The sequence below is a fragment of the Nitrospinota bacterium genome (assembly GCA_029881495.1).
GTDB lineage: Bacteria > Nitrospinota_A > UBA7883 > JACRGQ01 > JACRGQ01 > JAOUMJ01.
In genome coordinates this window covers 1-57,671 of sequence record JAOUMJ010000015.1, presented here as the reverse complement: position 1 = coordinate 57,671, position 57,671 = coordinate 1, and the positions used below count along the sequence as shown (strand labels likewise).

The following is a 57,671-nucleotide window of genomic DNA, read 5'->3' as shown; positions in this document are numbered from 1 at the left end:
TCTGCTCCCTTTCGTCGTGTCCGCCGCCGAGACCCGCGCCTCGATGACGCCCTACTGCGTCTATCTCGTCTACGAAAATTATGCACGGAGCGTTTTTCTTCCCCTGCTCAAATAGGTCGCGCACGCGCGACGCGCCTACGCCTACGAACATCTCCACGAAATCGGAGCCTGAAATACTGAAGAACGGAACCTGCGCTTCTCCGGCGACAGCCCGCGCAAGGAGTGTCTTTCCTGTGCCGGGAGGGCCCATAAGGAGAACCCCTTTGGGGAGTTTTCCGCCGAGCTTTGTGAACTTCTGTGGATTCTTGAGGAACTCAATTATCTCCTCAAGCTCTTCCTTCGCCTCGTCAGCTCCGGCTACGTCGTTGAAAGTCACCCTGTTCTTGGATTCGTGCAGAGGTTTCGCCCTGCTCTTTCCGAAACTCATCGCCTTCGATCCGCCTGTCTGCATCTGGCGCATGAAGAATATCCATATCGCTATGAGAAGGAGCATGGGGAACCATGAAATGAATATGTTCATGAACCATGAACCCTGCTCCATAGGGCGGACGGAGATGCGCACCTTCTTTTCCCGAAGGAGCGGAAGGAGCTGAGGGTCCTCCGCGGCGAAAGTTTCGAAATATCCGCCGTCGGTGTATCTGCCGGAAATAATTTCACCCTGTATCTTCACCTCGTCAACGCGCCCGGCATCCACAGCCTCCGCGAACTCGCTATAAAGGATCTCGTTTCGGCCCTGCTCCTGCTGATTGAAAACGTTGAAAAGAGCTATCATGAAAAGGAGAACTACCAGCCAAAGCGCCAAGTTTTTCTGAAATTGCGTCACAACTACCTCATTTTTAAAGTCATACCAGGAAAAGGCCGTTGGAGCCCGCCTAGGTACCACATGGTTTAAACTGTAATTTCCACTAACGATATCACAGGTGCATACGTGGCACAAGAAACGGCAAAACCGTATTCTATTTGTTCATTATATATGGATACCGGGTGAATAACTAAAGATTCATATATACGGTAGCAGGTTTGGTAATTTGCCCGTATAATACGCAAGTCGTTTTTTTAGTGTGGCTTCGTAGCTCAGTAGGATAGAGCAACAGATTCCTAATCTGGAGGTCGCGTGTTCGAATCACGCCGAGGCCACCATTAATCGAATTATTTCAAAGCCTAAGGCGCCGTTGCATCCAAGGCAAAATAACATCTTTTTTATGATCAAGCTCTTCATACTTAAAGCCTGACGATTCAAACCGTTTTGCCGATATGACTGTAAAAAATCGCACCGGTACCCGTAATGGTAGCATAATTGAGTATTCCATTTTTCGGCTATATGGGGTAAGTTAAAAATAGTTGAGGGGCGCTCAAAATAGCTGTTCTACCTTGCCTTGCACCTTTGATCTCAGCCGGTCGCTCTTGCAAATATCCACAACATGGGGTGCGAAAAAAGATTCTATTTATTGGGGGTAAACATGACTGTCGAAAAATCTGATGCGGAACCATTCACTTCCGGTAAATCTGGAGATATCCTGAAACCAATCGGAAAACGGGTCTCACATATGGCAACGTTTTTCGCACTGCTTTTAGCATCATTAATAATTACCGGATTACCCTCCGCCTGGGCGGTCGACTATTCATCAAACAATTACCCGTCCGTCGGCTCGGTCACCATTACTGAGATAGGCCAGACCGGTACATTCGACATAGACGGTTACGGATGCGGCTGGACCGGCTCCGCGGTCGTCGCAGATTCTGGCGTGGCGACCGTCTCCCCCACGGCAATTTCCGCATCCGGAATTGAGACTTTCACTGTCACCGCCGCAGCTGGGGGTGAAACATCGATAACCATTACATGGGCGCAGGATGGAAATCCGGTTGTTAACGACTATGGAGACACCAACCTATGCAACTCATCAGGCAGTATCACCATCTTCATATATATAGACCTCCCGCTCACCCCTGTTGGCGGGAGCGGCTCCGATTTCCCCGATGCTGGAACGGACGGCGACCCGGTAAACACACATACAGGAGAGCTTTTCTTCACCGAACCGCCCGACATAAATCTTGGCGGTCCGCTACCATTAAGGTTTCAGCGCTACTACGCCTCCAGGATGAGAGTAGCGGGAATTGGCGGTTCGCTCGGCAACAACTGGAGGCACAACTTTGAGTGGAGCATCCACTGGACCGGGAACCTCCTCTCACTTGTAAACGACAAGGGGAAGATGACGAAGTTCCATTCAGACGGAGCGGGGTCATGGACACAGGATACGAACCTCGATACCCCATACGAGATTCAGCAACCCGGCTCGGAGATAATCGTCCGTGACCCCGGCACAAAACTCTTCTACACATTCTCCGTTCCGTGGTCGGCGACAGCGCACAAGCTGACGAAGATAGAAGACGGAAAGGGGAACGTCCTCTACCTGAATTACGGCACGAACGGTTTCCTTAACGAGATCACCGATAACAATATGGAAAGGAAGTTTGAACTTGCCCATGACGCGAACGGATACCTCTATATGGTCAGGGAGTGGAAAAAGACCAGCCCGACAACCAGCACTACCGACAGAACCGTCTGGTACGGCAGGGATACCAGCCGAAACCTCACGAGATTCACCGATGTATACGGTTACTTCACCGATTATGCCTACGCCGCGCCGGACGGCGCCGACAAGGGACAGCTCATCTCGAAAACTCTCCCCGAAGGGAACACCCCCTACACCCAAACCTACTACACCATTGCCGAGTCGCAGTACCACAGCGGCAAGGTGAAGACGCAGACCGACGCATACGGAAACACACAGACATTCACCTACAGCGGGAACACCACAACGATGACCGACCCGAACACCGACACCACACAGCACACGCACAGCGCGAACGGCGAACTGCAATCGGTCACCGATAAGAACGCAAAGACGCTAACTCTCGGCTCCGCCGCAAGCGGCGCGCGAAACTCGATCACCGACAGGCGGGGAAACACAACATCCATCACCATCGACCCTGCAAGCGGGAAGGCGTCGTCCATCAGCCTCCCGGACGGCAACTCGGTAAGCTACCAGTACACGCCGATAACCTTCAACGGGTTCACCTTCAAGAAGGTTTCAAGGATAGACTACCCGGACGGCACTTTTGAGACCTTCCAGTACGACGCGGCAGGAAACCTGACCACAAAGCTGGACAGGATCCTTGGCGTTACGGCATACACATACAACGCTCGCGGGCAGATGGAGACCGTCACCACCACACTCGGCGGAACAACGACATTCACATACAACACAGACGGGACCCTGAACACTATTCAGGATCACTCAGGAAACGTTACCAGTCATACCTACGATAACAACAACAGGCTGATAACAGTTACGCACGCGGATACTACTACGAAAATGATGAGCTACAACAAGGCGAACCAGGTAATGCGCATCACGGATGAAAATTGGAATTTCACAGACTACGCCTACGACATGAACGGTAATATGACCAGCATGACCGACCGCACCGGCGCCATCACCACCTTTACATACGATCTGATGGACAGGCTCCTTTCCGTCACTGACCCGGCTGGAAACACAGTCACACGGACATACGACTCGCTCGGGAGGCCATCCACATTCGCCTCGCCGTCCGGCAATACCATGACAATAAACTACGACAAGCTCGGTCGCGTGGCATCGGTAACCGACAACACCTCAGCCGAATCGATAAGCCAGGGGTACACCGCGGAGGGGACCCCCGCATCCTCGTCCGACCCGGCAAACAATACCGCCACTATCGACACCGACAGCATGGGGCGCGTTACCGGAGTTACGAGCCCGCAGGGTGATAAAACCTCCATCACGCACAACGCAATGGGGCTGGTAACAGGGGTGACAAAACCTAACGGCGATACAATCGAGAGGACATATGGCCCAGGGGGCGTTCTGACAGGGGTAACTCTTGCGAGCGCTGTCAGCGCAAGCTACACCCGAAATGCGATCGGGCAGATTACCCGCGTCACCGACCCGAACGGAAATTTCTGGGATAGCGGATACGACCTGCAAGGGAGACTCACTTCCAACACCGATCCGCTTGCGAAAGAAACAACCTACGGATACGACTCGCGCAACAGGCTATCCAACATCACCTTCCCCGATACATCTACCGTTGCCATGACATACGACGGTGTCGGCAACGTCACGCAGAGGGCGTTCTCGACAGGACTAACGCTTAACTACACATACGATGAAGTTGGGAGGCTCATCACAGGTTCTGGAATTATGATCGGGTATGACCTTCTCGGCAGGAAAACAAACAGCAACGGCATCACAGCCACATATGACCCTGACAACAACCTTGCGACCGTGACGCTTTCTACAGGCAAAATTGTCACCTACACATACGACAGCAGAAAACGTCTTACAGGCGTCAGCGACTGGGTTGGGGGAACGACCGCCTTCGCATATGATTCTGCCGGCAGGTTGTCGACAATAACAAGGCCGAATGGAGTCATCACCACCTATACATACGACAATGACAGCAATGTCACTGGGATTACCGAAGGCGCACTTTCTTCTATCACTCTGGCAAGGAACAGCGTAGGAGAGATCTCCTCCGCCGCCAGGAGTGTCCCTGTAGCACCCGCGCCCGTGACCGCTACGACAGCCCGGACTTTCGACGCCGCATCGCAGGTCAGCACTGCTGGATTTTCCTACGACTCTCTTGGCCGGACTACTGCCGATGGCACCAGGACATATACATGGGACGGCGCTTCACGCTTGACCAACTACACCGAAGGAGCAACAACCGTCGACATCACATATGACGCGCATGGGCGGATGCTCTCCCGCACAAACGATGGAGGAACAACCGTAACCAACTATGTGTGGAATAATATTCTCGGCGCACCAGCGGTATCGGTAGTGAAAGATAAGATTGGCACAGTGGTTAGGTATTATATCCATACTCCGACAGGCGGTCTCCTCCACGCGGTCGAAGCGGACAACACCACACGCTACTTCTATCACTACGACGAATCCGGCAACACTTTATTCACCTCCGATAATGCGGGAGCGGTAGTCAACTCCTACGCATACTCCCCCTACGGCGAGATAATAGGTTCGGGTGGCGCGGTCGAAAATCCCTTCACCTATCAGGGGAGAGCCGGAGTAATGCAGGAAGGTACCACGGGGCTTTATTACAACAAGGCGCGCTATTACGATGCGTCGAACGGCAGGTTCCTCTCGCGAGACTCCGTGGCTTCTATCGGGCCGAAGAGCATCAACCCTTACCAGTACGCTATGGGGAACCCGAAAAAGTACGCCGACCCGAACGGCTTCGACGCACTTGTCGTCGATTCGTTAAAACTCGGTCATATCCTCGGTGACGAGATGAGCGGCGCCTACGCCAGCTTCTTTGGATTAAATCCGAACGATCTGTTGCCGGGCCAGCTGGCACCGGATACCGAGTCGTGGCATGAAAAAGCGCCTGCCAGCGCCATACCCGAACCGCCAAGCCCGGTTCCAACTACCGCCAAATCGCCCGGTGACGGCGATCAGACCGAACGGACAGTTGAAAAGGCTGCGGCTCCCGGCGGCGGTATCAATCCCGACTGGCAGGGAGTTGCCACACAAAGCCTTTTCGAAGGTGTTGAAAAAGGGCTGGAGGCCGGAGCTAAAAACGCGGACGAAGCGGCAAAGGCGGCCAAACTGGCCAAAGGCGCAAAGGCTGTGAAGACCTTAGGGACGGCAGTTGGCGCCCTGACAGCGGCCTACGATGAAGCTACTGATGCCCTTGCTGAAGGACAGGGTACCGGAACGGTCGTGACAAGAGCCGCCGCATCTGCCGCTACCGACGTTGCCGTTGGGGTCGCGTTCGGCGCTCCGCTTGCCATCGCCGATGCCGCAACGGGAGGGAACTTCAGTCATTCTGTCAAACAGGTCGCGAGGATTGGAACCACCCTTGCCAATGGCGACGAAAAGTCGAGACGGGCCTATAACAAGGCTGTCACATCGGGGCAATACGGCGCGGTGGCGCAGGAAGTAAACCGATGCGGCGAGCAGTGGGCCGAAGAGGGTATCGGCGGCATGTTCACTAAACTCTATGGCGCGTTTGCATACTAAGGGGGGGGATGATGAAAAACATATTTGAAAACTTAAAAAAGTCTCTTCCCTCTGCCGGGTCTTTACTGAAAATGGTTAACGCCGAAAAAAAGGAGTCCGATAAAATGAGACCGATAAAGACGGGGTTATTCTTCCTGCCGATCTTCATTATCGCCATGTTTGCGTCAAGCGCTTTTGCGGCGGCAGTAAATGAATACTATACCTACGACGGTGCGGGACGGCTCACAAACGCGTTCATCGGTGGAAACCAGATAGCCTACACCTATGATGCCGCGGGGAACATCACCAATAAAGTGATCACCGCTTCTACTCCCACAATGGTATTTACAACCGCATCCCCGCACAATTTCGGAGACGTCGAAACAGGGACAACCTCTAGTACGAGCTTTACCATCTCGAATGCAGGGTCTGGCAATATGGTAAGCATCATTGCGCTTACCGGAAACAAAACCGAGTTCAGCATAACCGGCGGGACATGCGCGAGTTTATCGCCGGTAATTCCATCAGCCGGTAACTGCACGGTAACAGTTGCGTTCAGTCCTACATCTGTCGGTGCTTCAAAAACGCTTACAGTAACGATAACATCAAACGATGCCTCCAACCCTACCAGCACATTTGTGCTGATTGGAAATGGTGTAGACACAATTCCGCCGACGGTAACCGCCGTCGCTCCGGCAGATTCGGCAGTAGGGGTCGCTACGAACAGCGCGGTATCGGCTACATTCAGCGAGCCGATGGATGCCGCAACGATTACGTCGTCGACCTTCACTCTCGATAACGGCATAACCGGTACGGTCACATATACAGGCACGACAGCGACATTTACGCCGAACGCTGGTCTTGCGTATTCGACAACCTATACGGCGACTATCACTACGGGGGCAACCGACGTCGCTACTAACGCGATTGCCGCCGCATACACTTGGTCCTTCACAACAGGGGACGCGCCAGACCTTACAGCACCGACCGTTTCATCGACAACACCTGTCGATGGCGCTACTGATGTTGCAGTCAACACAACAGTCACAGCGACATTCAGCGAACCTATGTCGGCGGATACGATCATTGCGGCAAATTTCACGCTGGATAACGGAGCGACTGGAGCTGTCGCCTACGACGGAACCACCGCTACCTTTACTCCGTCGGCAGACCTCATGGCCGGGACGACATATACGGCGACCATCTCGACAGGGGCGAACGATCTCGCCGGGAACCCGCTGACAACAGCGCATTCATGGAGCTTCACCACAGCGGGGACTTCAACCGACACAACTACCGATACCGGAACAGGCACTGGTACAGGCACTGGTACAGGAACGGGAACTGGTACGGGCACAGGAACGAATACGGACACCGGAACAGGTACGGCAACCAACACTAGCACCACCGACAGCGCAGCCGGTGATAGTGCCGGCGGGGGCTGTTTCATAGCGACCGCCGCGTACGGGAGTTACATGGAACCGCATGTCGAAATACTGCGCAACTTCAGGGATAAACAGCTCCTCGTCAGCGACACCGGACGGCTTCTTGTTGACCTTTACTACACCTACTCTCCTCCGGTGGCAGATTTCATCGCCTCGCATGAGACGTTCAGGATTGTGACACGGGTTGCGCTTACACCGGTTGTATACGGGATTCAGTACCCCTTCATCGCGTTAATGATAATTGCGACTTTTGCGCTCCCTCTAGTCATGCGAAACCGAAGGGAGTTATGGTAATTTTCCAATAGCCGGGCGGCCATCCGCCCGGCTATCTGTTTTTTGTAACTTTCTTTACTAATACCACTAATAATCAAGAGGTTATATGTGATAATTAACAAAATTGTTGTAGGGGTAGCGCCTTAAAGTTCTGCTAGATGGATTAGTAACAGATTTATTGCTAAACTATAACCCAATGTATAACGGTAAATACGGTGATGCTAGGAATCTTTCCAAATGGCGTGATAGCAAAACAACTCTGCCGACTCCTTGCTCAAAGGAAACCTGCCAATTTGTAAAAGGTTATATGAATTATACATACTCTCCTGATTACGGTTTTGACCAATATAAATATTGCCTTTTCCACCTTCCATACGACCTGTACAACGAAAAATATGAAAACCAAGGGAAATATCCTTGGGTTGCAGCTTCTAACAGGAGAGATGATCTACTCAGTAGATTCAATAATGGAATCACTAATATCGCACAGAACTTCAATACTTCAAGGGAAGAATGCCTTAACCTTGAGGGAGCTGTTTTCGCACAACCATTTAGACCTCCTAATTTAGCAAATGGAAGAGCTATAAGTTTTAAAAAATGCAAATTTCATGGTTCTTTTGATATGTCTGACTATGAATTAAAGGGTGATATCTTTTTCAATCATTCAGAATTTATTAGGGAAGCAAATTTTCACAATACGCATTTTCCGGGCAAGTCCACTTTTTTAAATGCTATTTTCCATGGACCTGCAAATTTCTCGGTCTCTCATAATCATGCTCATGCACTCACTATTAATGATATTTTGTTCTCTAATGCGAAATTTTATGAACGTATCAATTTCAGGAATAGAGCATTCAAAGGTGAGGCTTCTTTTGTTGGGGCAGTTTTTAAAAAAGCACCAATTTTTTTTGAAACCAAGTTTAACGAGAGCGTTAATTTTGATGAAGCAGAATTTATCAGCACGCAATATGAAGACAATGGCAAATATCGCAATTTGGAAAAGAAAATGGATGAAGCGGGAACAATTAAATATAAAGCCAAATTCTTCGCCCTTGAACAAAAATGCTTATTAAAAGGAAAAGAAACTACTCTATCTCATAAGCTCGGAATATATGCATATTGGGGATTCTCAAATTTTGGACAAAGCTACACATATCCTTTTATATGGCTAATTATCATTCAATTTGTATTTTTCTGGATTTTTCGGTATTCGTGGTCTGACGAGGCATTGCAGATACTTTTTCTAAACGCATTTCGCCCCTTATCCTTTGTCAAGGCATGTGATATTACAAACATGAATCTACTAGAATATATTCTTGCGATTATTCACACATTACTTACATATACATCTAGTGCCCTTTTTATCCTTGCTGTTAGGCGAAAATTCAGGCTTCAATAAAAATATGCCTCGTGGTGTCCCCCACGCGACCATTTGTTATTTGTAATTCGTCTAGTAATTTGTTAGCAATATACGATTAAGTATCTACAGGTTTTTGAGATTTATTTCATCGGATCAATGGTTTTAGATTTTCCAAACTTTTTGCTACCTTATTTTTTATTAATGTAGATTTAGAATCATATGGTGAACAAGTAGATAGGAGTGTCGTAATGCAAGTTAACAACATATTTATAACATGTGACCTATCTATAGAATCTTCTTTAGCCTCCTTATATGCTTCTTCGATGCCAAGTTTGTTTTTTATAACATCGTAATACGAATCATAATCTGTCATTTTGCTATCTCCACTAAAAAGGTTAATAATTTATCTATCCATTGTTAAAATCACTCCCCCATTTATTGTTTTTTCGAAAATAATATAAATTCATAGGAGAATCAACATCAATTATGGTATTTTTTCGTGATAATGTTTTTCGACTTTATGCTCAAAATCTATTAAGAGCGCATATCAGACTACAACTAATTGTATTTGTGGTGACTAGACAAATTTGTTAGTTTTAAAGCCGGGCGGAGAACCGCCCGGCTATCTGTTTTTCGTTATTCGTCGCGCACGGGGAGAGGCTCCGGCTCTATCGTTCCGCCGTTCCTGATCGCCACTGTTGACGGCTCCTGATCGGCCCTCGCTGGCGACTTCTCGCTCCCTATCATATACACCGCGTATATAAGGAGGAACATCCCGCCGAACTGAAGCGCCACCAGCTTCTCGCCCAGCATAAGGCCGGCTATCAGAACCGTAAGACCGGGGCCTGTGCTCTGCACTATCGCCGCCTTCGATGCGCCGATCATCTTTAGCGCGTACATCGCGAGGAAGAACGGGACGTACCAGCTTACAGTGCCGAGAAGGATTACCGCCGTCCACGCCCTGGTGGTCAGACCGGTAGACGGCATTCCGTTCATGGCGAAAAAGAAAACCAGCATCGCAACAGAGGTCATCAGCGCGGTCGTTACCGGCGACCTCTTCTCCAATATCTTCTGATACGCCACCTGCGTCGACGCCCAGCAGAGGGCGCAGAGCATCGCGAAGAAAAGCCCCTTGCCGGGATCGAATCCGGCGATATTGCCAAATCCGTTGCCGTTCGACAGCGGGATAACGACAAGGATTATCCCGAGGAACGAAATGAGGAGGCTAAGCTTCTTCCTGCTCGTTACCGGTTCGCCGAAAAAGACGAACGACAGAAGGGCCGTAATCGCCGGAAAGACGAAAATCACCAGCGTCGATACCGAAGCGCCGAGGTACTTGATGGCGTAGAAGGAGAAGAGCATCGCTCCCCCCATACCGGCAACGGCGACGATTGATGAAAGAATAAACTCAACCGGCGGCATCCACATATCGCCAAGTTTTCGCATCAGCAGAACGGTCAGGAAGAAAAGCGGCACGGCTATCATCAGGCGGAGTATCAGAATATCTTCCGGCGTTACCCCTTCGTCGAGCGCCATCCTTACCAGAATCGGCTTGAAGCCGAAAAAGAAGGTCGATAGCAACATCAACGCGAGGCCCGAACTCTGTAGATCCTTTAAGCGGTTCACCTTTTTATCCTCTGCAAATTATTTTTGACCAAAAAAAAAGCCGCCGGTTCTTAAAACCGGCGGCTTGTGAAAACGAATTTTCTGTCGTCTTAAAACCGCCAGTTTCTCCTCACCCATATCATATGGGAAAAGGTTGGAAGCGTGACCAGGCCGAGACGCACCGCTAGCGTTGCCTGAATCATTGCCGAAATCAAAATAAATAGATCCATTTTTGTAATCTCTCTATTAACGCTTGGAGAACTGGTACTTCTTCCTTGCGCCCGGCTGTCCCGGTTTTTTTCTCTCTTTCATGCGGGGATCCCTTGTGAGAAGCCCCTTCTTTTTCAGCGGCAGACGGAAACCGGGGTCAAGCTTCAGAAGCGCGCGGGCGATACCGTGCCTTACTGCGCCTGCCTGCGAGTTCAGACCGCTTCCGCATACGGTGGCGGTTACGTCGTATTTTGTCAGTCCGTCAACTATCGTGAGCGGCTGTTTTACCAGCATCTCGGAGGTCGGCCTTTTGAAGTAGGCGCCAAGCTCCTGCCTGTTTACCTTGATAACGCCGGAGCCGGGCTTAACCCAGACCCTGCATGAAGCGGTCTTTCTCCGCCCAGTGGCATATGCCCTTCCGTCGACCAGCCCTTTAGCCATAGTCAGTTAATCTCCATTTTTTCAGGCTTTTGCGCCTCGTGCGTATGAGCCGCACCGCCATACACCTTCAGCTTTTTCATAAACTTCGAGCGAAGCTTGTTCTTCGGGAGCATTCCCGAAACAGCCGCCTCGATCACCCTTTCAGGGTGCTTTTCCAGCATCTCGGAAGCTGTCGCGCTCCTGAGATGACCTATAAAACCTGTGTGATGATAGTATATCTTCTTGTCCACTTTGGCCCCGGTCAGCTTAACCTTCGCTGCGTTTACGACTATTACATAGTCGCCTGTGTCCACATGGTGGGTGAATGTAGGCTTATCCTTGCCTCTCAATGCGTCCGCCACCTTTACAGCCAGCTTTCCAAGCACAATGCCGTCGGCATCGATTATCCGCCACTTTTTCCCGTTTTCCGGGAAGTCTTCTTTTCGCGCAAAATACGTTGTTTTCATTGCCTATTCCATATTCTCTAAAGTTAATTCGAAAGAGAAATTATACGCCTTGCCGGGGATTTGTCAAACGAATTTATTTGATATTTCTTAAGGGAAACTTTTTTTGCCCTTTGCTTGACCCTTCTCTATAATGGTCTTATATATTGGCATAAACAATCGAACAATTAAAGGAGTCGAACAGATGCAGGATTTTCGTGATTTGAACAGACCCAGGGCAAAAGCCGCTTACGCCCCTTCCAGCTCCATCGCGGCGGAACAGTCCAGGTTTCTCATACGCGTTTACAACTGGATGGCGGCCGGACTTGCGGTTACCGCCATTGTGGCATGGTATGTGGCGAACACGCCATCGATTTACAACGCTATTATCGGCAACCCGATCCTCTTTTTCGGCATTATCATCGGCGAGCTCGGTCTCGTTTTCTACCTCGCCTCGCGTGTTATGCAAATGAGCGCGCAGAGGGCGATGAACGTGTTCATCGGCTACGCCGCGCTAAACGGCCTCACCTTCTCGGTGATCTTCGTTGCGTACACGCAGTCGTCGATTACCACCGCGTTCCTCGTGACCGGCGGAATGTTCGCGGCGATGTCCTTCTACGGCGCGACCACTAAAAAGGATCTTACCTCGTGGGGCTCCTTCTTATTCATGGGCCTGATCGGAATAATAATAGCTTCGCTAGTGAACATGTTCCTTCAAAGCCCTGCCGTTTACTGGATAACCACATACGCGGGTGTGCTCATCTTCACCGGCCTCATCGCCTACGACACCCAGTCGATACTGAAGATGAACATAATCGGCAACGAAGGTACACAGGAAGATACCAAGGAGGCGATCTCCGGCGCGCTCAGGCTCTACCTCGACTTCATCAACCTCTTCATAATGTTGCTGAGGCTTCTTGGCGAGAGGCGATAACAAGCCGAACGATTCGCGGATTGCCGCAGGCTTTCCTTCACGGTAAGGGAGGCCTGTGGCGACCCTTCTAAAAGCCGGTATCATTTATCCGGTCACCTCACACCCTATCGAAAACGGCTACATCCTCGTCGACAAGGGGAAAGTTGCCGGTTTCGGCCCGATCAACACCGCTACGGAAAGGGTCGACAACATCATCGACCTTTCATCGCATATAGTCCTCCCCGGATTCGTCAACGCGCACTGCCACCTCCAGCTTTCCGGCATGAGAGGGAGAAAGTATCCCGGCTCGTTCTCCAAATGGATACCCGGAGTGATAAGGTACAACATGGAGACGCCGCAGGATCTCCGGGAAGCATCCATGAAAGAGGCGATAGAAGAGATGCAGGGCTCCGGGATCTCCGCAGTAGGGGACATCGCGAGTTCCGGCGATTTCGTTTCACCACTCGCCGGTTCACGCCTGAAAGGGATAACTTTCCTTGAGCCGCTCGCTCCGCACGAAAAGGACGCCGAGGAGGCTCTCCAAAAGACAAGGGCAACCGCAGAGGAGCTTGCCCGAAGAGGGATTGACGTCGGCATCGCCCCGCACTCCGCGTACAATGTTTCGCCGAAACTCCTTAAACTTCTAAAAATGCTGGCGGAGGAACTCTCCATCCCCTTCTCCATTCATCTGGCAGAGACGCTTGATGAAGATGAGTTCATCTGGCACGGTTCCGGCGAACTCGCCGGGCTCCTTGAAGAGAGAGGTTTTTTACCCGACGGATTCAGAGGGTACGGTAAATCGCCGGTTGCGCATTTGCATTCGCTTGGCATTCTGGAGAATACGCTCGCCGTTCACCTCAACGAGATAGACGAGAACGATATAAAGTTGCTCGCGTCCGCGAACGCTGTTCCCGTGTTTTGTCCCGGCTCGTCGGTTTGGTTCGGGCGAGGGAACGTCATGCCGCTTAAAAAACTGCTGGATTACGGGTTGAAGCCCGCGCTCGGCACCGATTCGCTTGCGTCAAACAGCTCGCTATCCATGCTGAATGAACTGCGGATGGGGGCGGCCTATTTTCCATCTCTCCCGCGCGAACGACTGATCGAAATGGCGACTGTCAACGGCGCGCGTGCGCTTGACCTCAATTCCGGCAGCATAGAGAAAGGGAGAGACGCCGACCTTATCGCGTTTAAAATGAAGGACGGCTTGAAAGAGCCGCTTGATGCCGTGTTCAAAGCCAAAAAGGCCGATTTCGTCATGCTTGGCGCAAAGAACTGATATAAAGAGGAAACTGACTTAGCCAAGTTGCGACGGAATCTGTTATAAAATATATCTGACATCAACATAAAGGGACGGGAAAGATATGGAAGACAGAAAGATGCGGGTACTGCGGGAAGTGGTGCTCGGGCATATAGAGAGTTCGGCGCCGATAGGCTCACGCACACTTTCTAAAAGCGCCCTCTCCGATCTCGATCTTAGCCCAGCAACGATCCGAAACGTCCTCGCCGATCTCGACGAGGAGGGATTCCTGATAAAACAGCACTCTTCATCCGGCAGGATACCTACGGAGAAGGGGTACCGTTTCTTCGTGGAAGAGCTTATGCCGGCAAAACCGCTCCCTGAAAGCCAGAAGAAACTTATCAACGATACCATTGCAAGCTCGGCTGAATCGGGCGAGAACAGTTTCGAAAAGGTGACAAAGATATTGAACACCTTTTCCCATCAGGCAAGCCTGATGCTCCTCCCCTCGGTAACCGATTCTCCCATCGAGAAATTCCATTTTCTGAAAATAAACAGGAACCTCATCCAGGCGGTGCTTGTCACTCCGCACTCAAGAACGCAGAACATCCTCTTTTCCATCGAGGAGGAGTGGAACGAAAGCGAGCTGACGGAACTTTCCAACTTCCTTAACCTCGGATACAGCGGGCTGACGCTGAGGCAGATAAGGAACAGGCTGAGGGAATCGGTGACGCACCACGAGAACAGGTACAAACGGCTCCAGGAAACCGCGCTTGCGTTCCATGAAAAGATGCTGGAACTGATCCCGGCGCCGGAAATAACGCTGGAGGGGACCGCCGACCTCCTTGATGCTCCCGAATTCGAAAAGAACAGAAAGATGCTGAAGCAGGTATTAAAGACGCTTTCGGACAGGAAAAGGCTCCTTGAGATAATCGAAAAATGCATTGAGAACAGAAAAGTACACGCAAGCCTCGGCTCGGATTTTACTTCGGACGAATTCAACGGATGCTCCCTTGTTACGTCATCCTTCGTGGACATGGACGGATTGCAGGGGACCGTAGGGGTAATGGGTCCCATCAGAATGGATTATCCGTACATTTTCGGCCTGCTTGAACATTTATCATCGGAAATAAACAGGAGGTTTTCTTCAAAGTGACGAAAAAGGGTAAAACTGCAAAGCATGAAACCGCAACTGACGAAAAGAAGCAGGGCGAAAAAACTGCAACTGCCGACAAGGAGACGGAAGAATTAATGGATGCTGGCGATAAAGCTCCCGCCCAGCCCGAACCTTCCAAAGAAGAAATACTTGAGGCCGAAGTAGCCTCTCTGAAGGATCAGCTTTTAAGAAGCATGGCCGAGATGGAGAACTCGCGCAAGAGGCTGGAGAAGCAGAAGCATGACGCGTTAAAATACGCATCTCTTCCCCTGATGAGGGATCTGCTGCTGGTAATGGACAACCTTGAGCTTGCCCTCAAATACGCCGACCAGAAGGACCCACTGCGCGACGGCGTGAATATGGCGCTTGACGGCATGAAGAAGACCCTCGAACAGCACCATCTGAAACCTATAAAAACCTCCGGGGAAAAATTTGATCCCGTATACCACGAGGCGGTCTCAATTCATCAGAATCCCGATGTGGAGGATAACGTGATAATCGAGGAACAGCGCGTAGGCTATCTCCTCCACGACAGGGTGGTCAGGCCCTCAGGCGTAGTCGTCAACCGCAAGCCGGAAAAGGCCGCCGAACCGGAACCGAAGGAAGGCCAACAGTAAAAACTGACGGCATCAAGGTCGGCGCACTTGCCCCCCATGCCCATGTTTCGCCTCCGCAGGAAAGAGGCGGCTGAATTTCGAAACCTGCGCAAGCAAATCGCATACCCTTAAATTCCGCATCTTGAGAATTCCGCGCATATTTATCGCTTATATATTGCCATATAAGGAGAATATTGTTACAATTCCCGCAGTTTGTCGGATATCGCAAATACAACATGCATCTGAACGGGAATTAACAGTAAACCGGAAAAAGAGGGTTCATTTGTCTGTATTAAGGAGGATTCTTCACATGTCGATAATCAAAAGGGTTTCACAGTTCTATAACGCGGCAAGGATCGCCGTCGCAAAAAAGGGAGGCAGAATCTCGCGGCCCGCGTTTACGCTCTGCTTGGCCCTGGCATTGACGGCACCCTCTCTCGCGTTCATGTCATGCGGTTCTCTGCTGGAGGACAACGCAAAAGAAAATTCGTCCACCCCTTCGGGAATCGAATACAAGGGGAAAACTACCAAGGTAAAACTTTCTGCTGATAACGCAGAGACCATGATATTCGCGGTCTCTGGAGGAGCGTCCATAGGCGGTGGAGCGGCGTCATCCTTTTCAAAACCGTCTCTCAAACCGTACGAACGCATATTAAATTTTTACGACTTAAGATTCCCTCTTTTTAAAACGGAGACCTCTGTGGAATCAGGATCCTGCGGTGGGAGCAATACCATCACAATGACTGTCGATGAAGAAGCAAAAACTTTGAGCGGCAAATATGTCTTTGATGATTTCTGCGACAATAACGAAACCCAAAACGGTACTTTCACCATTAGAGGCTCATACGCTACGGACAGCGCCGGCAACATGACCTCAATGACGATGACCATGTCAACAACCGGCATAACAACCGAATCCGCGGAGGAGACATACAGCTTTTCGGGCTCCTTTAGCTTTTCGAATACCGAGACCAGCATGGTACTTACCTTAAACACGGTTATAGACACTATCGACGGCATACAGGTCAAGCTGAATCAATATAAAACATCCATGACACTCGGCTCCGCTGGACAAGTAACAGAAACAAGCATATCCGGCGACGTATATCACTCCGATTACGGGTACGTCACGATAAGCACTACAACGCCGCTCAAATTTTCATGGGACGGCACACCGTCGCAGGGAGTGATAATCTATTCAGGTTCTGACAACACGTCCGTGAAACTCACCGTCCAGACCGGAGGCCAGTGCAAGATGGAAGTGGATGAGAACGGCGACGGAGACTACGCGGATGCCGGAGAAAGCTTGGGGAACTACGACTGGTACGACCTTCAAGCCGGTATTGCCCCAACTCAAACAGGCACGGGCACCTCAACTTCTACCAGCACTGCGACAGGCACGACTACAAACACAAGCACCAATACCAGTACCAGTACCGATATTACTACGCTCATAGGAAGCCCGACAGGCGGGAACAGCGTTACGGTCAACGGATACGACTATCGCAACACACTGGAGGTAGTTGCGGTAACTGTTCCGTACACCAACGGATTCAAGACAACATTCACTCCGCAAACAAGTAGTGGGGTTTTTCTATGTTACCCAGGGAGTTCCGTTACACAGGATGGCGTGGAATTGACCTTCAGCCTCGCCGACTCTCCGATGAAATACAATTATCTCTGGGATGGATACGCCGAAACAGGCGACAGCAGTTGTAATCGGTTTACAAGTACAACTGTATGGGTTGTCCTTGCAGATAAGGTCGGGTTCGACCCATCCCGTCCATATGAAGTACTGCTTGACGATGTATCTCCGGATAAGTTCATGGTTACACCATAAGGGGGCATAAAGGAAAACAGGTTGCAGATAAAAATCCGATTCGGGAAAGGGTTCGTCCGTCGAACCTTTTCCCGGCATTTTAACTGGATCCGTCGCAACTTCCACCTTTGATTTTTTTATCTTCACCTTCAATGAGGACTACGAACTCCCCTTTGGTGCGCTTGCCAGTAAGCTGAGCCTTTACTTCTGACGGGGTGCCGCGGACGAACTCCTCGAACATCTTCGTCAACTCCCTTGCCACGACGATCTTTCTTTCGGGAATGTCGCTCTCAAGCTCGTCGAGAAGTTTCAATATACGGTGTGTTGACTCATATAGAATTACCGTCCGCCCTTCGGAGTAGAGCCTTTCCAGGGTCGCCTTTCTCCTCCCGCTTTTCACAGGGAGGAATCCCTCGAAGACGAACGAAGATGTATCAAACCCGGAGACCGGCAACGCCGCGATAAGCGCGGAAGGCCCCGGAATCGGAATGATGTTTATCCCATTTTCTATCGCAAGACGCACTATCCTCCCCGCGGGGTCGGATATCCCTGGTGTCCCGGCATCGGTGATGAGGGCTACCGTTTCCCCCTGCTCCAGCAGATTTAAAAGCTCTTTCGCCTTTATCTCCTCCTTCGGGCCGAAGTAGCTGAGTAGCCTTTTCGGTTTTATCCCGTGGTGATTGAAAAGTATTCTGCTCTTCCTGGTATCCTCCGCGGCGATGTTGTCGACAGTTGAGAGTATATCCACTGCCCGGATGGTGATATCGCCGAGATTCCCTATCGGAGTTGCCACAAGATATAACGTCCCCCCCCCACTGTTGTTTGTTTGCATATATGTAATATAATTGAAAACAATCAGATAGGGGAAAGTATTAAAAGTGGCTAAAGAAAGTCCTGAAGATAAGTTGTTTGCGACGCTTGAAAAGTGCGCTTTTCTGGTAGTCGGCTTCCCGCAGAATGAGGCGAAGTTTATCAAGCAAACTCTGCGCGAGCGACGCATCCAGAAAGTGGATGAAATTACCGAATGCGTGGGGGTCTTTGAAAAACTGGAACTGGCGCAGTACCACTTCCTTATCATGAACGCCGAAGCCGCTTCATGCCCCACGCTCCTTTCCAAGCTTGTTGCATGCAGGCGATTCATGAAGACGCCTCTGATAGTTTTCTCCAAAAGCCCCAAGGCACTGCGCGGGAGCTATAAGAAGAAGCAGATGATCGGACGGTTCCTGGAAATGCCGTTCACCGCGGCGGCGCTGGAAAACGCTCTCCTCGGAATTGCCGGGCATGAAAAATACGACAAAAACCAGATAACCAATATTTCCGAGGCGCTCGAACATTACAACAAGGGGACAAAGCATTTCGAGGAAGAAGAACTCGATGAGGCGGAAAAGGAACTGATGCTATGCGTAAAGGCCGACCCCGGCTTTATCGACGGCTACACCAAGCTCGCTGAGATACTGATTGAGAAAAAGAATTTTGAACTCGCCATGAAAGTTCTGAAAAAAGCAGTTTCAGTCGACCCGGAATACGGGGAAATATTCTACTTCGTTGGGCTGATCCACTCGATAAAGGACAATAAGGATTCTGCCATTTCCGCATTCGACAAGGCCTCGGAGGTCGAGCCTGAAAACGTCCATCTCCTTATCGATCTCGGCAACGCCTGCCTCGACAAGAACTGGATAGATGACGCACTTCGGTATTTCAACCTTGCCAAAAGTAAAAATCCGGAATTTCTCCAGGTTTACAACAGGATCGGCATCGCGCTTAGCCGAGCGGGGAGGTTCGTGGAAGCCGAGGTGGAATACCAAAGGGCCATGCAGCTGGATCCGTCCGACGCAGGTGTCCGCTTCAATATGGGGATGATGTATCACAGACAGAAAGACAATAAAAAGGCGGCTGATTTTTTCAAGAAGGCGATCCAGCTCGACCCTACCCTGGAAGAGGCAAAAAACATGCTAAAGAAAGCGACCGCCTGAGACTCCCGCGTAATAGCATGCTTCACCATGCCTGTTGCTATTAAATATACTTAAAGCCCTCTCTCCTTCACCCTTCTTATCCGCTCAGCCGATTCGAATATCCGCTCCTTCTTTAAATCGCCCGACTCTGCAAGCGCGTAAAAGGTTTCGAGAAACTTTACAACACCCTCATGGCTGTCACGCAGAAGGAGAACATCGGCCCCGGCATCCACGGAGAGGAGTATCCTTTCTTCCAGCGTGTAGTTCTCCTTTACCGCCCCCATATTCAGATCGTCAGTTATTATCAATCCTTCATACCTCATTCCGTCGCGAAGGATTTCCCGCAGGAACTTGCGCGAGAATGTGACGGGGAATTTGTCGTCAACTTTTTCAAAGAGAATATGCGCTGTCATGATGAAATCTATGCCATCCTCAACCCCTCTTCTGAAAGGGGAGAGTTCGCGTTCAAGAATAGTCTCAATCAATGTATCCTGCACCGGAAGGGAGATATGCGAATCGATGAAAGTATCCCCGTGGCCCGGGAAATGTTTCGCTGTTGTGAAGAGCCTTGCGGACCTAAGCGCGCGCAGGGCGATAGAACATTTTTCCGAAACCATCTTTGCCTCCGCTCCAAACGATCTGTCGCCGATCACAGGATTTTCAGGATTCGTATTAATGTCGAATACCGGCGCCCAGGTGGTATTGAATCCAAGCTCCGCTACTTTTGAGCCAAGCGAAACATAATTTGCCGCCAACTCTTCGTGACTTTTTTTCCCCAGCTCCTCCTGTGTTGGAAAAGCCCCGATAATTTTCTTGAGGCGGGAGACGCGCCCCCCCTCCTCGTCGACCGTGATGAAAGGGATAAGGCCGGGTGGCGTGGAGAGCGCCTCATCCCTTATCCTTTTGTTCAGAACTATCAGATCGTCCCTGCTCTCGGGGATATTCTCCCTGAAATGGATGATGCCGCCGACAAGATATTTCCGCAGAAGCTCTTCGATGCCCTGGTTCCATGAATCTCCCGGAAACGATACGAGGGTCATCTGCCCTATTGCCGACCTCAGATCCATTCCGGCTCCATCATAGATGATGATCTGGCTCTGTCACTCCCCATGAATGCTAAACCGATGAACTTTCAGGTATGGAGCGAATAGATCGCGGCGACAATGGAAGGGAGGATCACCTCGATCCCCGCGCCGGGGCCGGGTTTCAGTATCACGTCGTCGATGTGGTTTTCAGGCCCCAAAAGGCTGGCGAATTTCTCGGGAGAAGAGGACCAGACTATTACCCTTGGGAGCGATTTCTTCATCAGTTTGCGAAGCTTGTCAACGAATGTGATCGCATCGCCGTCTGGGAGCATATTATCCGTGATGATGAGCTCGAACTTGCCTACCGATGCCTTCTCCAAAGCGGCCGCCATAGAATCGACCGACTCGATCTTAAGGCCGAGTTCCTTCAGGAATTTTTCCAGCCTCCCCTCCTGCGCCTTGGAAGCAGTAACTAGAAGCACTTTGACCGTACCGTCCATTAGCGGCCCCCGGTCCTTTAGAACATCGATATATGCCTTCGCCAAAAGGTGGTCCCTCTCGTGCATCTGATGGGAAAACGATCTGGGCGACAGGCCCGACTCATACTGTTTGATACGCCCGAGCACAAGATTCTCTCCCGATTTCTTTCTCAGTTTTCCGAAGACCCTTGTAAGCGTCTGCTTGAAGTTCTGCTTGTCCATCGGCGTCTCAAGGTAGGCGTAAAGCCCTTCGTTGAACGCCACCACCAGTTCCGAAGCCTTCGGGGTTTTCCCAACGATTACCGCTCCGAATACCCCTTTTAGATGTTCAACTTCGTTGATTATCTTCACGCAATAAAGGTCGGTCCATATGGCAGGGATGAATATTATTCCGTCCTCCTTGTCAGCAAAAATGGGATAAATATCCTCATGGTTCTCCGGGAGTTCCAGCTCTTCAACCTTGTGTTCCATCCCCTTTTTAAGGTTCTCCTTCACCTCGGCGTCGATCATGTTCTTTTTGTTTTCCAGAATGTAGCTTTTCATATCCCTATCCGAACCTGTTTATTTTTACAATCGTGGCCCCGTAATGCCGGGTAAGTACCGAGTAGAGAAATTTTTCGGCCTTTTCCGGCTCTCTGGAGGAAGCAAACAGCAGTTTAAACTTCCCTTCCATAATTCCATTCTCAATATCTTCAAGAGGTGGAACCGTTCCTAGCACGTCGCCCACTTCTGAAATGCGCTTATAGATAAGGCACGCGACGAGGAACGGCGGCTGTCTACCGGAATCGAATTCCACATAGCAGTTGTAAAACGGGGTCTTGAGCTTGCGGTAGTTGTTCATGCGGTAGGACGATTCGTGCGAAAGCCCTATCTCCGCCGTAACGACATCCCCGACCTCCTTCTTCTCGACCTTCTGCTCCGGCAATACCCGCGCACTCGCCTCCAAAACATGTTGCGATACTTCATCCTGCCAGGCTCCGGCCTTACCCTTCCTGACAAGATCCTCAATATATGAAACGCCGTCCATAAGGATATCCATCATCTCCGGAGAGATATCTATCTTCTTCCCCCTCGCGTAATCGAGAACCGATTCGACGGCGTGAACTGTCTGTCCGCCCTTTGAATACCCGATCATTATGAGGTTTCCCTTTATCGTATGGAACAGTCTGAAAGCAAGGTTGATGGTTTCCATATCGCCGGGGTTTTTCTCCAGAGCGAAAATGGATTCGTTCAGCTGAGGCACCAGTTTTTCTATCTCAAGAATGAATTCCGTTACGTTCTCTATCTGCGGCTCTTCCTGTATTTCGATCTCGCGTCTTGCCGCCGCTTCCGGCCTCTTGTCCGCCATAGCCGCTTCATCCGCAACCTCAGCGTGTTTTTCAACTTTTACAGCCTGGGTTTCCAGCCTCCCTTTCTTCAGCGCCTTCCCGGCGGCGGATTCCGCTTCCGCAAGGCTCAGGTGGTGACGCCTACCCTTTCCCGTAGCCCTGGCGATGAGCGAATTCACATCAACTATAAATCCGAGACTCCTCCCTCCGAGGATGGTGGTGCCGGAGATCCCTTCGACTTCCAGCGCGCCGTTGAACGGAATGATGACAAGTTTCTGCGGGGAGAGAAATTCCGAGATTGAAAGCGCTATCCACTCTTTCTTGTGCTCAAGCACAAGCACCGGGAGGTTTTCACCTTCGTGCTCGACTACCGTTCCGTCCAGCAGCTTATTTAAATTGTGCAGCGGCAGGAGCTTGTCCAGGTAATGCACCATCTCCCCCTTGCCGAGTGTCGAGTTTATCTGTTTTTTCGGCACCGACATGCTCGCGGCTACGGTCGATATGGGGAACGCAAACATATGTTTCCCGCTCCTTATCACCAGCGCATCGACAATATTGACCGCCGATACCAATGGCACCCGAAACGTGAACGTGGAGCCCTTGTCCTTTTCCGTTTTAAAGGATATGGAACCGCCAAGATTTGACAGCATGCTCCTTACCACGTCCATCCCGACCCCGCGCCCCGATACTTCCGAGACGACTTCGGCTGTAGATACCCCCGCCATGCACATAATGTCGAGCGCCATCCCCTCGGTAAAATTATCCGATTCGTTTACCCTTCCAAGTTCGATCGCTTTTTTGCGCAACCTCTCAAGATCGATACCGGCGCCGTCATCCTCTATGTCGATGATGGTCTCGTTTTCACTGTTCGACACGCGGATAACAACAAGCCCCTCTTCCGGCTTCCCTTTCTTTTTCCTCTCTTCGGAATCCTCTATCCCGTGGTCGATCGCGTTCCTCAGCTGGTGGGAGATCGGATCGTAAAGATTTTCCACTATAGTTTTGTCTACTGTGGTCTCCTCCCCTTCAAATTCGAAATTGACCCTCTTCCCCGTTTTACGGGAGATATCGCGCACCAGCCTTCTTGTGCGGAAACTGAGATCCTTGAGGCTTACCGTCCTGATAGCCTGAACCAGATGATGAAGCTCGGATGATATGTCGGCGGTTGCGGCAGAGAGATCCCCCATCACCTCCACCGTGTCCCGGTTCACAGGCTTCTTGCTGTCGTAGAGCGCCTGAAGATTTTTGTATGTGTTACCAAGGTTGCTTGAGGAGATGATGACCTCCCCCGCAAGGGTAAGAAGCTTGTCGAGATTTTCGACCTTTACCAGAAGGTTTTCGGACGACACCGATTCAGCCATTCTCTTCCTCATCCATTGAAGGGAGCATTATCCGCTGGACAACCTTTTGAAGAAGCTCCTTATCGATCGGCTTTGCCAGGTAGTCGTCCGCGCCAAGCCTCAGCGCCTTTATGATGTAGTTCGTGTCGGCATGGGTGGAGGTGACAACCACCGGCATTTTCCGAAGTTCCGGCTTGCGCCTCACCTCTTCGCAGAGCTCAAAGCCATCCATTTCCGGCATGACTATGTCGGTGAACATCATATCGAAGCTCTCCTTGGCAAGCACCTCCAGCGCGTTTACGCCGTTTACCGCCTCGGTTGTCTTTATTCCAAGCGCGTTCAGCGCTGAGGTAAGCTTGCTTCTTATAGCTTCGTAATCGTCAACTACGAGAGCCGAAAGGTTTTTAAAATCGATTTCCGCTGGCGACAAGCTATTTATTAACCTACTCTTTGCTGGTTTGTGATTAAAAGGTACTTATCGATACAATATACCATATTCCAGACGCATGGAAAGAGCGGTTATTCGGGGAGTTGTACCGGGCATTAACACCGGGAAATCAATATAATGCCCGGGCCGTGTCTATGCTGGCTGGCTATTCGATACAAGATGTGGTTTTTATATTATCTTGGAACACAATTTCTTTATTTGTCTTTGGAATTGCCACAAATGTATATGGTCGTGTAAGCGCATTCGTTACCAAACAATCTTTACCAGGAATCTCAGATTTTGTTTCGATCATTACGTAGTTCTCCATTTCGGTTACCCCGGCAACGCCAATTATGTAACCACCTGAATATTGAAGACCCATATTGATCACAATTACCATATCTTTTTCAAAATCAATGGTGGGAATCGGATTTCTCCCTTCCGGATCGTAGGCGACCCACTCTTCTTCAAAAGTGGTTTGGTCATTTATCTCCATATACACTCTGGCTGTCCTATCGCTTTGACCGAGATAGTCCGAACTTACAAGGTTCATGAATGTAACACTAGATCCTTTATCAGGATTGACACTGGTTTCACTCTTGATCGGTCCTTCAGCACATGGTGGTTTATGGATTATTGCATCCTGAACAATGATCGGATCAAAACTCTTTGGGATGGTCACAAAGCTGTACGGTCGTGTCATCGCGGCTCCTGCCCCGCAAAAATATCCTGGACGATCGGATACAACGTCAACCAGCAGATAGCTCTCCACCGCAGTTATCCCGGTAATAGTCATGCCATAGTCGGTACTCCCCTGAATGCCCATATTGATTACAATTACCGAATTTGTATTGAAATCGACTTCTGGAAGGGTATTTCTCCCTTCCGGATCATAGGCGGCCCACTCTTCTTCAAAAGTAGCCTGGTCGTTTATCAACATATGAACCCTGGCAGTTCTATCACTTGTGCTGAGGTAATCCGAGTTTACATTCGTGGTAAATGGAACGCTGGTGCCAACATCAATAACCGTCCCTGCATCCGTTGATGTACCGCTACAATCGCGGAGTGTCACCTTCTCCTGAAAATCAACGCTCTTATCGAACCTGGGCATAATCACAAAGGTAAAAGGGAGCGTAATTATCGCTGTTGTATAACAATTTCCCGGATACTCCGATTCGACATCAACCAGCACAGACTCTTTCTTGTTAGTAATTCCGGTAACAGCGATGCTGTAACCTCCCGAACCTTTAACGCCCAGGCTTGCCAGAATTACCATATCTTTTTCAAAATCGACTGCGGGTATCGGATATTTCCCTTCTGGATCATATTCAGGGTATATATAGTCAAGGGTACTCTGACTGCGTAACACATCAAATCTTTTCTCGGTTTTCTCGCTTTGACCAAGGAAATCCGAACTGATGATAGTCTTGAATTCTACGCTCGTGCCTGCATCGTTCGTGGAAGCCGTCATATCTCCACTGCAACCAAATAGCAAAACTCCGCAAATTAAAGCTAATCCAGATACCAACTTCATGAACCGGCCCTCCTGCAAAAACAGACTCCCGACAAACAAAAAAGCGCTCGACATGATGAATAAAAATACCATAACACTATTAGCATATTATTACCAGTCGATGGCAAGGATAATGCGGTGTTCAAAAGGGATCGCAATTCCGCACCTGTCCATCGAGAAACTCCTCCCTGTCCGGAAAGACAATAGCCTCTCTATTTGACTGGCACCACTCGGCATGGCAAAATCAGGAGCTTCAATGAACTTTCTTAACAAGAATCTTGAGATAATCGACAAGCGCCACAGCCGCGTTTCGGCTCCACTGCGCAACCTCCCCGCGCCTCCGAAACCTGAAAAGACAAAACATGGCGAAGTAACAGTAGCTATCAACGGCCTTCTTCTCGCCGGAAAGGTCGACCCGAAAAGAGAAGGGGATAAATTCGCAAACTCTCTCTCGCTTGACGGAAAAGATAACCTCCTCGTTTACGGCTTCGGCCTCGGGTACCATCTTGAATCGGTCGTCTCAACCCGCCCGGAACTGAAGAGGATAGTCGCAATCGAAGCGAGCAGGGATATCCTCTCCGCGGCGCTGAACCATAGAGATCTATCAACGCTCCTTTCCGACAGCCGGTTCGAACTGGTAACCGCGGAGAGCGAACAGGAACTTACGAAAAGCATCATTGAGGCGATAAAAGATGGCGGAGAGAACTGGGAGGTCGCAATCCATCTCCCCTCTTTTCGCTGCATACCGGAAGGCTTCGACAGGGTAAAAGATATATTCGATTCCCTCCTCGGCGAAAAAAGATTCAAGGCGCGCTTCTCCGGCGTGGAGAGGGAGAACATAAAGGCAAACCTCGAAGCGATAGCATCCTCCCCCGGCGCATCGTCCATCTTCGGCGCGCTAAAAGGATACCCGGCCATCCTCGTGGGGGCGGGGCCTTCTCTCGACAGGAACCTTTCGTTCCTCGACAAAGTGCAGAACAGCAGTTTCATCCTCGCCGTCGACACCGCCGCCGAAGCGCTGCGCGAAAACGGCATCGGTTACGACGCGGTCATCTCGGTCGACCCCCAGGTGATATCATTCTCCCACTTCGCCGGGGCGAGAGGGGGAGCGCCTCTCTTTTTTTCCCCGACAACGCATCCCCAGGTGGTCGAGAGATTCAAAAACTCCCGGATGCTCCTCCTGAAAAAGGGGCACACGATATTCCAGCCTGCGGAAACGCTCCTTGAAGAGAGGGGCGTTGTCGACGCGGGCGGCTCCGTCTCCTGTTTCGCCCTCGACCTTCTAGCGAAAAGCGGAGCGGATCCGATAGGTTTCGTCGGGCAGGATTTCGGGTTCCCCAAAGGCGCGCCATACAACAGGTCCACCTTCTCCGATATGGATTCAACCAACCCCGGCTCCATGATGGACGGAAGCTGTTACGACAGCATCACGCTTCAGCATGACAGGCTTGAGACCGAGTTCTACTCCGGCGAAAAGGGATTCACGCATCCGCACCTGAACGGATACAGAAAAACTTTCGAAGAGATAATCGCCCGATACCCGGAGAGGAGCTTTATAAGCATAAACTCCTCCGGTGCGGTGATAGCCGGTTGCCGTAACATCGTATCGTGGGGGGAGACGGTAAAACTTTTCAAGGGAGCTGGAAAGCCGAAACCTCCGCTCAACGTCCCGCCCGAAAAAGAGAACCGGGCACTGATGAAGAAACTGGAACAACTCCTGTTCGCTTAGGTTGCTTGCCGTATTTGTCCGGCAGTCTGTTCAGATGAAAAGCAGCGAGAGATCGGCTGACGGAGCGGAGTGCGTTATCGCGCCGACCGATATCCTATCGACCCCCGCCTTTGCGTAGCTCCTCACGTTTTTCAGATTGACGCCGCCCGATACCTCCACGAGCGCTTTCCTTCCTATTATCCTTACCATCTCCTTCACCTGCGCCGGGGTCATGTTGTCCAGAAGGAGTATCTCGGCTCCGGCCTCCATCCCCTCGATCACCTCTCTTTTATTTGTGACTTCCAGGATAACCTTCGTCCGGTTTTTCCTTTTGATACCTCTTACCGCGTTCATTATCCCGCCGGCGGCGGCGATATGGTTCTCCTTTATCAGCGGCACATCCGAAAGTGAAAAACGGTGGTTCACCCCCCCTCCGCATCGGACGGCGTACTTCTCCAGTGCGCGCATGTTCGGCGTGGTTTTTCTCGTGTCGAGGATCTTTGCTTTCGTCCCTCTTGCTTCATGGACAAACCGCGCGGTCACCGTTGCGATACCGCACATCCTCTGCATGTAGTTCAGTGCCACGCGCTCCCCCTTGAGGATGGAACGGCTCCTCCCCGAAATGGAGATTATCTTTTTCCCGGCGGAGACTTTCTGCCCGTCATTAAAATGCCGCGTTATCTCCGTTTTCCGGTCGATGATCCTCATCACCTCGCAAAAGATATCTATCCCCGCGAGCGTCATCCCCTCCTTCGCCACGACGATACCCTTCGACATGGCATCCCTCCTGACGGAACCTTCCGATGTGATATCCGCGTCCGGGCAATCCTCAATGACAGCGCTTTTGATATCTCCCCTTACCTTTGCGAGAAAAGATGGAGACATCACGGGAATATCCCTACAGCTCTATTGCCAGCGCGAACTCGTCGCAGTCGGGGAATTTGTGGCATCGTATGCAGTCGCTCCATATCTTATGCGGGAGGTCGTGCTTGTCGACATCCTTGAATCCCCGCTTCTTGAAAAATTCAGGGACGTAGGTCAGTACGAAAACCTTCTTCACCCCCAGGCTTTTTGCCGTCTCGAGGCTTTTGTTCACAAGGCTCTTGGCAACACCTTTCCCTTCAGCGTCCTTGTTCACGGCAAGGGATCGTATCTCGGCTATATCCTCCCATACGATATGGGTCGCCGCCGCGCCGATGATCTTCCCGTCTTCCTCGAATACGATGAAGTCTCTTAACTGTTCATAAATGTCGTTTATCGAACGGGGGAGCATCGCCCCTTCATCCGCCCGGACCCTGATCAACTGTTGAATCGCGTTTGCGTCTTTTATTACTGCGTCTCTAATCATCCGGCCATACTCCTGTAAAAAGATACATAAGTTTAAAACAGTTTTCCATGTATGGAAAGTTAATGTAGTATTACTCCATGAAAAGCGAAGAAATATTTGCCCTATACGACAGGTTCGTAGCCCCGAACTACGGGCGGACACGGGTCGCGCTCGTCGAAGGGAAAGGATGCAAGGTAAAGGACAGCGAGGGGAACCTCTACCTCGACCTGATAACCGGCATAGGGGTGAACATCCTCGGCCATTCCCCTTCGGTAGTGGAAAAGGCGCTGGCGAAGCAGGCTAAAAAGCTTCTCCACACTTCAAACCTCTTTTACACGATCCCCCAGGGGAAACTTGCCGAGAAGCTGAGCAAGATCGCCTTTCCGGGGCAAGCTCTATTCGTAAATTCGGGCGCGGAGGCGGTGGAGTCGGCCTTGAAACTAGCCCGGAAATACCACCACGACAAGGGAACTGGACGGCATGAGATCATCGCGATGGAGAACTCGTTCCACGGAAGGACGTACGGAGCGCTTTCGGCAACCGGCCAGAAAAAATACCACAAGGGATTCGCCCCGCTGTTGCCGGGATTCAAGCATGTCCCTTATGGGAATATCTCAGAAGTTGAGAAAGCGATCTCCCCCGAGACCGCCGCGATAATAGTGGAACCGCTACAGGGAGAGGGTGGAGTAAATATCCCGCCTGACGGATTCCTTTCGGCTTTGCGAAAGCTATGCGACGAACAGGGCCTTCTCCTTATTTTCGACGAGGTGCAGTGCGGAATGGGACGAACCGGTAAATGGTTCGCATGGCAGAATGAGGGGGCCGAGCCGGACATAATGACCCTCGCCAAAGGGCTTGCCGGAGGATTCCCCATCGGTGTGATGATGGCAAAGAAAGAGATCATGGCCACCTTCGGGCCGGGAACGCACGCTTCCACATTCGGCGGCGGTCCACTGGCATGTGTGTCCGCGCTCGCTGTGATAGAGTCCATAGAGAAAAAAGGGCTCCTTAAAAATGTTCAGAAAGTTTCGAAAGAGACCCTCAAGGAGCTTGAAAAGCTCAAAAAGGAATTCAAGGATGTAAAGGAGATCCGGATCAAAGGCTTGATGATGGGGATAGAGCTTGATATCCCCCCCGGCAAAGGGGCCGAGATCATCGCAGACTGCATGAAAGAGGGGCTGATAATAAACTGCATACAGGAAAAGGTTATCCGTTTCCTCCCCCCTCTCAATGTCACCTCCGCCGAAATGCGGAAAGGGATAGGGATACTGAGGAAAGTGCTATGCCGAAAGATTTCCTGACTATCGAAAGCTGTTCCACCGCGTCAGTTAGGAAACTGCTGGAAAATACGCTGGTAATGAAAAAAGACCGGTACGGCGACACGTCGCTGGCCGGAAAAACCATAGCGATAATATTCAGCAAGAGCTCTACCCGCACAAGGATGGGTTTCGAAATAGGGATGCAACAGCTGGGTGGATACGCCTCCTTCCTGAGCCATAGGGATATTCAGCTGGGACGAGGCGAAACCCTCGCCGATACCGCCAAGGTGATGTCGCGGTATGTCGACGGGCTGGTTGTGCGCACGTTTGCCCATTCGGAGATAGAGGAACTCGCCAGGGAAGCGACCATCCCGGTGATAAACGCCCTTACCGATGACTATCACCCCTGTCAGGCGATTGCCGATTTTACTACGATCCTTGAGAAAAAGGGAAAACTTGAAGGGATCAAGCTCGCCTACATAGGGGACAGCAACAACGTCGCGAATTCGCTGATCATCGCTGGGGCCAAACTCGGGGTCGATATTAACATCGCCTCCCCGGATGGCTATAAGCCCGATAAGAAGCTAGTGGCTAGAGCGGAAACCATAAACAAAACAAGCGGCGGTAAATTGATGATCACCTCGAGACCTGCTGAAGCGGCGGACGGCGCCGACGTCATATACACAGATGTATGGGCGAGCATGGGGCAGGAAGAGGAGTCGGAAAAGAGAAAAGCCGCGTTTAGCGGATTCACAGTGGATGACAAACTCCTTGCGAAGGGGAAACCGGACTGCATTGTCATGCACTGCCTCCCCGCTCACAGAGGAGAGGAGATATCCGCTTCCGTTATCGATGGGCCGAATTCCGTCGTCTGGGATCAGGCTGAAAACAAACTGCACGCTCAAAAAGCTGTATTAAAAATGGTTCTATTGGGAGATTTACATGGCTGAAAAAATAGTGCTCGCCTACTCCGGCGGTCTCGATACCTCCGTAATTCTGAAATGGCTCCAGGTTGAAAGGGGATACGACGTTGTGGCGTTCGCCGCGGATATCGGACAGAAAGAGGAGCTTGGCGGAATACCTGAAAAAGCGAAAAACACCGGGGCGATAAAATGCCTTATCAGCGACCTCCGGGAAGAGTTCGCCCGCGATTTCATCTTCCCGATGCTCCGCGCGGGAGCGATATACGAAGACCGATACCTCCTCGGGACATCGATAGCCCGCCCGCTGATAGCCAAGGAACAGGTGAAAATAGCAAGAGAAGAAGGGGCCGTAGCGCTCTCGCACGGCGCTACCGGCAAGGGGAACGATCAGGTACGTTTCGAGCTTACATTCGCCGCGCTTGCGCCGGAGATGAAAGTCGTCGCCCCATGGCGGGAGTGGGATCTTACATCAAGAACGGAACTTATCGCATTCGCCGAAAAGTACAACATCCCCATCCCTGTCACCGCCGCGAAACCGTATTCCAGCGACAGGAACCTCCTGCACATCTCCTTCGAAGGGGGCATACTGGAAGATCCGTGGAACGAGCCGAGCGAGGATATGTTCATCCTTTCCGTCTCGCCGGAAAAAGCTCCGGATAAACCTAAGATCATCGAGGTCGGTTATGAAAACGGAAATCCTGTAACTGTTGACGGGAAAAAACTCTCCCCATACCAGCTTATCGATACCCTTAACGCTATTGGAGGAGAGAACGGAATAGGACGCGCCGACGTGGTCGAGAACCGCTTCACAGGAATGAAGTCGCGAGGCGTATATGAGACACCTGGAGGAACCATCCTGCACGAAGCAAGAACCGCGCTTGAATCGATAACCACCGACGCGGAAGTCGCCGCCATAAGGCGGGATATAATGAACAGATACGCGAAGCTTGTTTATAACGGATTCTGGTTCGCTCCCGAAAGGGAACTCCTTCAGAAGGTAGTGGACGAGGCCGCATCCGCGATCACCGGCGTTGTCCGCCTGAAACTCTATAAAGGGAACGTGAAGGTGCTGGGACGGAAAGCGGAGAAATCGCTGTACAGCGAAAAGACTGCCACATTTGAAGCCGGCGGAGACTACGACCAGGCCGATGCTACCGGTTTTATAAAATTGAACGCTCTCCGCCTTAAGATAAGGAAACTGCTGAAATAAACCGCGTTACGAAAACATCCTTTTCAGGTCGGCGAGATAGGAGTAGGATAATTAACAAGTTCATTAACTATATTATTTGATTGGAGGACTTACTTTATGAGATATGGGATATTGGGCACAGCCTTGGGGCTGTTCATTGCGTTTTCGGGCGTCGCATCGGCTGAAGAAGGCTCCGGCCCGCTGGATGAAGCAGGTTGCGCGAAATGGCGAGGAGCAAAAACCGTCGCGATAGACGAAAAGTACGTAGCAAAGCTGGAAGCAAAGGCCGAAAAGCCGGTTGAAGGGGTTGAATACTCCTCCGACAAACTTGCATTGTTGATGTACAAGGATCCCGAGACCGCAAAATCGATCCTGGAAGGTGACAGGAACAACGTGCAAAAAACCAAGGCCGGCCTTGTAGACCTCAGCGGTTACACGTTCAATGGCGCGAATCTCTCCGGTTTCAACCTCGACCGCGTTGACCTTAACGGGGCCGAATTCGAAGGAGCGAACCTTTCAGGCGCAACTCTAAGAGGCGCGGACCTCTCCAAGGCTTCAATGGAATCGGTTAATTTGCAGGGGGCCGATCTTACGGACGCAAGCGCATACAAGGCTGAGTTGATGGGGGCCAACCTTTCATACGCCAATATGTCCTTCGCGAATCTGGAGAAAACCAACCTTGAATCCGCCGACCTCTGCATGGCCACACTTGCGTCGGCAAACCTCACCAGTGTCGAACTGAACAACGCCTACATCAAGAAAGCGAACTTCGACAAGGCGAAGGAAATACCAAAAAAGATACATACCCACGCCGACCACCTCTTTGTGTTCGGCCTCCCTGTTCCATCCTGGGACAAGTAATTCTATCCACGGCGGGGCCCTTACGGGTCCCGCTCACTTTCTTCACTTCATTTAATTTCGCTTTACAGCTTTACTCCCAACCACCCCCCTTCATGTTGTATTATCAACCGATATGAAACTTGAACTATTCATGAGCCTTCGATACCTGATGGCGAAACGGAAGCAGACCTTCATCTCGCTAATCACATGGATATCGGTAGGTGGGGTCGGGCTGGGAGTGATGGCCCTCATCGTCGTTCTATCCGTAATGACAGGAATGCAGAATGAACTGCGGGACAAGATCCTCGGCACATATTCACACATCGTCATCACGAAAATGGGGGACAAAATGGTCCACTCGGAGGAGTTCATAAATAAAATCGCCTCCCACCCCGATGTGGTCGCCGTTGCGGAATACATTTACGGCGAAGTCATGGCTTCGACTTCCACTGCTACCTCCGGGGTGATACTCAGGGGCATCGATCCCCAAAAGGAAGGGAGCGTAACGAAGATCAAGGACTACCTGATCTACGGCGAAGTGGAATCCCTTTCGGAAATAATGAAGGAGGGGGAGTTTGACAGATACGGGATAATCCTCGGCGACGAGCTAGCCGCGCGCCTGGGAGTCGTGATGGACGACACGATCGCCCTCCTCACCACAAAAGGGAAAAGAACCGCCCTCGGGATGGTTCCGAAAATGAAGCAGTTCATCGTCGTGGGGATATTCCACTCCGGGATGTACGATTACGACTCCGGCATGGCGGTGGTATCGCTTAAGGCGGCACAGGATTTCTTCGGGATGGAGAACCGCATCAGCGGAGTGGCCCTGAATGTGCGGGACATATACACCGCCGACAAGGTTGCCGCCGAACTGGAAGATTCGCTGGAATCATCGTTTCACGTCCGCGACTGGATGAAGATGAACGAGAATTTCTTTTACGCGCTTAAGCTCGAGAAGACCGCCATATTCATAATTCTCGTGCTGATAGTTTTCGTGGCGGCATTCAACATCATAAGCACCATGATGATGGTGGTGATGGAAAAAGGGCGCGACATCGCGATACTACGCGCCATGGGGGCGACGCAAAACACTGTCATGCGCATCTTCTTCCTGGAAGGTTTCATCATCGGCTTTTCTGGAACACTGCTCGGCAATATCGCCGGGTTCCTCTTCTGCATAGGCCTTAAAAAATACCAGTTCATACAGCTCCCCGCGGACGTCTATAACGTCACAACTCTTGCGGTGGAGATGAACATGACCGATTTCATCGTAGTCTCCGCATGCGCGCTCTCCATTACTCTGATATCAGCGATCTATCCCGCATGGCGCGCAAGCAGAATCGATCCCGCCGAAGCACTCCGCTACGAATAGCGGCGCATTCCTTCGCGCGTATATCGAATAAAACTGGATCAATCCCTGAGCTGGAACGGTTCCCCTCCCGCTAAAGCGCAGGTTTCTTCAGGACGAAAAGCTGGTCGCCGAGGAAGTATGATTCGTACTCCATCCTGTGGGCGATCATCGCGATCGAATCGGCGCAGAAAAAACTTACGTGGGTCTGGTCGTCCTTGTACCACCACCCCTTGAAGACCTCGACAGCCTGCGGATGCTCTATGAACTTGTCTGTCATACCGGTACTGAAGATAATAACGCCCCCCGGCTGAAGAATTTTATCAAGCTCGCCTAGCTCTTCCCAAAGATCAGGGAGGTGTTCGATAACCTCAACTCCGATAATCAGATTGAACTGGTGCGGATACTCCTGATCCTTCAGGTATCCATGCTCCATCGGTTCAAGCGGCGTGACATCGTACCCCCTGCTCCTCAGCTCCAAGGTGATCCCGCCGGAGCCGGAGCCGTAATCGAGTATCCTCTCCGGTTTCACGAACCGGTTCGCCACGTCCAGCAGTACGTCCGACTGCTGTTTGAAGAACGCGGGATCAACCTCGCGCCACTGTTTCTTGTAATGCTCCTCGCTCCCCTTTTCGTCCGCCATCTCCTCGGTGAATATAAGGAAGCAGACGGGGCATTTGTAGAATGTGCGCGTATCCTTATAGAACTCCTCGGAAGGTATTCCGCACACCCTGCACTTCACTTTGCTTTCCATATCCATCTTTATTTGTACTCCAGCGGGTCTTTCAATCCAGCGTCGGCGAAACCTTTCAGGCGAAGGCGGCAGCTATCGCACTCGCCGCAAGCCTTCGCGCCGACAGGGGAGTAACAGCTGTGCGTCTTCGAGAAATCGACGCCAAGCCCGCTCCCCAGCTTGAATATCTCACCCTTTGATAGATGTATCAGCGGAGTATGGATCTCCAGCTCCCGCTCATGCTCCACCCCCATCTTCGTTGCGAGCCGCGCCGTATTTTCAAACGACTCGATGAAATCTGGCCTGCAATCGGGGTAGCCGGAGTAATCGACGGCGTTCACGCCGATGAAGATATCCCCCGTCCCCACCGTCTCGGCCCAACCGAGGGCGAGCGAAAGGAATATCGTATTCCTCGCCGGAACGTATGTAGACGGTATCCCGCTATCGATCTCGTTATCCCCTCTCCCCTTCGGCACCTCCATGCTTCCGGTGAGGGCCGACTTCGCAAGGCGCCGCAGGTCGATATCAAGCACGAGGTGCTCCTTTACCCTGAAATGTTCCGCCTGCTTCTTCGCCATCTCAATTTCAATTTTGTGGCTCTGGCCGTAATCGATAGTCAGCGCGTATATCTCGTATCCGTCGCGGACCGCCGCGCCGAGGCATGTCGCCGAATCGGCACCTCCGGATAGGAGAACAACCGCTCTACCCATTTTTAACCACCATCTTCTCCCTCGTCCCCGCGCTCCGCTCCACCTTTAAACCGAGGCGGGAGAGCTCCTGCGCCGTGTGAAATGGAAAATCAAAATTCTCCTCCCCTGCCGCCTTCATCGACTCGACAATCGAAAGGAGAGTGACTAGATCGGAGGCGACATCGATATCAGAAACTTCTCCGAGGAGGGCAAGGTTCCCCCCCGCCCGTTGCGCCTCAAGGGAGAAGTTCACAAGTTCGCTTCCATCTGAAAATATCCTTTCGTAATCAAACGACATCCCGCTTTTCATCCCTATCAGGTATATGCCCCCCTCGCCGGACGGGCCGAGAACGCATCCCCACCTCTCCTCAAGGAGATCAAACGCTTTGTTTATTGCCGTGGAGTGAAGGGTGGGCGAATCACTCCCTATCATTATTGAAAAATCCGACCCCGCTTTATGCGAATGGTCGAACGAGTGGCCGATACGATCGCTGAAGCTCTCCCCCTCCTGCGGAAGGTAGTCGATATCCTTGCCGCCAATAAACTCTTCCGCCAGGTTTCGCATGACATCCTCCGATTCTGCCGGAGTGTAGGCGACTATCACCCTGTCCGCGGAAGATTTTCCCGCTGTGACAAAGGTATCCTTCAGAAAAGCGGTATAGAGAACAAGAAGATCAGTATCGGAGAGCGGAGTATCCTTTTTCAGCCTCGTCTTTACCGCGCCCTTCACGGGCGCCTTCGCAAAGACGATGAGGCTCTTCATTACCCTATCAGTTTTTCCACCGTCGCGAAAACGGATGCAACCGCCTCGTCCAGTTTTGCCGCGTCGGGACCTCCGGCCTGGGCCATGTCTGGCCTCCCACCTCCGCCGCCCCCTACTATCGCCGCCGCCGCCTTTACTATATCGCCGGCCTTCAGCTTTTTAGTCAGATCCTTCGTGACTCCTGCCACGAGAATCACTTTTTCATTCTCAACCGTTCCCGCCAGCACTACACCGGAACCTATCTTCACCTTTGCGTCGTCCACTATCCCGCGAAGCGTTTCGACGTCCGCGCCGTCCAGCTTCCGGCTCACGACCTTTATCCCTTTCACGTCGCGCTCTTCACCACCGCCGCCGCCGTCGCCGCCGCGCGCTTTTTCCGTTTTAAGTTTCTTGATCTCCTTTTCAAGATCCTTCCCCTTGTCGAGGAGCCTCTGCACACGCTCCGCGCTTTCATCGGCGGAACATTTGAGAACTGACGCGATATCTTTCGCTTCGTCTTCCAGTTTCAGAAAGTAGTTGAACGCCCCTTCGCCGGTTACAGCTTCCAGCCTCCGCACCCCGGCGGCTACGCCTGTCTCGGCGACTATCTTGATAACAGCGATCTGCCCGCTCGATCTCGCGTGCGTCCCTCCGCAAAGCTCCTTCGAAAATCCGGGGAGAGATACAACACGCACTTTCGATTCGTACTTCTCGCCGAAGAGCGCGGTCGCGCCGTCCTTTATCGCATCCTCAAGGTCCTTCTCATCGGTAGTGACCGGCAGGTCCTCCCGGATCTTTTCATTTACTATCCTCTCCACCTCGCGCAACTCCTCATGCGTCACGGCGGTGTAGTGGGAAAAATCGAATCGCAGCCTATCGGGAGAAACATGCGAGCCAGCCTGCTTGACATGCTCCCCTATAACGGTTTTCAGCGCGGCGTGGAGCATATGCGTTGCCGTATGGTTCCGCACTGTCGCTTCGCGTTTCGCCCTGTCCACCTTAACCCCTGCGTCCTGCCCCGCTTTTAGTTCCCCGTCGACAACTTCAACGAAATGGGTGTAGAGGTTTGGCATCGCCTTCTTCGTGTCGATTACTTTCCCTCTCCCCGACATGGAGTTTATTATCCCGGTATCCCCCACCTGGCCGCCCGATTCGGCGTAGAAAGGGGTCTCTGACAGGATAACCTCACCCTTCTCACCTTTGGAGAGGCTCTCCACCCTGGCGCCATCCTTTATTAAAGCCACGATATCCGAATCCATCTCCAGCATTTCATAGCCGGTAAAGAGCGTGATCTCATTTTGAAGAGCCTTGTAGACCTCAGCAACTTCTTGCGGCGCGGTTTTTGCGGAGCTTCTTGCCATCTCGCGCTGACGTTCAAGCTCGCTGTTGAACTCGGCTTCGTCAAAGACCAGCCCGGCGTCCTTTATGATGTCGCTGGCAAGATCGATAGGGAAACCGAAAGTATCGTAGAGCTTGAACACCTCCCTAGCGTCAACTCTCTTTTCCCCTTTCGCAACCGCTTTCCCCACAAGGTCGTTCATGATGCGAAGCCCGTTCTCAAGCGTACGTCCGAAACGGAGCTCTTCCACTTCGATGATCCTTGCCATTGTCTCCTCGGCGTCGGCAAGTTCCGGGTATGATTCCTTGAAGGAGTCGATCACGGAGCCGACCACCTTGTACAGGAACGGTTCGGTGGCGCCAAGCATCTTGCCGTGTCGCATCGCCCTCCGCATTATCCTGCGAAGAACGTAACCCCTGTCGTCGTTTGACGGGAGAACCCCTTCCGTAATAAGGAAGGCGGCGGTGCGTATATGGTCGCCGATAACCCTAAGCGAGATATCATCTTCCCTGTTGTTGCCGTACGGCTTTTCAAGGACGCTCTCTGCCCTTGCGATCATCGGCCTTATAAGGTCGGAATCGAAATTCGAATCAACCCCCTGCAATACGGAGGCGATGCGCTCCAGCCCCATTCCCGTATCGATGCTCGGGTTCGGGAGCGGGGTGAGGTTCCCCTCCTTGTCCCTGTCGTACTGCATAAACACGAGGTTCCAGATCTCTTCGTACCTCTCGCATTCACAGCCGGGGGCGCAGTCCGGTTTGCCGCAACCCTTTGCGGGACCGTTATCAATGAAAATTTCGGAGCATGGGCCGCACGGCCCCGTCGGCCCCATCGACCAGAAGTTATCCTTCTCGCCGAGGCGGATGACCCTGTTTGCCTCTATCCCTGTCTCCTGCACCCAGAGCTTCCCGGCTTCCTCGTCTTCATGGAATACCGATACCCATAGTTTGTCCTTCGGTATATGAACCACTTCGGTGAGGAACTCCCACGCGTACGCGATCGCCTCTTTCTTGAAGTAGTCGCCGAATGAAAAGTTTCCGAGCATCTCGAAGAAGGTGTTGTGACGGTTGGTTCTCCCTACCTCTTCCAGGTCATTATGCTTGCCGGCGACGCGGAGGCACTTCTGGCAACTGACTGCACGGACGAAATCGCGTTTCTCCTTGCCGGTAAAGACATCCTTGAACTGCACCATCCCCGCGTTTGTGAACATAAGGGTAGGGTCGGCGGCGGGGATAAGGTTTGAGCTCCTTACCTCTTTATGTCCCTTTGAAGCGAAGTATTCCAGGAACAATCGCCTGATCTCGCTTCCCCTTAATGTTTTCGGCATGGCCCATAACATACCAAAATTCAGGTAAATAAGTAACCCGGATTCATCTGTATCTATTTCACCTTCAGGCGTCAGAAAAAACAACCTCTTTCATGCAAAACAATATCACCCGGAACAGTTTCCGCGGGGTACCGCCTTTGAAAGCGGTTTCTTTTTAAAACAGCGGGACTATAATAGGCGGAAATGCTTTACAGCCAAAAATTACGCCTTTTCGCCGCAACCTTTCCCTTGATCGCCATCATCGGCGTTAATACCGTTGCATCGGAACCTCTCAGGCTTATATCGACCGTCGTCATCGACGCCGGCCACGGAGGGAGAAACCTCGGGGCAAAAAACTCCAACCTTGCCGTTGAAAAGAACTTCACCAGAAAACTTGCCAATGCGCTAAAAAAAGAGATCATTAGCAATAACGGCGATGCAGTGAAAGTGGTTTTCACCAGGCCGGGAAAGAACGATTTCACACAGGAAGAGAGGGCGCATATTGCAAACAGCAATAAAGGGGATATCTATATATCCTTCCACGCGGCTTCCGGATACGGCAAGGACTCCCACGACCTTGGCATTTTCGTTTTCGAGGATAAGCCGGGAACATCATGGGAAACGGTCGGCCTTCAGTATGCTCAAGAGAACCTACAGTTTGCGCGCACTCTGAAGATCCATCTTGATGCCATCTATCCGTATAAGGAGTTCGTCATTCGCAGGGGGAACTTCATCCCGCTCCAAGGGATAGGGATGACCGCGGTGCTGGTTGAAGCGGTCGGGCTGAACGATCCGCGCGACGAAATGGAGATCAGCAGGGAAGATTTCTATATTAAATTCTCGAAGGCGGTTTATGGCGCCCTCCTCGAATACGGTATCAACAGATGAAGTTTTCCAGAAGCACACTATCGCTATTAATCTGCGTTTCACTTCTGCAAGGTTTTGCCTTATCGCAGGATGTCCTCCCCTTGCCACACCACGACAGCTCGCGGAGGGGGTATTACATCTATCTTGAAAATGAGGGGAGGCTCGTGCCGGTCACCATCAAGATGCCGTGGGAGGAGTTCGACGAGGAGAAGATCAAATCGGTGCTCGAATCGCTGATAGCAGGGGAGCATGAATATACCCGAACCGTTCCGAAAAACACGAAGGTGAAGCGGATATTTATCGACGCAACTTTGATAGTCTACATAGACTTCAGCGGGGAGATCGTAAAGGAACACCCCGGCGGAGTATGGACCGAGACACTCACGGTCGCCTCAATATGCAGGACCGTTTTTTCCAACTTCGAGGTCCGCTCCGTGAAAATACTGGTAGAGGGGAAGGAGATAGAAACAATAGCGGGTCATATAGACCTCAAGAGGCCTATTTCCCGCGAAACCGTTTCTACATGGCTCAAGGAGATCCCGGAATGAGCGACAGTAAAAAGAAGATAGGGATATTCGATTCCGGCATAGGGGGGCTTACGGTCCTGCACGCGCTAGGGGAGCTTTTACCGAACGAGGAACTTCTATACCTTGGCGATACAGCCAGGGTTCCATACGGAACGAAATCGAAGGAGACGGTAATACGGTACTCGATGGAGAACTGCCGCTTCCTTATCTCGCATGGAGTAAAGGCCGTCGTGGTCGCCTGCAACTCCGCGTCGGCGACAAGCATCCCGATCCTGAGGGAGAGCTTCGATCTGCCGATACTCGGCGTGATAGAACCCGGCGTAGAAGAGGCGATGAGATCCACGGTCACCGGAAAGATAGGGGTGATCGGAACGAATGCGACGATAGAATCGGGAAGGTATGACACCCTCCTCAGAGAACATGGGGCAAAGGAGGTCGTAGGAAAAGCATGCCCGTTGTTCGTTCCTCTCGCCGAAGAGGGGTGGACAGATAACAAAATTGCCGAAGACGTAGCCCGCGTTTACCTCGAAGAGTTCCCCGGCAAGGTGGACACACTGATACTCGGTTGTACCCATTACCCCTTGCTTGAAAAGACGATAGCGAAGGTCTGCGGGGATGAGATCAAGCTGATAAATTCTGCCAGCGCCGTTGCAAAGAAACTGCGCGATACATTAGGAAGCCTCAAACTCCTCAGCGATACCAAGGGGGGGAAACGGCAGTATTTCGTAACCGACTCCCCTGCGCGCGCCGAAAAGGTTGGCGGCCGCTTCCTCGGCGAGGACATCTCCCCTCACCTGGAACTCACCGACCTCACCCGCTTCGCCTGAGAGGGAAAGGATCTCCTACATCTCACGGAGGAGGGAGAGGATGTCGAGGATGGGGCAGTCGCCCGAAAGGGTGGAATACGCTCCGATAACAGGGATCATCGAAGCAAGGGTGAAAACCCAAAAAGCCAGGATGCGCCCGAATTTTTGAATATTCCCTTCAGTCCTCGAAGAGACGGCAAGGACTATATAGCCAATGACAAACCAGATTGTCGCTGGAAAAAAACTGAATATGAAACAGATGTTAATCACCCCGCTTTACTGTCCAAAGGCGTTATGTATCGTTATCTATCGATACTCAACATACGTTTCCCTATTCCCATTTAACAACATTTGAGGCTCAAACAAAAATAGTTCAAATGAACCATTTCACACATTCATCATTTAAAGGGTTATAATCGTGCGCAATGGCAAAAAAGATGTTTGAACACACAAAGACGATCCTCGACGGAAAACTCCGCTGCCTCACGATACCAGTGCCGACATCCAGGTCGCTTACCTTGATGATACTCGTCCGTTCCGGTAGCCGGTATGAAACGAGGGAAGACAACGGCATATCCCACTTCATGGAGCATATGTTCTTCAAGGGTGCAGAGAGATACCCGGACGCGATGGCGGTTTCCAGCGCTATTGACGGGGCTGGCGGGAACTTCAACGCCTTCACAAGCGAGGAGATGGTAGGCTATTTCGTAAAGATATCGACTGCCAAAAAGGAGACAGCCTATGACGTTCTTTCGGATATGCTGTTAAACTCCAAATTCGACGAAGATGAAATAAAACGGGAACGCGGGGTGATCGTGGAAGAGATACGAATGTACCACGACGACCCGATGAGCCAGGTAAACCTCGACTATCACTCCCTGATTCTCGGCGACCAGCCACTCGGGTGGGATATCGCCGGGCCGGAAGCGACAGTTACCTCCATGACAAGGGATAATTTCGTGAAACACCATGAGCGCTTCTACTATGGATCAAACAGCGTGATCACCGCCGCCGGGGGGATCTCTCCGGAAGAGCATGAGGCTCTATGCCGCAAGTATTTCAAATTCGACAAAGGTGGGGAGCCTGCAAAGGCGGAGCCGTTTAAAAAAATGGATACCGACCGCATCTACCTGCGGAACAAGGAGACGGAACAGGCGCACTTCATTTTCGGAACATACGGATGCAGGGCGGAACATGAAGACGTGGCTCCGTTCAGGGTATTAAATACCATCCTCGGCGGACAGATGAGCAGCCGGCTCTTCTACCAGATAAGGGAGAGGAGAGGCCTGGCGTATTACATCAACTCCAGCCTCAACATGTACGAGGATGTGGGGCTTTTCCAGGTGAGCGCCGGCGTAAATCTCGACAAGGTGGAAGAGGCCATCAAATGCGCGATGGAGGAAATAAGGAAAATAAGGGAAGAGAAAGTTACTCCCGAGGAGCTTACACGCGCAAAGGAGAACATCAAAGGGCATACAGACCTCGCGCTTGAAGATACCAGGCGAGTGGCAACCCTCTACGGCATGAGGGAGATACTCTACAACAGAATAAAAACGCCGGAAGAGATAGCGGAAGAGATCGACGCCGTTACCATCGAGCAAGTTAACGCCGTGGCGCAGAAATATTTCGTGGACGACCAGATGAAACTCTCCGTCATCGGTCCCTACAAGGAACGGAATACCTTCGAAAAGGCGTTTCGCTTTTCCTAGAATATTCCGCCTCTTTTAGCATCAAACCTGCACAAAACCTCCGTTTTCCAAAATACGAGGTTCAACATGAGTTATTCTGCCGCCGGTTTAAAAATATATAAGTTGTCCGCGCCAAAAGGATGTTATATGTTATTGCCAATTACGCTTCAGCATGGAAAACAAATCTTAACCGGGAGATCTGACATTGGATTATAAGCTGATAACCACAATGATTTTTCAGGCAGCCGGCGGGCTTGGCCTTTTCCTCCTCGGAATGAGATACATGTCTGACGGAGTACAATCCGTCGCTGGTGGCAGGCTCCGCAAGCTTATCGGCTCTGTCACGAACAACAGGCTTTCCGGCCTTGCGGTCGGCATTCTGTTCACATGTCTTGTACAGTCAAGCTCCATAACTACGGTTATGACAGTAGGCCTTGTGAACAGCGGCGTCATGACGCTGTTTCAATCACTCGGGATCATAATGGGGGCCAACATTGGAACGACCATTACAGGCTGGATACTTGTTCTCAAAATAGGAAAATACGGCCTGCCGATGCTTGGATTCGCCTCGTTTTTCTATCTTTTTTCCAAAAATGAGAAATTCCGTTTTATAGGAATGATAATAATGGGGATCGGGATGATATTTTTCGGCCTCGAACTGATGAAAGACGGATTCAAACCGATGCGATCCCTCCCTGAATTTGTGGCGTGGTTTTCGCTTTTCGAGGCAGACAGCTATTTCGGGGTGCTGAAACTTGCGTTCATCGGGTGTATTCTCACATTTATTGTACAGTCGTCTTCGGCAACCCTTGCCATAACCATGAGCCTGGCATCAACAGGAGTGATCCATTTTGAATCGGCCGCCGCGCTGGTGCTTGGCGAAAACATCGGTACTACGATCACCGCATTCCTGGCTTCGCTTGGCGCAACAACCAACGCCAAGCGGGCTGCATACGCGCATATCATCTTTAACGTTATAGGGGTGCTCTGGATAACGGCCGTATTCAGAATATATATTGATATTATAAAAGGATTCCTAGGTACGGATCCGAATACGATGCTGATGGTGGACAACCATGAAACCTTCCCGTTCATAATCGCGGGAATCGCGATTGTTCATACCGGTTTTAATGTCACCAACACGGCGCTCTTCATACCGTTTGTGGCATATTTCGAAAAGCTCCTCCTGTGGCTTGCGCCCGACAAGGAGGTTGCCGGGAAAGTCTACACAACACATCTTGATCCGATGATAATAGACACTCCGCTCATCGCCATTGATAACGCGCATATTGAGATAGTGAAAATGGGAAGGATCGCGACAAGGATGATGACGAACCTGAAGGACGCCATCGGCGGTGAAACATTGAACGAGAAGTCCGCTACCAAGGTATTCCACAAGGAAGAGATACTGGACGGCCTGCAAAACGAAGTGTCAGTATTCCTTACCGAACTCCTCTCATCGGGTCTTCCTCACGAAATCACCATAGAGGCGCGCCAACAGCTGAGAATCGCCGACGAATACGAGTCGATAAGCGATTACATAGAAAAAATATTGAAGCTCCATCTCAGGCTCAGGGACAACAATATGAAACTTCCGGCGGAAGAACTTCAAGCCATATCCAGCCTTCATGATGACACGCTTGCCTACATGGAGTTGATAACAAACGCTTACGCGCAAAAACAGAAACAGGTGATCAGCAGGGCGCACACTCTGTCAGAAGCTATCAACCATAAAGTCAGAAAAACCCGAACCCATCATATCGAAAGGCTTTCACACCAGAAAATAGAGCCGCTCATTACTATGGCATACACGGACATGATCAACGATTACAGACGAGTCAAGGATCACACTCTCAATATCGCCGAAGCTCTGGCAGGCGAAAAATAGAAACAGCCGTTTCCCGCACACCGCCTCATGCTGGACATTCATGCCATCCGGTTTCTATAATTAATCCCTTGATATGAAAGATAAAAGAAAAAGAAAGGTCTCCATACTCCTTGTCATTGGCAATACCTTGCTTGCCGTCTTCCTATATGTATCGGACTCCTTTATACGTCTGGAACATATTGCATTTGACGCAACTGCCAGGCAGTTGAGGGGCAACCTGGAAACCACACAGGACGTGGTTGTGATCCTGATAGATGAAGCGTCACTTCAGGCTCTTAATTCCATTGTCGGGAGGTGGCCGTGGCCAAGAGCGGTCTACTCCGACCTTCTTGAGTTCCTTGCGATGGGTGAGCCGCGAGCGGTATTTTTCGATATCATGTTCGCCGAAAATCAGGAGACGCTTGATGACGGGGAGATAGGCCCAAACGACAGGGCGCTTGTCCTTGCGACATACGACTCGGGAAACGTATTCCATGCAATGCAGCTGCTGGTTGACAAGGAAGATGAAAAGAACAAAACCCTGCTCAACAGGCCGCTCCCGAAGGAGTTTGCCGATAACTTCTCCCTCCCTGAAGTATCAATAAATTTCGAGCATCACGGGGAAGCAAATAATTATTACACCCCTATCTACGAACTGGCAATGGCCTCCAAGGGGATAGGGGTTGTTGAGTTCACTTCGGACGAAGACGGAATATACAGACAGACAAGGCCTTTCAGGGAATATCATGGAAAATATTTTCCCGTTGCCGGTATCGCGCCTCTATTGAGTGGCGAAAAGATAGAAATTGAAAAGAAACGGATAAGGATAGGAGATAAAAATATCCCGACAAACAGGGAAGGAAAAATAATCATCAATCCTTACGGAAAAATAAACCCCTTCTCTATAAGCGGACTTTTTTCCTCGCTACAGATGATAAAAAGCGGCGACATTGAATCCCTGCTCGTGCATCCGGATGAGTTCAGGGACAAGATCGTCTACATAGGCGCTAGCGCCGTCGGAGTTGAAGACCTTAAACCGACAGCCATCTCCCCTCTCACTCCGGGGGTCTACCTTCATGCGTCGCTTGCCAGCAATTACATCGATAACGATTTTTTCTCCTACGTTGACCGGAAAACAACTTTCGTATTTATCATTATTTTCTCGATCATCTGTACTCTTGCAGTCCTCTATCTCGGAAAATTCAGGGATAAACTTGCATTGCCGCTTGCCTGCCTTGGCGGATGGGTTGGTGCCTACATCTACGCTTTTAACGGAAATTTCCTGATGGAGCTGATGCCGCCTGCGGGGTCGATAGTTTTTTCAGGCGCCACTGCCTTTGCCTTTCTTGCCGCAACGGAAGGACGGGAAAAATTGCGCGTTAAAAAGATGTTCTCCCAGTATGTTTCACCAGAAGTGCTGAACCAGATGGCGGAGAATATCGAGGATTTCGCCGCGCTTGGCAAGGGAGAAGAGGTCAATCTAACAATAATGTTTACGGACATCCGCGGATTCACCGCCTTCTCCGATAAAACATCGCCCGAAATGGTTATTAAAATGCTGAATTCCTATTTATCGAGGATGTGCGATGTCATTCTGAAAAATCAGGGTACCGTCGATAAATTTATCGGCGACGCTATCATGGCGTTTTGGGGAGCGCCGCTAAAGATTAAAAACCACGCTGAAATGGCTGTGAGAAGCGCCATTGAAATGGCCGCCAGAATGGATGCCGTCAACGCTGAAATCAAGGAAATGGGGGTCGATTTCACGGTAATGCAAGGAATAGGAATCAATACCGGACCGGCAATACTCGGGAACATCGGTTCCGAAAAAAAGCTCAGCTATACCGTCATCGGCGACACGATAAACCTCGCCTCAAGGCTGGAATCCCTGAATAAACAATACCCTGTTCCGATAATCATCTCGGAATTCACATATCGCGAAATAAAGGATGTCCTGCCGTGCAGAATTCTGGACAAGGTACAAGTTCGGGGAAAGCGTGATATGATAGGCATATATGAAGCAATAGGTTTCGATGATGAGAAATCTCTTGAAAGGGCTTGGGAATTGGTAAAAACCTCGGATACGGCGTATGAGCTCTATTCGAATGGAGAGATGAAAAAAGCTCTCGAAATTTACCGATCCATGAAAGAATCGCCTATAAGGGAAGTTTTCATCAGGAGATGCGAAGGTATGGAAGAGGGAAAATAGAGGACGTTGACAATTTTTAAATCGACATAAGTGGAGCTGTCGAGAGGATTATTTTATGTTGGAGACCAGGAAATGAAACGGCTACTGATACTATCTATTATCTCTCTATCCTCATATATTGCATCCGCAGCCGATACTCTTTATGTGCAAAGCAAATCCGCAAAAATCATGAACTCCCCTTCATTCAAGGCCGAAACTACAGGCACCCTTAAAAGAGGGGACCAGCTTGAGGTGATCGAAAAGGGGAAAGGATGGTACCAGGTAAAAACAGGCGACATGACCGGCTGGATCAACCAGCTGAATGTATCCAGAAATGAACCTATGGAAAGAGTTTCCATTATCACCGAGGCAACGGAAAATCTCGAAGACAAATCGAGAAGAAGGGCTTCCGCTGTTACATCAGCCGCGGCGGCGAGGGGGCTTTCCGAAAAGGACAGAAAAAGACGGAGCGATCAGGAAAAGGCCGATTACAACACTCTTAACAGGCTTGAAAATTTCACCGATAAGATCTCCGATGAAGAGGTTGAGGAATTCAACAAAACCGGGAATTGAATCGGATGAAGAAAAAAAACCTGATAATCGGAACAAGCACCCTTACAGTTAGCCTTATTTTCATGGCTGTTTCCATCTCCTACTCCGCCATCGCCGACGCGCAAAACTCCGCAAGGGCGCGTGCAAGGGCGCACAATCAGATAGATTGGACAAACGAAGACGACATAAAGGCGGAAATCGTCTTCGGCCGGGAAGTTGCCGCGAGAATTATTGGCCGCTACTCCCTGTATAAAAACGACAACCTTACCCGTTACTGCAATCTGATAGCCCGGTCATTGGCAGAAAATTCAAACAGGCCGGAATTACAGTTCAAGGTCGGAATTCTGGATACTCCGACAGTAAACGCCTTTGCCGCTCCAGGAGGATATATATTCATCACAAAAGGGGCGATTGAAGCTATGGAGAACGAGGCGGAACTGGCAGCCACGATCGCGCACGAGATCACTCACATATCTCAAAAACATATCGTCAAGGAACTTAATATAAGAGGTAAAAGCGGTAGCAGCGAAGCAAGTCTCGGCAAACTCATCGGCGGGGGCGGTGAAACCATGACAGTCGCGTTTACGCAGGCCGTGGATAATGCCATGAATGTCCTCTTCCAGAATGGTTACGCCCAAAAAGATGAACAGGAGGCCGATACGCTGGGCATTATGCTCGCCGCTTCACTTGGCTATAATCCCGAAGCGCTGGCAAACCTTTTCCGCCGAATGGAAAAAGCCGAGAGCAATAAGGTATCATCTCTAATTAAATTACATCCGGCATTCTCTAATAGGATAAAGTGGGTGGAAGAGACAATTCAAAATGAGGGGTTATCAGGTGGCGAGTTTAGAACGGAGAGCGCACGCTTTAATAGATTCAAAAAAGGTTAATATCGGGGGTATCGGAGCGCTTCTCCTTTTCTGTTTTACCTTTTCAGCTTTTATACCTGCCTTCGCTGGAGAAGAACACTATACAAATATCGTAGTTGGGGAAAGACCTGCCGGCATGGGAGGCGCCTACACGGCAATATCAGACGATTCTACCGGGCTATACTACAATCCTGCCGGTGTAATATACGGGGCCGGAAAAAATCTCAACGTCTCAACAAACGGTTTTTACGCCTCCCTCACAACATATGAAAACGCGATCGGAAACCAGAGCTGGGTCAGAACATCCTCCATCCTCCTGCCAAACTTCTTCGGGATAACACAGCCGCTGGGGCCGGGAGTGCTCGGATTTTCATATGCCGTTCCCGACTCCGTTCTGGAGGACCAGGACCAGATATTCGAAAGACCTACATCGCGCTACGACGTTTTCGCTATCAACTTTAACAAGGAAGACAGCTCGTATAACGCCGGCCCCTCATACTCAATGCAGGTCACACCTACTTTGTCGATCGGCCTCACCCTCTACCTGCATCACCGAAATAAACAGGTCATAAACAACCTCTTCCTCACAAAAACCAATAAAAAAAATATCTGGCAGAACACCTACCTCGAAACTGAAGAGTACGGATCGAGGCCTCTGCTCGGCATTATGTGGACACCGGCGGAAGGAAAGTTCTCCTTCGGGATGTCAATTTCAAAAACTACCGTCTACTGGTCGCCGACCGCGTTCCAACAGGTGTACAAAGAAGGGCTTTCAGAGGAAGAGCTGACAATTCTCAAATCCAATCTTGAAACTGCGTACGGCGGCCCGGCATTCCCGGTACCCTGGAGCCAGGATACGCTCACTACAGTTTTATCCCTGCTTGGCTACAGACTCGATAACGATATCCTGACCAGGGAAATTCGCACTAAATCGACGGAACAAAGGGAACTGCCGACAAAGATCGCCCTCGGGATAGCATGGTTCCCAAACAATGCCCTCCTTATCTCTTTCGACTACAACTATTACAGCGAAACCAAGGGGAATAAGGAATTATCTATAAATCCGAAAATCGCTGTCTCGAACTACTCGATCGGAATGGAATACTATTTGGCCGACACATGGGCCCTCAGGGCAGGCGCCTTCAACGATATGACAAACACCTACCCCGTTGGGCAGGAAGGATCCGATGAACATATAGACCTCTATGGCCTCTCCGCCAGCCTTACTCACTTCTCAAAAGGAACTTCCCTCTCCGCAGGATTCAGTTACGGATTCGGAGCCGGTCAGGCTCAAAAAGGGAACGAACCGATTGCCGACGCAAATATGAACTCAATACTCCTCTTCCTCGGCTCATCCGTAGCCTACTAGATATGAATATCAGAGGGGCCACAACCCCCCTGATTGAAATTTGAATTCCCCCCCCCTCCCTCTCCGGTTTTACCGGCTCGGTTTTTCGCCACAATCCCTGCCATATATTTAACTCTAAAAAGATTTGACACAGCCGTACTCATGAAATACAATACAACATATTAAAATATGGAATACCTATTTCAATTGATGAGTAATGGCCGAAAGACGATCAACGTACCAACCTTGACTATTTCGTCCTGTGCCGAAAAGGAGGCTCTTTGAAAAAGAGTTGTTTACTTGCTTTTCTTGCTCTCACTATTCTCCCACCTGCTGTCTTCGCCACGCCGTCGAACATCATCAGGATACCTTCTGGCGACGTACAGCCTTTTGGAACTTTCCGGCTCGGCATCGACAACAACACTACCTTTTTCGTCCCTCCCAAAAGCGGCGGCGGCGCTTTGCCCGCCACATACGGCCTTACGGCTGGCACTTACGATGCCGTTGTCCTGCAGACAGAGATAGGGGTCGACCTGAGGGAGGTCTCAAAGGATCCGGCATATTTCAACGTGAAATTCGTCTCGCCGGAAGGCTCCATTAACGACTTCATGCCGGCGCTCTTCTTCGGCGGCTACGATTTCGGGCTCCGCCTGCAACGCACCGATTACAACATCGTCTACGGAGGCTTTGCGAAAACCTTCTCCTTCATCGGGCGTTTCACCGGGGGATATTTCATAGGCAACAAGGATCTCCTCAAGGACAGGAACGGCAAGATCGATAACCAGGGGACGATGATCGGATTCGACAGGAGAATGCCGGACATAAACGAAAAACTCTGGTTCGGTATCGATTACATGGCCACAAACTCTCTTTACGGCGCGCTCAGCTTCGGTTTTGCATGGTCCTTTTCAGAAGCGGCCACCCTTACCATTGCCTACGTTCGCTACAACGACGAAATGGTGTCGCCTGTAAAAGCAAACCTCACCTCCCTGCAGGTTGATTTCGACTTCTGATCCCGTAGTTAAACCGCAAAAAAGGGACTAATTGAAATGCCAAATATTGAAATCTTCGCGGATGGAAGCTGCCTTGGAAATCCTGGTCCCGGTGGATGGGGGGCCATCCTTAGAACACCGGAGGGTGAAAAGGAATTTTCCGGCGGGAAGCCCCACACCACAAATAACATTATGGAACTTACCGCGGTAATTGAGCCGTTACGCACCATCAAGGAGCCTTCCGTCATTACCGTTACAACCGATTCCCAATATGTACAGAAAGGGATGACTGAATGGATAACCGGGTGGATAAAAAACGGCTGGAAAACCGCCGGCAGGAAACCTGTCAAGAACCGCGAGCTATGGGAGGAGATGCATAAACTTGCCTCGCCCCACAAGATAACCTGGAAATGGATAAGGGGACACAACGGTCACTTGGAAAACGAACGGTGTGACGTTCTTGCCAACTCCGCCGCCATGAAATTCAGATAAAACTCCCCTCCCAACGCACCTTTTTCAGTTTTAACGGATTTCATTCGCCAACTAATTAAACTTAAACCTCCCTTCACACGAGGCATAAATATGTTATAGTGGTTCGTTCAAAAGAAGGATGGGTAAATGAGAGTCAGTGCACTAGCTAAAGAACTGGGATTAAAAAGCGCGGATGTTATCGCCGAGCTTAAAAAACTCGGAATAGAGGATAAGGTAGCCGCATCGGCTATAGACGACGAAACAGCTTCGAAAATTGCCGGCACATTTGGCAAAAAACTTCCGGAAAATCTGAAAAAACCGGCTGCGAAAACCGCTGCAAAGAAAACTGCCAAAAAAGCGGCGGCCAAGTCCTCGAAACCGGCAAAGGCCGCGGAAGAGACAGACATTAAGAAACCTGAGGAAAAACCTGCCGCCAAGGCGGTCGAGGCCAAAAAGCCCGCAAAGGTGGAGGCGGCAGTAAAACCTGTCGAAGTCAAAGCTCCGCCAAAAGCCGAAGAAAAACCGGTTTCCGACGCTACCAGAAAAAAGGATGAAGAAGAAAAACGGCAGGCGGCTGAAAATGAGCGAAAAAAGATAAAAGACGCCAAGAAAAAGGTTGTCGAAGATCTTAAAGCGAGAAAGAAAGAGTCTGAAGAAATGCGTGAGCTTGAAAGGCTCATTGCAGAGGAAGAAAAGGCGGAAAAGGAGAAAGAGGCCCGGCAGATAGTTATCGACGAGGCTATTACGGTGAAGGAGTTCGCGGACAAGCTGCACCTATCTGTAAACGAGATCATCAAAACACTCTTCCTGAAAGGAACCGCTGTCACGGTGAACCAGACGCTTGGCGTCGATCTTGCCCAGGACATCGCAAAGGAACTTGGCTATACCATCAAGGTAAAAACTGTCGAAGAAACTGAAGTTGTAAAAAAGGAGGCGGCAGACACCTCTCACCTCCCGATACGTCCTCCTGTCGTAACGGTCATGGGGCATGTCGACCATGGAAAGACCTCGCTTCTCGACACCATAAGGAAAACGTCCGTTGCATCCGGAGAAGCGGGCGGAATCACACAGCACATAGGCGCGTACAGCATCAACGTTTCTGGCAAACAGATAACCTTTCTGGATACTCCCGGCCATGAAGCTTTCACTGCCCTCCGCGCACGAGGCGCGCAGGTTACCGACATGGTCGTCCTCGTCGTCGCGGCGGATGACGGCGTGATGCCGCAAACCGTTGAAGCTATCAACCACGCAAAAGCGGCTGGCGTAAACATAATCGTCGCTGTAAATAAGATAGACAAACCTGGCGCTCAGCCGGAAAAGGTAAAACAGGAACTGACCAAATACGGCCTCGTTCCTGAAGACTGGGGCGGAACGAACATCTTCTGCAACGTCTCGGCAAAAGCAGGTACGGGTGTAGATACTCTTCTTGAAATGATCCTCCTCCAGGCCGAGGTGCTTGAATTGAGGGCGGAACCAGACGCGAACGGACACGCTGTGGTCATCGAATCAAAACTCGATAAAACACGCGGCCCGGTACACTCCATCATTATCACCTCCGGCACGATGAAGATAGGCGATCCGTTCGTCATGGGGAATACACACGGCAAGATACGCGCGATGATAAACGACAGCGGGCAGAAAATAAACTCCGCCGGCCCTTCAACACCGCTTGAACTTCTCGGCGCGAACGATATCTGCGATCCGGGCGAAGTCATCACCGTCGTTGAAAACGAAAGGCGCGCAAGGCAGATTGCGCAGACAAGGGAGGACGCGCTCCGCGAAAAAAGACTGGATAAAAAGCATGTTCGCCTCGAAAACATCGTTGAGATGGTTTCCGAAGGGGAAACGCTGGAACTTAAGCTGGTAGTAAAGGCTGACACCCAAGGCTCCGTGGAAGGTGTAAAGGAACTTCTTGGAAAACTTGAATTCACCGAAGTGAAGATACACGTCATACACAGCGGCGTCGGCGCGGTAACCGAGTCCGACGTATCGCTCGCCGACGCGTCGGACGCTATCATCATAGGGTTCAACATCCGCCCAACCGAAAAGGCAAAGGACCTTGCCGATAAAACCGGGGTTGAGATCAGGATGTACACCATAATTTACGAGATCACCGGAGATGTGGAAGCATCCGTAAAAGGCATGATGAAGCCGAAATTTGTGGAAGTAGTTCTTGGCAAGGCGGAAATAAGGGACGTGTTCAAGGCCTCGAAGATAGGTACGATAGCCGGTTGCATGGTTGTCTCCGGCGTCATGAAAAGAAACGCGGAATGCCGGATCATCAGGGACGGAGTTGTCATCCACACAGGGATAATCTCGTCTCTCAGGCGGTTCAAGGACGACGCGAAGGAAGTCAAAAACGGCTTTGAATGCGGCATCGGAATAGACAAATTCAACGACATCAAAGTCGGGGACGAGATTGAAACCTTCCATAAGGAAGAAGTCGCCCCGGTACTGTAGGCTTGAGTGAACGGCGCCTGGATGCTTCCGGTCCTGATAGCCGGGATATATCTCGCCGTGAAGCTGACGATCTTTTTTAACTACATCGCATACGGACAAACCGCCGAGCGTCTCAAAAAAAAAGGGACGAACGGCGATCCGGCACAAAAGCCTGAAAACCCCGAATCATCAAAGTGAACTCATTATCAGTCAGGGAAAAAGGTATCTTCGCCCGTTCCGCGCGCGCTCTTGAGTTCGACGACGTTCGCGAGAGGGTCGCTTCGTTTTGCAAAACGGAAACCGGAGCTGATATCTGCCGTTCGCTCAAGCCGGCCAAAACAAGGAACGAAGCGGAAACCCTTCTCGACGAAACAGGCGAATTAAGAGAGATATTCAATTCCGGCATAAACATATTCCCCTCCCCGGTGGAAAATCCCGCTTCGCTTCTCAAGAAAACATCGCGCGGCCTCCTCCCGGAGCCGGACGATATACAAAAAATAATCTCATTCTGGCGACAGCTTAAACTCCTGAACGGTTTCCATTCGGATCCCGCACTCAAGAACGGCGTGATCATGAAGATCATCGGGGAGCTGAACCCGCTGGAAGAGACAGCCGGTTTCTTCGACGCCACCTTCGGCGACGACGGCAAGGTAAAGCCGACCGCGAGCGCGGCGCTCATTGAAATCGAGGAACGGATAAACTCCCTTAAAAAACATATCAGGGAAAAAGCGGACTCCTTCCTGAAAAAGCAGGAGATAGTCGACATACTCCAGGATACATACGTCACCATAAGGAACGACAGAATAGTCCTCCCGATAAAGGCGGAGTACAAAAACATCTTCCCCGGAATAATACATGGAATTTCGGCGTCGGATAAAACCGCGTTCATGGAACCGCAGGAACTAATAAGGGAGAACAACTCCCTGCAGGAAGCGTTAAGCGAAAGGGAGGTGGAAATATACCGTCTCCTTCGTCTCGCGGCGCAGCAGTTGAAAGACAACCATGACGAGATAGAGAGAAATTATCTCGTGATGGGGCGCATCGACGCGATCTCCGCCAAGGCGCAGTTCTCCATAAGGATCAAGGGGAAGAGACCGCTCTTCTCCGATGACGGCTCGATAATATTGAGGGAGATAACCCATCCGATGATGGTATTCCGCGGCGAGAATCCCCGCGCCAACAGCGTGGAGATGGCAAAGAACGAGATGGCGCTCGTCATCTCCGGGCCGAACGCTGGCGGCAAAACGGTGCTACTCAAATCCGCAGGCCTTTCCGTCGTCTTCGCCTCGTGCGGAATATTCCCTTCATGCGGAGAAGGGACAACCTTCCCGTTCACGAAGAACCTCTTCGCGATGGTCGGCGACGAGCAGTCGGTCGAAGAGGGGGAATCCACATTCTCCGCGCAGTTGAACGGTATAAAGGAAGCGGCCCTCGGCGTTCAGCGGGGGGACTGGATAATCATCGACGAGATACTGAACGGCACCGACCCGCGACAGGCGTCGGCGCTCGCCCTCTCGGTGCTCGAACACTTCATCGGCATCGGATGCAAGGTATTCGTATCCACCCACCTACCCGACCTGAAGATAGCGGCGCAGGAGAGCGCGGAGATGGTAAACGGCGCGATGGGTTTCAGCCAGGAGGGGAAACCTACATACAAACTTGAAAAGGGGCATCCCGGCGTCAGCTATCCGCTCGCTGTCGCCGCTAGCATCGGACTCCCGCCAGAGATAATTGAACGCGCCAAGTCGATGCTCGATTCCACGCAGGATATCTACCAGTCCGCGCTTCAGGCGCTTCAGGAGAAGGCGGACAAGCTCGACAGAACCATAGAAGAGTACGAGCGGAGTCGCGCTGAATCGGAAAGGATTGAAAAGGAGCTCGCCGCCAATCTTGAGGAGTCTAACCGGAACGCCAGGGCGTTCGAAGACGAAAAGCGAAGGCTGTTAAAAGACGAAGTAAGGAAAGCGAAAACGAAACTCTCAGCGATGATAGACGAAGCGGAGGAGGCGGAGCTGAAGGACAAAAGGAAGACCTCCTCAAAGCTGAAAGAGATGGAGAACGTCATCGTAAGGGAGAGCAGAACGCCGGAATCTATACCGCTTGAGGATGTTCCCGCCGGGGGGAACGTCTGGATAATACCGCTCGACCGAAGGGCCCAACTCGTAAAGAAAGCCGAAGGGGGGAAGGTCGAAGTTCAGTCCGGCGGAATAAAGATGACCCTTGCCGCCTCCGATGTCGTCGGTTTAAAGGAAGGCGCACTCCCGCCCGAGAAGAAAAAGAGAGAGACGAAGATCCACGTCGATGAATCGGAAGAATATCTGCCGTATGAGCTGTTGCTCCTCGGCCTTACGTTCGAAGAGTCGCTTACGCAGATGGAACAGTTTTTCGATAAGCACCTTCTTGCCGGAAGCGAGACCGTTCGCATCGTCCATGGCCGCGGGCCGCTGAAAGGGAAGATAGAGGAGTACTTGAAAAGCTCATCTTATGTAAGATCGTTCTCACCCGCCGCCCCCGCGCAGGGTGGCGAAGGGGCCACCATCATCACGTTGGGTTAGATCTCTCCAGCAGATTTTCGGATCTCAATTCTTCGGTAGCACAGACTTCAGTCTGTGGTGCGTCCGCAGGACGCAAAGTATTACTTCCCTTGTATATCATCTCTAAGCATAATTACTATAAGTATTAGCAGTGAATATCCACGCTTTGCAAATTGGCAGAAAACCGTACTTATGACAAGCGTGCTACTTGAAATTTAAAAGTTACCAAACAATTTCGTTACACCAGGAAAATTAAAACCCCCTCTATAATGGCGCGTAATCCCCGCGAAGGCGGGGATACAGAGATGTCCAGCCAGCTTTAAGAACAAAGACTATACATAAAAAAGAGATTAAAATTCTTCCGGTAATTTTCTGGAGGTGTGGAAGACCCTTAATATCTCGATGTTCTTTTTGTTCACGCGATACGGAATTATGTACGGGGTGCCGGGAACGATGAGTTCCCTTGTGCCAGCAACACGACCCGGCCTCCCAAGCGAAGGATTCTTCTCCAGATGCTCGATCACCTTTTGAATCCTGATTGCCGTTTTTTTTGCCGCTTGCGGGTTATCCCTCGAAATAAACTCGGCTTCGTCAACAAGGTTTTTCAGCGCTTTTCTTGTCCACCTAACGCGCATTACCGGTCAGCTTGCCAAACGTTTTTTTTACTTCCGCGTTTGTGGCAAAATCCCCGCTATCCGCTTCCTTTATCCCTTCCTTTGTTTCCTTTATCTGCCACTCGTTCAGTTCAAGAAAACCTGCTATCGCCTCAGCCGCCAGGAATGATTTGCTGCGCTTTGAAGAATTGGCAAGTTTATCGAGTTTGTTTTTCAGCTTCGCGTCGAGCCGGACTGTCAGGGTAGTTGATTGCGCCATTCAGCTTTTCCTCCTAAAAGTGTTCAGTTGTACACATATTAACACAATAGATTGAACGCGCATAAGGATGCCTGGAAACGTGTAATATCAAGTCCGGGTTGAAGAGCAGAGATTGCTACACGGAGGCTGGAAATTATCAGACTCCGCCCCCTTGCAGTTCACCCTCGCTGAAGCAGGGGGGCGAAGGGGCCACCATCATCACGTTGGGTTAGATCTCTCCAGCAGATTTTCGGATCTCAATTCTTCGGTAGCACAGACTTCAGTCTGTGGTGCGTCCGCAGGACGCAGAATGGAAATTAATGAGTCAGGGAAATCGGGAAAAGCTAATACGCTTTTGCTTCGCCGTTATACATCTCTTTGTATAACTTTTTAGCGAGCGGGTTCTCATCGTTGAATATCTTTATCGCGTCGATCGATTCAAGTACCCTCTTCCATCTCCCTTGGTCGGCATACGTCTGACCCGCCATGTATATCCACTTCTCGCCGATAGAATGATCGGTATCGACGCCGATGCCGAAGAGATACATGAGTCCGAGATTGAACTGAGCGTCCGGGTTGCCGTTCCCCGCTTCAATGCGGTACCATCTCGCCGCCGCCTTGTAATCCTGCGCCACACCTTTGCCGTTAGCGAGCATCAG

49 protein-coding genes and 1 tRNA gene (1 of these 50 running past the window's edge) are annotated in these 57,671 nt (G+C 50.9%); 30 read left to right on the top strand and 20 right to left on the bottom strand.

Annotation, left to right across the window (positions count from 1 at the left end; all coding sequences use genetic code 11):
* On the bottom strand, positions 1-823 hold the beginning of the coding sequence (gene ftsH, locus OEY64_08120) for an ATP-dependent zinc metalloprotease FtsH (GenBank protein MDH5542914.1). The gene continues 1,112 nt to the left of window position 1, outside the view; only the first 823 of its 1,935 coding nucleotides appear in the window; its start codon is at positions 821-823; the stop codon falls past the left edge of the window.
* Between the two features lie 240 nt (positions 824-1,063).
* On the opposite strand from ftsH, the gene OEY64_08115 reads away from it, so the two are divergent.
* The 4 genes from OEY64_08115 (at position 1,064) to OEY64_08100 (ending at position 9,185) form a co-directional block, all read left to right on the top strand.
* Positions 1,064-1,140 (top strand) — tRNA-Arg (locus OEY64_08115).
* Between the two features lie 320 nt (positions 1,141-1,460).
* Positions 1,461-6,089, top strand: a complete 4,629-nt coding sequence (locus OEY64_08110; protein ID MDH5542913.1) for a DUF6531 domain-containing protein — start codon at positions 1,461-1,463, stop codon at positions 6,087-6,089.
* 71 nt (positions 6,090-6,160) lie between these two features.
* Positions 6,161-7,807, top strand: a complete 1,647-nt coding sequence (locus OEY64_08105) for an Ig-like domain-containing protein (GenBank protein ID MDH5542912.1) — start codon at positions 6,161-6,163, stop codon at positions 7,805-7,807.
* Between the two features lie 157 nt (positions 7,808-7,964).
* Positions 7,965-9,185, top strand: coding sequence for a pentapeptide repeat-containing protein (locus tag OEY64_08100; GenBank protein ID MDH5542911.1), 1,221 nt, complete (start codon positions 7,965-7,967; stop codon positions 9,183-9,185).
* A gap of 597 nt (positions 9,186-9,782) precedes the next feature.
* On the opposite strand, the gene OEY64_08095 is transcribed toward OEY64_08100, so the two are convergent.
* The 3 genes from OEY64_08095 to rplM form a co-directional block, all read right to left on the bottom strand.
* A complete protein-coding gene (locus OEY64_08095; protein MDH5542910.1) occupies positions 9,783-10,772 on the bottom strand; it encodes a DMT family transporter in 990 nt (329 codons plus the stop codon).
* 225 nt (positions 10,773-10,997) lie between these two features.
* Positions 10,998-11,402 (bottom strand): 30S ribosomal protein S9, encoded by a 405-nt coding sequence (rpsI, locus tag OEY64_08090; protein MDH5542909.1) that lies wholly within the window; start codon positions 11,400-11,402, stop codon positions 10,998-11,000.
* Positions 11,403-11,404: 2 nt separating this feature from the next.
* Positions 11,405-11,848, bottom strand: coding sequence for a 50S ribosomal protein L13 (rplM, locus tag OEY64_08085; GenBank protein ID MDH5542908.1), 444 nt, complete (start codon positions 11,846-11,848; stop codon positions 11,405-11,407).
* Between the two features lie 181 nt (positions 11,849-12,029).
* Here rplM and OEY64_08080 point away from each other — a divergent pair, with 181 nt between their 5' ends.
* The 5 genes from OEY64_08080 (at position 12,030) to OEY64_08060 (ending at position 17,566) form a co-directional block, all read left to right on the top strand.
* Positions 12,030-12,758 (top strand): Bax inhibitor-1/YccA family protein, encoded by a 729-nt coding sequence (locus OEY64_08080; GenBank protein ID MDH5542907.1) that lies wholly within the window; start codon positions 12,030-12,032, stop codon positions 12,756-12,758.
* Between the two features lie 55 nt (positions 12,759-12,813).
* Complete coding sequence (locus tag OEY64_08075) at positions 12,814-14,013, top strand: amidohydrolase family protein (GenBank protein MDH5542906.1); 1,200 nt, start codon at positions 12,814-12,816, stop codon at positions 14,011-14,013.
* A gap of 85 nt (positions 14,014-14,098) precedes the next feature.
* Complete coding sequence (gene hrcA / locus OEY64_08070) at positions 14,099-15,130, top strand: heat-inducible transcriptional repressor HrcA (GenBank protein MDH5542905.1); 1,032 nt, start codon at positions 14,099-14,101, stop codon at positions 15,128-15,130.
* Positions 15,127-15,747: a nucleotide exchange factor GrpE gene (locus OEY64_08065; protein MDH5542904.1), complete on the top strand. Its 621-nt coding sequence runs from the start codon at positions 15,127-15,129 to the stop codon at positions 15,745-15,747. The genes hrcA and OEY64_08065 overlap by 4 nt, the downstream gene beginning before the upstream one ends.
* Positions 15,748-16,036: 289 nt before the next feature.
* Positions 16,037-17,566, top strand: a complete 1,530-nt coding sequence (locus tag OEY64_08060) for a hypothetical protein (protein ID MDH5542903.1) — start codon at positions 16,037-16,039, stop codon at positions 17,564-17,566.
* A gap of 79 nt (positions 17,567-17,645) precedes the next feature.
* Here OEY64_08060 and rsmI read toward each other — a convergent pair whose 3' ends face one another.
* A complete protein-coding gene (rsmI, locus tag OEY64_08055) occupies positions 17,646-18,338 on the bottom strand; it encodes a 16S rRNA (cytidine(1402)-2'-O)-methyltransferase (GenBank protein ID MDH5542902.1) in 693 nt (230 codons plus the stop codon).
* Between the two features lie 85 nt (positions 18,339-18,423).
* On the opposite strand from rsmI, the gene OEY64_08050 reads away from it, so the two are divergent.
* On the top strand, positions 18,424-19,518 hold the full coding sequence (locus OEY64_08050; protein MDH5542901.1) for a tetratricopeptide repeat protein: 1,095 nt from the start codon (positions 18,424-18,426) through the stop codon (positions 19,516-19,518).
* Positions 19,519-19,568: 50 nt separating this feature from the next.
* Here OEY64_08050 and OEY64_08045 read toward each other — a convergent pair whose 3' ends face one another.
* From OEY64_08045 to OEY64_08025, 5 genes are all read right to left on the bottom strand, one after another.
* The gene (locus OEY64_08045) at positions 19,569-20,564 is read right to left on the bottom strand and encodes a hypothetical protein (protein ID MDH5542900.1); all 996 of its coding nucleotides are present in this window, start codon (positions 20,562-20,564) and stop codon (positions 19,569-19,571) included.
* Between the two features lie 65 nt (positions 20,565-20,629).
* Positions 20,630-21,544 carry a response regulator gene (locus OEY64_08040; GenBank protein ID MDH5542899.1) on the bottom strand — a complete coding sequence of 305 codons (915 nt, stop codon included), beginning with the start codon at positions 21,542-21,544 and terminating at the stop codon, positions 20,630-20,632.
* 4 nt (positions 21,545-21,548) lie between these two features.
* Positions 21,549-23,690: an ATP-binding protein gene (locus tag OEY64_08035; GenBank protein ID MDH5542898.1), complete on the bottom strand. Its 2,142-nt coding sequence runs from the start codon at positions 23,688-23,690 to the stop codon at positions 21,549-21,551.
* Positions 23,683-24,099, bottom strand: coding sequence for a response regulator (locus OEY64_08030; GenBank protein ID MDH5542897.1), 417 nt, complete (start codon positions 24,097-24,099; stop codon positions 23,683-23,685). Before OEY64_08030 ends, OEY64_08035 begins: the two co-directional genes overlap by 8 nt.
* Positions 24,100-24,262: 163 nt before the next feature.
* Positions 24,263-25,630, bottom strand: a complete 1,368-nt coding sequence (locus OEY64_08025; GenBank protein ID MDH5542896.1) for a protease complex subunit PrcB family protein — start codon at positions 25,628-25,630, stop codon at positions 24,263-24,265.
* Positions 25,631-25,865: 235 nt separating this feature from the next.
* Between OEY64_08025 and OEY64_08020 the strand changes: the two genes are divergently transcribed.
* A complete protein-coding gene (locus tag OEY64_08020; protein ID MDH5542895.1) occupies positions 25,866-27,338 on the top strand; it encodes a DUF115 domain-containing protein in 1,473 nt (490 codons plus the stop codon).
* A 30-nt stretch (positions 27,339-27,368) separates the two neighbouring features.
* On the opposite strand, the gene nadC is transcribed toward OEY64_08020, so the two are convergent.
* Together nadC and OEY64_08010 are read right to left on the bottom strand one after the other, a co-directional pair.
* Complete coding sequence (gene nadC, locus OEY64_08015; GenBank protein MDH5542894.1) at positions 27,369-28,202, bottom strand: carboxylating nicotinate-nucleotide diphosphorylase; 834 nt, start codon at positions 28,200-28,202, stop codon at positions 27,369-27,371.
* Positions 28,203-28,215: 13 nt separating this feature from the next.
* On the bottom strand, positions 28,216-28,665 hold the full coding sequence (locus OEY64_08010) for an N-acetyltransferase (GenBank protein MDH5542893.1): 450 nt from the start codon (positions 28,663-28,665) through the stop codon (positions 28,216-28,218).
* Positions 28,666-28,742: 77 nt separating this feature from the next.
* Between OEY64_08010 and OEY64_08005 the strand changes: the two genes are divergently transcribed.
* The 5 genes from OEY64_08005 (at position 28,743) to OEY64_07985 (ending at position 34,227) form a co-directional block, all read left to right on the top strand.
* On the top strand, positions 28,743-29,945 hold the full coding sequence (locus OEY64_08005) for an aspartate aminotransferase family protein (protein MDH5542892.1): 1,203 nt from the start codon (positions 28,743-28,745) through the stop codon (positions 29,943-29,945).
* Positions 29,927-30,853 carry an ornithine carbamoyltransferase gene (gene argF / locus OEY64_08000; protein ID MDH5542891.1) on the top strand — a complete coding sequence of 309 codons (927 nt, stop codon included), beginning with the start codon at positions 29,927-29,929 and terminating at the stop codon, positions 30,851-30,853. The genes OEY64_08005 and argF overlap by 19 nt, the downstream gene beginning before the upstream one ends.
* The gene (locus OEY64_07995; GenBank protein ID MDH5542890.1) at positions 30,846-32,036 is read left to right on the top strand and encodes an argininosuccinate synthase; all 1,191 of its coding nucleotides are present in this window, start codon (positions 30,846-30,848) and stop codon (positions 32,034-32,036) included. Before argF ends, OEY64_07995 begins: the two co-directional genes overlap by 8 nt.
* Before the next feature lie 96 nt (positions 32,037-32,132).
* Positions 32,133-32,876 carry a pentapeptide repeat-containing protein gene (locus OEY64_07990; protein MDH5542889.1) on the top strand — a complete coding sequence of 248 codons (744 nt, stop codon included), beginning with the start codon at positions 32,133-32,135 and terminating at the stop codon, positions 32,874-32,876.
* A 112-nt stretch (positions 32,877-32,988) separates the two neighbouring features.
* On the top strand, positions 32,989-34,227 hold the full coding sequence (locus OEY64_07985) for a lipoprotein-releasing ABC transporter permease subunit (GenBank protein ID MDH5542888.1): 1,239 nt from the start codon (positions 32,989-32,991) through the stop codon (positions 34,225-34,227).
* 70 nt (positions 34,228-34,297) lie between these two features.
* Here OEY64_07985 and OEY64_07980 read toward each other — a convergent pair whose 3' ends face one another.
* The 4 genes from OEY64_07980 to alaS are packed head-to-tail and all read right to left on the bottom strand — an operon-like array spanning position 34,298 to position 39,033.
* A complete protein-coding gene (locus OEY64_07980) occupies positions 34,298-34,963 on the bottom strand; it encodes a class I SAM-dependent methyltransferase (GenBank protein ID MDH5542887.1) in 666 nt (221 codons plus the stop codon).
* Between the two features lie 2 nt (positions 34,964-34,965).
* Positions 34,966-35,646 carry a 7-cyano-7-deazaguanine synthase QueC gene (gene queC, locus OEY64_07975; GenBank protein ID MDH5542886.1) on the bottom strand — a complete coding sequence of 227 codons (681 nt, stop codon included), beginning with the start codon at positions 35,644-35,646 and terminating at the stop codon, positions 34,966-34,968.
* Positions 35,639-36,388, bottom strand: a complete 750-nt coding sequence (locus OEY64_07970; GenBank protein ID MDH5542885.1) for a DUF2064 domain-containing protein — start codon at positions 36,386-36,388, stop codon at positions 35,639-35,641. Before OEY64_07970 ends, queC begins: the two co-directional genes overlap by 8 nt.
* Positions 36,388-39,033: an alanine--tRNA ligase gene (gene alaS, locus OEY64_07965; protein ID MDH5542884.1), complete on the bottom strand. Its 2,646-nt coding sequence runs from the start codon at positions 39,031-39,033 to the stop codon at positions 36,388-36,390. The genes OEY64_07970 and alaS overlap by 1 nt, the downstream gene beginning before the upstream one ends.
* Before the next feature lie 183 nt (positions 39,034-39,216).
* Between alaS and OEY64_07960 the strand changes: the two genes are divergently transcribed.
* From OEY64_07960 to murI, 3 genes are read left to right on the top strand one after another with little or no spacing between them, the layout of a single operon-like run.
* Positions 39,217-39,900 (top strand): N-acetylmuramoyl-L-alanine amidase, encoded by a 684-nt coding sequence (locus tag OEY64_07960; GenBank protein MDH5542883.1) that lies wholly within the window; start codon positions 39,217-39,219, stop codon positions 39,898-39,900.
* Positions 39,897-40,427, top strand: a complete 531-nt coding sequence (locus OEY64_07955) for a GerMN domain-containing protein (protein ID MDH5542882.1) — start codon at positions 39,897-39,899, stop codon at positions 40,425-40,427. The genes OEY64_07960 and OEY64_07955 overlap by 4 nt, the downstream gene beginning before the upstream one ends.
* Positions 40,424-41,233, top strand: coding sequence for a glutamate racemase (gene murI / locus OEY64_07950; GenBank protein MDH5542881.1), 810 nt, complete (start codon positions 40,424-40,426; stop codon positions 41,231-41,233). Before OEY64_07955 ends, murI begins: the two co-directional genes overlap by 4 nt.
* Before the next feature lie 15 nt (positions 41,234-41,248).
* Here murI and OEY64_07945 read toward each other — a convergent pair whose 3' ends face one another.
* Complete coding sequence (locus OEY64_07945; GenBank protein MDH5542880.1) at positions 41,249-41,482, bottom strand: hypothetical protein; 234 nt, start codon at positions 41,480-41,482, stop codon at positions 41,249-41,251.
* Between the two features lie 155 nt (positions 41,483-41,637).
* On the opposite strand from OEY64_07945, the gene OEY64_07940 reads away from it, so the two are divergent.
* From OEY64_07940 to OEY64_07890, 11 genes are all read left to right on the top strand, one after another.
* On the top strand, positions 41,638-42,921 hold the full coding sequence (locus OEY64_07940) for an insulinase family protein (protein MDH5542879.1): 1,284 nt from the start codon (positions 41,638-41,640) through the stop codon (positions 42,919-42,921).
* A gap of 184 nt (positions 42,922-43,105) precedes the next feature.
* Complete coding sequence (locus OEY64_07935) at positions 43,106-44,788, top strand: Na/Pi cotransporter family protein (GenBank protein ID MDH5542878.1); 1,683 nt, start codon at positions 43,106-43,108, stop codon at positions 44,786-44,788.
* 73 nt (positions 44,789-44,861) lie between these two features.
* Entirely contained in the window at positions 44,862-46,976 is a 2,115-nt protein-coding gene (locus OEY64_07930) for an adenylate/guanylate cyclase domain-containing protein (protein ID MDH5542877.1), read from the top strand.
* 72 nt (positions 46,977-47,048) lie between these two features.
* Positions 47,049-47,528: an SH3 domain-containing protein gene (locus OEY64_07925; GenBank protein ID MDH5542876.1), complete on the top strand. Its 480-nt coding sequence runs from the start codon at positions 47,049-47,051 to the stop codon at positions 47,526-47,528.
* Positions 47,529-47,533: 5 nt separating this feature from the next.
* A complete protein-coding gene (locus OEY64_07920) occupies positions 47,534-48,397 on the top strand; it encodes a M48 family metalloprotease (protein MDH5542875.1) in 864 nt (287 codons plus the stop codon).
* Positions 48,345-49,745 (top strand): hypothetical protein, encoded by a 1,401-nt coding sequence (locus tag OEY64_07915; GenBank protein MDH5542874.1) that lies wholly within the window; start codon positions 48,345-48,347, stop codon positions 49,743-49,745. Before OEY64_07920 ends, OEY64_07915 begins: the two co-directional genes overlap by 53 nt.
* Positions 49,746-50,005: 260 nt before the next feature.
* On the top strand, positions 50,006-50,737 hold the full coding sequence (locus OEY64_07910) for a hypothetical protein (GenBank protein MDH5542873.1): 732 nt from the start codon (positions 50,006-50,008) through the stop codon (positions 50,735-50,737).
* 36 nt (positions 50,738-50,773) lie between these two features.
* The gene (rnhA, locus tag OEY64_07905; GenBank protein MDH5542872.1) at positions 50,774-51,208 is read left to right on the top strand and encodes a ribonuclease HI; all 435 of its coding nucleotides are present in this window, start codon (positions 50,774-50,776) and stop codon (positions 51,206-51,208) included.
* A 126-nt stretch (positions 51,209-51,334) separates the two neighbouring features.
* Positions 51,335-53,647, top strand: a complete 2,313-nt coding sequence (gene infB / locus OEY64_07900; protein ID MDH5542871.1) for a translation initiation factor IF-2 — start codon at positions 51,335-51,337, stop codon at positions 53,645-53,647.
* 6 nt (positions 53,648-53,653) lie between these two features.
* The gene (locus OEY64_07895) at positions 53,654-53,824 is read left to right on the top strand and encodes a hypothetical protein (GenBank protein MDH5542870.1); all 171 of its coding nucleotides are present in this window, start codon (positions 53,654-53,656) and stop codon (positions 53,822-53,824) included.
* A complete protein-coding gene (locus tag OEY64_07890) occupies positions 53,821-56,181 on the top strand; it encodes a Smr/MutS family protein (protein ID MDH5542869.1) in 2,361 nt (786 codons plus the stop codon). Before OEY64_07895 ends, OEY64_07890 begins: the two co-directional genes overlap by 4 nt.
* Positions 56,182-56,510: 329 nt before the next feature.
* On the opposite strand, the gene OEY64_07885 is transcribed toward OEY64_07890, so the two are convergent.
* The 3 genes from OEY64_07885 to OEY64_07875 form a co-directional block, all read right to left on the bottom strand.
* Complete coding sequence (locus tag OEY64_07885) at positions 56,511-56,795, bottom strand: type II toxin-antitoxin system RelE/ParE family toxin (GenBank protein ID MDH5542868.1); 285 nt, start codon at positions 56,793-56,795, stop codon at positions 56,511-56,513.
* The gene (locus OEY64_07880) at positions 56,785-57,033 is read right to left on the bottom strand and encodes a CopG family ribbon-helix-helix protein (GenBank protein MDH5542867.1); all 249 of its coding nucleotides are present in this window, start codon (positions 57,031-57,033) and stop codon (positions 56,785-56,787) included. Before OEY64_07880 ends, OEY64_07885 begins: the two co-directional genes overlap by 11 nt.
* Before the next feature lie 323 nt (positions 57,034-57,356).
* Positions 57,357-57,671 (bottom strand): sel1 repeat family protein (locus OEY64_07875; GenBank protein MDH5542866.1); only part of this gene is annotated, 315 nt, incomplete at its 5' end.

Bases quoted from the DNA above. Each gene is read 5' to 3' on its own strand.
- OEY64_08110 (MDH5542913.1), top strand. From the start codon at position 1,461: ATGACTGTCGAAAAATCTGATGCGGAACCATTCACTTCCGGTAAATCT.
- OEY64_08105 (MDH5542912.1), top strand. From the start codon at position 6,161: ATGGTTAACGCCGAAAAAAAGGAGTCCGATAAAATGAGACCGATAAAG.
- rpsI (MDH5542909.1), bottom strand. From the start codon at position 11,402: ATGGCTAAAGGGCTGGTCGACGGAAGGGCATATGCCACTGGGCGGAGA.
- rplM (MDH5542908.1), bottom strand. From the start codon at position 11,848: ATGAAAACAACGTATTTTGCGCGAAAAGAAGACTTCCCGGAAAACGGG.
- OEY64_08080 (MDH5542907.1), top strand. From the start codon at position 12,030: ATGCAGGATTTTCGTGATTTGAACAGACCCAGGGCAAAAGCCGCTTAC.
- hrcA (MDH5542905.1), top strand. From the start codon at position 14,099: ATGGAAGACAGAAAGATGCGGGTACTGCGGGAAGTGGTGCTCGGGCAT.
- OEY64_08060 (MDH5542903.1), top strand. From the start codon at position 16,037: ATGTCGATAATCAAAAGGGTTTCACAGTTCTATAACGCGGCAAGGATC.
- OEY64_08045 (MDH5542900.1), bottom strand. From the start codon at position 20,564: ATGGATCTGAGGTCGGCAATAGGGCAGATGACCCTCGTATCGTTTCCG.
- OEY64_08040 (MDH5542899.1), bottom strand. From the start codon at position 21,544: ATGAAAAGCTACATTCTGGAAAACAAAAAGAACATGATCGACGCCGAG.
- OEY64_08035 (MDH5542898.1), bottom strand. From the start codon at position 23,690: ATGGCTGAATCGGTGTCGTCCGAAAACCTTCTGGTAAAGGTCGAAAAT.
- OEY64_08025 (MDH5542896.1), bottom strand. From the start codon at position 25,630: ATGAAGTTGGTATCTGGATTAGCTTTAATTTGCGGAGTTTTGCTATTT.
- OEY64_08020 (MDH5542895.1), top strand. From the start codon at position 25,866: ATGAACTTTCTTAACAAGAATCTTGAGATAATCGACAAGCGCCACAGC.
- nadC (MDH5542894.1), bottom strand. From the start codon at position 28,202: ATGTCTCCATCTTTTCTCGCAAAGGTAAGGGGAGATATCAAAAGCGCT.
- OEY64_08010 (MDH5542893.1), bottom strand. From the start codon at position 28,665: ATGATTAGAGACGCAGTAATAAAAGACGCAAACGCGATTCAACAGTTG.
- OEY64_08005 (MDH5542892.1), top strand. From the start codon at position 28,743: ATGAAAAGCGAAGAAATATTTGCCCTATACGACAGGTTCGTAGCCCCG.
- argF (MDH5542891.1), top strand. From the start codon at position 29,927: ATGCCGAAAGATTTCCTGACTATCGAAAGCTGTTCCACCGCGTCAGTT.
- OEY64_07995 (MDH5542890.1), top strand. From the start codon at position 30,846: ATGGCTGAAAAAATAGTGCTCGCCTACTCCGGCGGTCTCGATACCTCC.
- OEY64_07990 (MDH5542889.1), top strand. From the start codon at position 32,133: ATGAGATATGGGATATTGGGCACAGCCTTGGGGCTGTTCATTGCGTTT.
- OEY64_07985 (MDH5542888.1), top strand. From the start codon at position 32,989: ATGAAACTTGAACTATTCATGAGCCTTCGATACCTGATGGCGAAACGG.
- OEY64_07980 (MDH5542887.1), bottom strand. From the start codon at position 34,963: ATGGATATGGAAAGCAAAGTGAAGTGCAGGGTGTGCGGAATACCTTCC.
- queC (MDH5542886.1), bottom strand. From the start codon at position 35,646: ATGGGTAGAGCGGTTGTTCTCCTATCCGGAGGTGCCGATTCGGCGACA.
- OEY64_07970 (MDH5542885.1), bottom strand. From the start codon at position 36,388: ATGAAGAGCCTCATCGTCTTTGCGAAGGCGCCCGTGAAGGGCGCGGTA.
- alaS (MDH5542884.1), bottom strand. From the start codon at position 39,033: ATGCCGAAAACATTAAGGGGAAGCGAGATCAGGCGATTGTTCCTGGAA.
- OEY64_07960 (MDH5542883.1), top strand. From the start codon at position 39,217: ATGCTTTACAGCCAAAAATTACGCCTTTTCGCCGCAACCTTTCCCTTG.
- OEY64_07955 (MDH5542882.1), top strand. From the start codon at position 39,897: ATGAAGTTTTCCAGAAGCACACTATCGCTATTAATCTGCGTTTCACTT.
- murI (MDH5542881.1), top strand. From the start codon at position 40,424: ATGAGCGACAGTAAAAAGAAGATAGGGATATTCGATTCCGGCATAGGG.
- OEY64_07940 (MDH5542879.1), top strand. From the start codon at position 41,638: ATGGCAAAAAAGATGTTTGAACACACAAAGACGATCCTCGACGGAAAA.
- OEY64_07930 (MDH5542877.1), top strand. From the start codon at position 44,862: ATGAAAGATAAAAGAAAAAGAAAGGTCTCCATACTCCTTGTCATTGGC.
- OEY64_07925 (MDH5542876.1), top strand. From the start codon at position 47,049: ATGAAACGGCTACTGATACTATCTATTATCTCTCTATCCTCATATATT.
- OEY64_07920 (MDH5542875.1), top strand. From the start codon at position 47,534: ATGAAGAAAAAAAACCTGATAATCGGAACAAGCACCCTTACAGTTAGC.
- rnhA (MDH5542872.1), top strand. From the start codon at position 50,774: ATGCCAAATATTGAAATCTTCGCGGATGGAAGCTGCCTTGGAAATCCT.
- infB (MDH5542871.1), top strand. From the start codon at position 51,335: ATGAGAGTCAGTGCACTAGCTAAAGAACTGGGATTAAAAAGCGCGGAT.
- OEY64_07885 (MDH5542868.1), bottom strand. From the start codon at position 56,795: ATGCGCGTTAGGTGGACAAGAAAAGCGCTGAAAAACCTTGTTGACGAA.
- OEY64_07880 (MDH5542867.1), bottom strand. From the start codon at position 57,033: ATGGCGCAATCAACTACCCTGACAGTCCGGCTCGACGCGAAGCTGAAA.